51 protein-coding genes and 6 pseudogenes are annotated in these 56,953 nt (G+C 60.6%); 41 read left to right on the top strand and 16 right to left on the bottom strand.

Annotated elements, in window-relative coordinates:
* Positions 1-1,221 precede the first annotated feature (1,221 nt).
* On the top strand, positions 1,222-2,652 hold the full coding sequence (locus tag IV113_RS17945) for a tyrosine-type recombinase/integrase (protein WP_291087709.1): 1,431 nt from the start codon (positions 1,222-1,224) through the stop codon (positions 2,650-2,652).
* A gap of 93 nt (positions 2,653-2,745) precedes the next feature.
* Here the strand turns inward: IV113_RS17945 and IV113_RS17940 are convergent, their stop codons facing one another.
* From IV113_RS17940 to IV113_RS17930, 3 genes and pseudogenes are all read right to left on the bottom strand, one after another.
* Positions 2,746-3,228: a helix-turn-helix domain-containing protein gene (locus IV113_RS17940; RefSeq protein ID WP_291087706.1), complete on the bottom strand. Its 483-nt coding sequence runs from the start codon at positions 3,226-3,228 to the stop codon at positions 2,746-2,748.
* Between the two features lie 160 nt (positions 3,229-3,388).
* Positions 3,389-4,415: pseudogene (locus IV113_RS17935) on the bottom strand (nucleotidyl transferase AbiEii/AbiGii toxin family protein).
* A complete protein-coding gene (locus IV113_RS17930; protein ID WP_291087704.1) occupies positions 4,408-5,004 on the bottom strand; it encodes a DUF6088 family protein in 597 nt (198 codons plus the stop codon). The pseudogene IV113_RS17935 and the gene IV113_RS17930 overlap by 8 nt, the downstream one beginning before the upstream one ends.
* Before the next feature lie 394 nt (positions 5,005-5,398).
* On the opposite strand from IV113_RS17930, the pseudogene IV113_RS17925 reads away from it, so the two are divergent.
* From IV113_RS17925 to IV113_RS17905, 5 genes and pseudogenes are all read left to right on the top strand, one after another.
* Positions 5,399-6,890 (top strand): annotated as a pseudogene (locus IV113_RS17925) (DUF3375 domain-containing protein).
* Between the two features lie 114 nt (positions 6,891-7,004).
* Entirely contained in the window at positions 7,005-7,616 is a 612-nt protein-coding gene (locus IV113_RS17920) for a DUF4194 domain-containing protein (RefSeq protein ID WP_291087712.1), read from the top strand.
* Positions 7,609-11,031: an ATP-binding protein gene (locus IV113_RS17915; RefSeq protein ID WP_291087701.1), complete on the top strand. Its 3,423-nt coding sequence runs from the start codon at positions 7,609-7,611 to the stop codon at positions 11,029-11,031. The genes IV113_RS17920 and IV113_RS17915 overlap by 8 nt, the downstream gene beginning before the upstream one ends.
* A complete protein-coding gene (locus IV113_RS17910; protein ID WP_291087698.1) occupies positions 11,028-12,239 on the top strand; it encodes a DUF3322 domain-containing protein in 1,212 nt (403 codons plus the stop codon). The genes IV113_RS17915 and IV113_RS17910 overlap by 4 nt, the downstream gene beginning before the upstream one ends.
* Positions 12,240-12,459: 220 nt before the next feature.
* The gene (locus tag IV113_RS17905) at positions 12,460-12,909 is read left to right on the top strand and encodes a hypothetical protein (RefSeq protein WP_291087695.1); all 450 of its coding nucleotides are present in this window, start codon (positions 12,460-12,462) and stop codon (positions 12,907-12,909) included.
* Positions 12,910-13,435: 526 nt separating this feature from the next.
* Here IV113_RS17905 and IV113_RS17900 read toward each other — a convergent pair.
* Positions 13,436-14,629 carry an ATP-binding protein gene (locus tag IV113_RS17900; protein WP_291087692.1) on the bottom strand — a complete coding sequence of 398 codons (1,194 nt, stop codon included), beginning with the start codon at positions 14,627-14,629 and terminating at the stop codon, positions 13,436-13,438.
* Between the two features lie 265 nt (positions 14,630-14,894).
* Between IV113_RS17900 and IV113_RS17895 the strand changes: the two genes are divergently transcribed.
* Both IV113_RS17895 and IV113_RS17890 read left to right on the top strand, forming a co-directional pair.
* Positions 14,895-15,863: a hypothetical protein gene (locus tag IV113_RS17895; RefSeq protein WP_291087690.1), complete on the top strand. Its 969-nt coding sequence runs from the start codon at positions 14,895-14,897 to the stop codon at positions 15,861-15,863.
* A complete protein-coding gene (locus IV113_RS17890; RefSeq protein WP_291087687.1) occupies positions 15,853-16,041 on the top strand; it encodes a hypothetical protein in 189 nt (62 codons plus the stop codon). The genes IV113_RS17895 and IV113_RS17890 overlap by 11 nt, the downstream gene beginning before the upstream one ends.
* A 307-nt stretch (positions 16,042-16,348) precedes the next feature.
* Here IV113_RS17890 and IV113_RS17885 read toward each other — a convergent pair.
* Both IV113_RS17885 and IV113_RS17880 read right to left on the bottom strand, forming a co-directional pair.
* A pseudogene (locus IV113_RS17885) lies at positions 16,349-17,805 on the bottom strand (IS1182 family transposase).
* A gap of 342 nt (positions 17,806-18,147) precedes the next feature.
* Positions 18,148-22,671 (bottom strand): PAS domain S-box protein, encoded by a 4,524-nt coding sequence (locus IV113_RS17880; protein WP_291087684.1) that lies wholly within the window; start codon positions 22,669-22,671, stop codon positions 18,148-18,150.
* Between the two features lie 504 nt (positions 22,672-23,175).
* Here IV113_RS17880 and IV113_RS17875 point away from each other — a divergent pair.
* On the top strand, positions 23,176-23,664 hold the full coding sequence (locus tag IV113_RS17875) for a hypothetical protein (RefSeq protein ID WP_291087682.1): 489 nt from the start codon (positions 23,176-23,178) through the stop codon (positions 23,662-23,664).
* 75 nt (positions 23,665-23,739) lie between these two features.
* On the opposite strand, the gene IV113_RS17870 is transcribed toward IV113_RS17875, so the two are convergent.
* Positions 23,740-25,311 carry a methyl-accepting chemotaxis protein gene (locus IV113_RS17870; protein WP_291087679.1) on the bottom strand — a complete coding sequence of 524 codons (1,572 nt, stop codon included), beginning with the start codon at positions 25,309-25,311 and terminating at the stop codon, positions 23,740-23,742.
* Between the two features lie 150 nt (positions 25,312-25,461).
* Between IV113_RS17870 and IV113_RS17865 the strand changes: the two genes are divergently transcribed.
* Positions 25,462-26,358: a hypothetical protein gene (locus IV113_RS17865; protein WP_291087676.1), complete on the top strand. Its 897-nt coding sequence runs from the start codon at positions 25,462-25,464 to the stop codon at positions 26,356-26,358.
* Between the two features lie 122 nt (positions 26,359-26,480).
* Here IV113_RS17865 and IV113_RS17860 read toward each other — a convergent pair whose 3' ends face one another.
* Together IV113_RS17860 and IV113_RS17855 are read right to left on the bottom strand one after the other, a co-directional pair.
* The gene (locus IV113_RS17860; RefSeq protein WP_291087673.1) at positions 26,481-28,706 is read right to left on the bottom strand and encodes an ATP-binding protein; all 2,226 of its coding nucleotides are present in this window, start codon (positions 28,704-28,706) and stop codon (positions 26,481-26,483) included.
* An 88-nt stretch (positions 28,707-28,794) separates the two neighbouring features.
* Positions 28,795-28,995 carry a hypothetical protein gene (locus IV113_RS17855; RefSeq protein ID WP_291087672.1) on the bottom strand — a complete coding sequence of 67 codons (201 nt, stop codon included), beginning with the start codon at positions 28,993-28,995 and terminating at the stop codon, positions 28,795-28,797.
* 133 nt (positions 28,996-29,128) lie between these two features.
* Here IV113_RS17855 and IV113_RS17850 point away from each other — a divergent pair, with 133 nt between their 5' ends.
* The 4 genes from IV113_RS17850 to IV113_RS17835 all read left to right on the top strand — a co-directional run bounded on the left by IV113_RS17850 (position 29,129) and on the right by IV113_RS17835 (position 30,897).
* Positions 29,129-29,383 carry a hypothetical protein gene (locus tag IV113_RS17850; RefSeq protein WP_291087671.1) on the top strand — a complete coding sequence of 85 codons (255 nt, stop codon included), beginning with the start codon at positions 29,129-29,131 and terminating at the stop codon, positions 29,381-29,383.
* A 324-nt stretch (positions 29,384-29,707) separates the two neighbouring features.
* A complete protein-coding gene (locus IV113_RS17845; protein ID WP_291087668.1) occupies positions 29,708-30,148 on the top strand; it encodes a phosphatase PAP2 family protein in 441 nt (146 codons plus the stop codon).
* Between the two features lie 327 nt (positions 30,149-30,475).
* Positions 30,476-30,676, top strand: a complete 201-nt coding sequence (locus IV113_RS17840; RefSeq protein WP_291087667.1) for a hypothetical protein — start codon at positions 30,476-30,478, stop codon at positions 30,674-30,676.
* An 8-nt stretch (positions 30,677-30,684) separates the two neighbouring features.
* The gene (locus IV113_RS17835) at positions 30,685-30,897 is read left to right on the top strand and encodes a hypothetical protein (RefSeq protein ID WP_291087664.1); all 213 of its coding nucleotides are present in this window, start codon (positions 30,685-30,687) and stop codon (positions 30,895-30,897) included.
* A gap of 263 nt (positions 30,898-31,160) precedes the next feature.
* Here IV113_RS17835 and IV113_RS17830 read toward each other — a convergent pair.
* Positions 31,161-31,571 (bottom strand): annotated as a pseudogene (locus IV113_RS17830) (ATP-binding protein); the annotation flags it as partial.
* Positions 31,564-31,842 (bottom strand): annotated as a pseudogene (locus IV113_RS17825) (IS21 family transposase); the annotation flags it as partial. The pseudogenes IV113_RS17830 and IV113_RS17825, both read right to left, overlap by 8 nt.
* Positions 31,843-32,319: 477 nt before the next feature.
* On the opposite strand from IV113_RS17825, the gene IV113_RS17820 reads away from it, so the two are divergent.
* From IV113_RS17820 to IV113_RS17790, 7 genes are all read left to right on the top strand, one after another.
* Complete coding sequence (locus tag IV113_RS17820; protein ID WP_291087662.1) at positions 32,320-33,432, top strand: tyrosine-type recombinase/integrase; 1,113 nt, start codon at positions 32,320-32,322, stop codon at positions 33,430-33,432.
* A gap of 157 nt (positions 33,433-33,589) precedes the next feature.
* A complete protein-coding gene (locus IV113_RS17815; protein WP_291087659.1) occupies positions 33,590-34,042 on the top strand; it encodes a hypothetical protein in 453 nt (150 codons plus the stop codon).
* Between the two features lie 298 nt (positions 34,043-34,340).
* Positions 34,341-34,697, top strand: coding sequence for a hypothetical protein (locus IV113_RS17810; protein WP_291087714.1), 357 nt, complete (start codon positions 34,341-34,343; stop codon positions 34,695-34,697).
* Between the two features lie 24 nt (positions 34,698-34,721).
* On the top strand, positions 34,722-35,192 hold the full coding sequence (locus IV113_RS17805; protein WP_291087657.1) for a hypothetical protein: 471 nt from the start codon (positions 34,722-34,724) through the stop codon (positions 35,190-35,192).
* Positions 35,193-35,204: 12 nt separating this feature from the next.
* Positions 35,205-35,786 (top strand): RES family NAD+ phosphorylase, encoded by a 582-nt coding sequence (locus tag IV113_RS17800; RefSeq protein WP_291087654.1) that lies wholly within the window; start codon positions 35,205-35,207, stop codon positions 35,784-35,786.
* 187 nt (positions 35,787-35,973) lie between these two features.
* Complete coding sequence (locus tag IV113_RS17795; protein ID WP_291087652.1) at positions 35,974-37,068, top strand: hypothetical protein; 1,095 nt, start codon at positions 35,974-35,976, stop codon at positions 37,066-37,068.
* Positions 37,061-37,963, top strand: coding sequence for a hypothetical protein (locus IV113_RS17790; protein WP_069047377.1), 903 nt, complete (start codon positions 37,061-37,063; stop codon positions 37,961-37,963). The genes IV113_RS17795 and IV113_RS17790 overlap by 8 nt, the downstream gene beginning before the upstream one ends.
* 108 nt (positions 37,964-38,071) lie before the next feature.
* Here IV113_RS17790 and IV113_RS17785 read toward each other — a convergent pair whose 3' ends face one another.
* On the bottom strand, positions 38,072-38,458 hold the full coding sequence (locus tag IV113_RS17785; protein WP_291087649.1) for an HU family DNA-binding protein: 387 nt from the start codon (positions 38,456-38,458) through the stop codon (positions 38,072-38,074).
* Between the two features lie 296 nt (positions 38,459-38,754).
* Here IV113_RS17785 and IV113_RS17780 point away from each other — a divergent pair, with 296 nt between their 5' ends.
* Positions 38,755-40,281 (top strand): Fic family protein, encoded by a 1,527-nt coding sequence (locus tag IV113_RS17780; protein WP_291087647.1) that lies wholly within the window; start codon positions 38,755-38,757, stop codon positions 40,279-40,281.
* A 387-nt stretch (positions 40,282-40,668) separates the two neighbouring features.
* Here IV113_RS17780 and IV113_RS17775 read toward each other — a convergent pair whose 3' ends face one another.
* Positions 40,669-41,529 (bottom strand): hypothetical protein, encoded by an 861-nt coding sequence (locus IV113_RS17775; protein ID WP_363318639.1) that lies wholly within the window; start codon positions 41,527-41,529, stop codon positions 40,669-40,671.
* 718 nt (positions 41,530-42,247) lie between these two features.
* On the opposite strand from IV113_RS17775, the gene IV113_RS17770 reads away from it, so the two are divergent.
* The 18 genes and pseudogenes from IV113_RS17770 to IV113_RS17685 all read left to right on the top strand — a co-directional run bounded on the left by IV113_RS17770 (position 42,248) and on the right by IV113_RS17685 (position 54,187).
* Positions 42,248-42,733, top strand: a complete 486-nt coding sequence (locus IV113_RS17770) for a hypothetical protein (RefSeq protein WP_069047374.1) — start codon at positions 42,248-42,250, stop codon at positions 42,731-42,733.
* Between the two features lie 11 nt (positions 42,734-42,744).
* Entirely contained in the window at positions 42,745-43,032 is a 288-nt protein-coding gene (locus tag IV113_RS17765; protein ID WP_056278500.1) for a heavy metal-associated domain-containing protein, read from the top strand.
* A gap of 47 nt (positions 43,033-43,079) precedes the next feature.
* Positions 43,080-45,272 carry a copper-translocating P-type ATPase gene (locus tag IV113_RS17760; RefSeq protein WP_291087642.1) on the top strand — a complete coding sequence of 731 codons (2,193 nt, stop codon included), beginning with the start codon at positions 43,080-43,082 and terminating at the stop codon, positions 45,270-45,272.
* 340 nt (positions 45,273-45,612) lie between these two features.
* Entirely contained in the window at positions 45,613-46,161 is a 549-nt protein-coding gene (locus IV113_RS17755; protein WP_363318638.1) for a cation transporter, read from the top strand.
* Entirely contained in the window at positions 46,145-46,531 is a 387-nt protein-coding gene (locus IV113_RS17750) for a DUF3703 domain-containing protein (protein ID WP_291087639.1), read from the top strand. Before IV113_RS17755 ends, IV113_RS17750 begins: the two co-directional genes overlap by 17 nt.
* Before the next feature lie 9 nt (positions 46,532-46,540).
* Positions 46,541-46,915: a hypothetical protein gene (locus IV113_RS17745; RefSeq protein ID WP_291087637.1), complete on the top strand. Its 375-nt coding sequence runs from the start codon at positions 46,541-46,543 to the stop codon at positions 46,913-46,915.
* Between the two features lie 40 nt (positions 46,916-46,955).
* A complete protein-coding gene (lspA, locus tag IV113_RS17740) occupies positions 46,956-47,534 on the top strand; it encodes a signal peptidase II (RefSeq protein ID WP_291087634.1) in 579 nt (192 codons plus the stop codon).
* The gene (locus IV113_RS17735) at positions 47,531-47,947 is read left to right on the top strand and encodes a disulfide bond formation protein B (RefSeq protein ID WP_069047369.1); all 417 of its coding nucleotides are present in this window, start codon (positions 47,531-47,533) and stop codon (positions 47,945-47,947) included. The genes lspA and IV113_RS17735 overlap by 4 nt, the downstream gene beginning before the upstream one ends.
* Positions 47,944-48,600: a thioredoxin domain-containing protein gene (locus IV113_RS17730; RefSeq protein WP_291087631.1), complete on the top strand. Its 657-nt coding sequence runs from the start codon at positions 47,944-47,946 to the stop codon at positions 48,598-48,600. The genes IV113_RS17735 and IV113_RS17730 overlap by 4 nt, the downstream gene beginning before the upstream one ends.
* Positions 48,597-49,229: an SCO family protein gene (locus IV113_RS17725; RefSeq protein WP_291087628.1), complete on the top strand. Its 633-nt coding sequence runs from the start codon at positions 48,597-48,599 to the stop codon at positions 49,227-49,229. Before IV113_RS17730 ends, IV113_RS17725 begins: the two co-directional genes overlap by 4 nt.
* Before the next feature lie 16 nt (positions 49,230-49,245).
* A complete protein-coding gene (locus tag IV113_RS17720; RefSeq protein WP_069047366.1) occupies positions 49,246-49,569 on the top strand; it encodes a YnfA family protein in 324 nt (107 codons plus the stop codon).
* A gap of 98 nt (positions 49,570-49,667) precedes the next feature.
* Positions 49,668-50,234: pseudogene (locus IV113_RS17715) on the top strand (thioredoxin domain-containing protein).
* Between the two features lie 56 nt (positions 50,235-50,290).
* Positions 50,291-50,944: a metalloregulator ArsR/SmtB family transcription factor gene (locus IV113_RS17710; protein ID WP_291087623.1), complete on the top strand. Its 654-nt coding sequence runs from the start codon at positions 50,291-50,293 to the stop codon at positions 50,942-50,944.
* Positions 50,945-50,956: 12 nt separating this feature from the next.
* Entirely contained in the window at positions 50,957-51,307 is a 351-nt protein-coding gene (locus IV113_RS17705; RefSeq protein WP_291087620.1) for a DsrE family protein, read from the top strand.
* A 14-nt stretch (positions 51,308-51,321) separates the two neighbouring features.
* On the top strand, positions 51,322-52,071 hold the full coding sequence (locus tag IV113_RS17700) for an MBL fold metallo-hydrolase (RefSeq protein ID WP_291087617.1): 750 nt from the start codon (positions 51,322-51,324) through the stop codon (positions 52,069-52,071).
* A 7-nt stretch (positions 52,072-52,078) separates the two neighbouring features.
* Positions 52,079-53,356 (top strand): MFS transporter, encoded by a 1,278-nt coding sequence (locus IV113_RS17695; protein ID WP_291087614.1) that lies wholly within the window; start codon positions 52,079-52,081, stop codon positions 53,354-53,356.
* A 27-nt stretch (positions 53,357-53,383) separates the two neighbouring features.
* Positions 53,384-53,842 (top strand): rhodanese-like domain-containing protein, encoded by a 459-nt coding sequence (locus IV113_RS17690; protein WP_291087611.1) that lies wholly within the window; start codon positions 53,384-53,386, stop codon positions 53,840-53,842.
* A 12-nt stretch (positions 53,843-53,854) separates the two neighbouring features.
* Complete coding sequence (locus IV113_RS17685) at positions 53,855-54,187, top strand: hypothetical protein (protein WP_291087609.1); 333 nt, start codon at positions 53,855-53,857, stop codon at positions 54,185-54,187.
* 123 nt (positions 54,188-54,310) lie between these two features.
* On the opposite strand, the gene IV113_RS17680 is transcribed toward IV113_RS17685, so the two are convergent.
* Positions 54,311-54,880: a Crp/Fnr family transcriptional regulator gene (locus IV113_RS17680; RefSeq protein WP_291087606.1), complete on the bottom strand. Its 570-nt coding sequence runs from the start codon at positions 54,878-54,880 to the stop codon at positions 54,311-54,313.
* Between the two features lie 158 nt (positions 54,881-55,038).
* Here IV113_RS17680 and IV113_RS17675 point away from each other — a divergent pair, with 158 nt between their 5' ends.
* The gene (locus tag IV113_RS17675) at positions 55,039-55,596 is read left to right on the top strand and encodes an aspartate carbamoyltransferase (RefSeq protein ID WP_291087604.1); all 558 of its coding nucleotides are present in this window, start codon (positions 55,039-55,041) and stop codon (positions 55,594-55,596) included.
* Positions 55,597-55,603: 7 nt separating this feature from the next.
* Here the strand turns inward: IV113_RS17675 and IV113_RS17670 are convergent, their stop codons facing one another.
* Together IV113_RS17670 and IV113_RS17665 are read right to left on the bottom strand one after the other, a co-directional pair.
* On the bottom strand, positions 55,604-56,377 hold the full coding sequence (locus tag IV113_RS17670; protein WP_291087600.1) for a putative sulfate/molybdate transporter: 774 nt from the start codon (positions 56,375-56,377) through the stop codon (positions 55,604-55,606).
* Positions 56,378-56,450: 73 nt separating this feature from the next.
* A complete protein-coding gene (locus IV113_RS17665; protein ID WP_291087597.1) occupies positions 56,451-56,735 on the bottom strand; it encodes a CopK family periplasmic copper-binding protein in 285 nt (94 codons plus the stop codon).
* Positions 56,736-56,953 lie beyond the last annotated feature (218 nt).

Here is a 56,953-nt window from a genome sequence, read left to right as displayed (position 1 = left end):
AGCTCAGCCCATCGCTTGGCCTTTGCGTCAATCTGAATAAATCAGGTCCGACTATGTAGGGAGCTAGGAGCAGGGCTGCCATTTCTTGTTTCCTCAATCGACGGATCGTTTTGCGCGTTCAAGTGTCGTGTTGACGGCGAGATATCAACAGGGCACTTTCAAACAACCCACTTGGGGTGTCTGCAGGAGTGGTGGCAACCAGAGTGATATGAAGGCTTCTGATCTGAAAGGACTTTTTTGCCCGTTGGCATGAGTGACACGCTGCGGGAGAGTGTTTTGCCATCTGTGGACAAGGGCTCGGGCAGACTGCGTTGAGCGGTACCTATCCCCAACTGGTCCGCATCACAAGACAAGACTGCAAACAGCATCTACTATTCGCTCACCTGTACCTCTGGTACTTAGACATCCCAGTGATGTCCCACTCCCTACACAGGGAAAACCGCTAACCGACGCTTCACCATGAGTGTCCTAAGGCAACAAGCCGACTTCCCACGTTGGAAGTCGCAAACCAAGACGGTGCTCTGTATGGAGCGCCGCAAAACAGGTCGAATAACGACCAGCTGCTGAGCCCGCGACGCGGTTCAGAAGTGGCGACCCCGAATGGGGACTGCCCACAGCAAGCCAACCAGGCCTTCCTTCTTGGAAGCCGCCAGCCAACGCTCTGAGCTACGGAGCGGGTGTGGACGCGTAAGCGTATAGATCAACTCACGTTTTGACTTTGCACTGACGACTACCTGCGGGTGGTTCGTCACAAGTACCTCCCGCCTGGCGCGTTTGCCGGGAGCCCTCAGGGCCTAAAAAGGGGCAGGTTGGACAAGCTGCAAAGGACAACGCCGCCAAATCAGTCTGGCGGTGAAGTGAGTTCACCTGGGTAGTGAATAACTGCTCTGGTCTAGCCCACCCACAAGGCTCTGTCTGAACAAGACAGTACCCCCCCCGACGATGTCCATGCGTTGGGGTGCCCATCAAAAAAGCATGGGGGTCACACGGGGATTCCACCTGTGCCGACAGGACAGCTTGCTAACGAAAAACGGAAACCACCGAAGACTGACGTGCCTTGCCCAGGGGCCTTGTACCGGGCGACCAGTAGCAAAAAGACAAACGAAAAGCCAGAGCGATCTGGCGGTTTGGGCCTGCCTGAAGGTTTAGACATGCGGGTGCGTAGGGCGCCCGCAGGTGTTAGCCCTCATCACGACGCAAGTCACAACAGGAGAAAGAGAAATGGCGAAAAAATCTGGCAATGGTCGCGGCAAACGTCGCGAATCCCGAGCGAAGTCGCGTGCCGAAACACTTACCACGGGAGGGCCGGGAAGCGAAAATCCACGCGCGCTAGAAGCGATCAAGGCACATCCCAACGACCCGTTGCGGCAGATGGTGTGTTTCCTGCGGAACCTGGCCCTCAAGTCTTCAACCGGCCGCAAGCGCAACGTCGGGGAGAAGACGCTAACAGCGTTCGGAAGCACCATGAAGAATCTGATCCAGGATTTGAGAACGCTGAACATGCCCATTCAGCGCATTGACGAAATCGGACAGCGTCACGCTGTGGCGCTCACTGCATACTGGGCCAACGAACTGGGTCATACGGCAAAAACGATCACCAACAAGCTGAGCGTGATTCGTAAGTTCTGTGAGCTCATCGGCAAGATTGGTGCAATTCCGAAGCGGGAAGAGCTTTACGAAGCACTTGCCGCGAAAGGCGTGGACAAGGCCGCCGTCACTTGTGCGCAGGTGACCCATGGCAGCAAGAGCTGGAAGGCTGCCGGGGTGGATGCCCAAGCGATCATCGAAGTTGTCGCGATCGAAAACCCTCAGGAGGCCATCCTGTTTGAGCTCGAACTGAACTTCGGCTTGCGTGTCAAAGAAGCGCTGAGCTTTCGCCCGCGTGAGGCCGAGCGCCGTGATGGCATTGCAATCAAACTTGGCACGAAGGGTGGCGCGGGCCGCTTTGTGCCCTTCATGAAGGATCCTGTGAAGCAAGCCAAACAGCGCGATGTTCTTGAGCGCGCGCGCGCCTGGGCTGATGAGCACAACAACAAAGGTGAGATGGGCTACGAGCGCATGACGATGGAAGAGGCGCGGACCAAGTACTACCACGTGCTGCGCAAGTACGGCATCAACCAGAAGGCTATGGGGGTCTCGAGTCACGGCCTGCGTCACCAGTTCGCAGCAGACATGTTCGAAGACATCACCGGCCACCGCCCGCCAGCTGAGGGTGAGGAGACGCCAGCGTGGTTCAAACAGAACCGTGAACTGGTTGACCACGCGTACAAGAAGGTGTCAGAGGCTCTGGGCCACTGGCGCAAGGACATCTCCACGGCCTATCTCAGCTCGGTCTCCATGATGAGCAAGCAGCAAAAGCTGCGCATCGAAAAGCGGATCGAGATGTTTCAGAACACGCCCGGCGTCGCCACGGGTTTGCTGATGCTTGGTGTGGAGCGTGCGTGGCTGACTGGGCGTGCCGCATTGGGTATCGAGATGCCCCACAGCGAGCGCATCGTTCTCACCGTTAACCTTGACGAGGGCGTCAAGTTGGACGTGCTCAAAGATGTCCACGCGCTGCTTCAGAAGTTGCTTCCTGGCCGCGTTCTCGTAGCCCCGCTCTTGGGCGGCGGCGTTCAGCCTGAGAACGGTGTTGAGGTGTCTCTGCGCTGATGAAGAAGGTGGGTAGGTGCAATCCTGCCCACCGTATGGTGATGCACGATGCCTAGTGCTCAGAGCGCATTTATTCGACCTAAAGCGGGTTCTTTAGGCCACGTGCGGTTCAATGAGCGACAAGGCTTCACGCTTGCCCATTGCAATTCTTCCCAAAATTTCCGGGACACGCGCAGCCCTTGGCGAGGCGCCGCCGGACTCCCACTTCCATATTGACAAGGAAGAGACGCCCAGCAGCTGTCCCATTTGTTCCTGGGTGAAGCCGAGTCGGGCGCGTTGGGCTTTCAGACGTTCCGCAGTGAACATCACCTTGCGACCTGGTTTTCCCCGGGGTGTATCGGGAGTGGGCTTGACCGCCGGCAAAGGTTTGGTCAAGGAGCCAGAGGAGGAGGGTGCCGCGCGCAACTTCTCCAGTTTCTTCAGACTCGACTGAAGCGACTTGACCTCCTTCTTCAAGGCGGAGATGTCGGTTCGCTGGCTCATCGCGATCTTGCGCAGCGCGGTGATCTCCTCGCGCAGTTCCTTGCGGGCTATGCGGGCGATCTCTTTTTTGAGGGTTTCGGCAAAGGTGGTCATGCCCGCATCGTACGACAGAGCCTGCGCCGCATCCCATACTTGTATGAAAGTCGGCCCATTTGTCCGGCCGGCGAGTCGGTATTGATAATGGGTGTTTTCAATACCATGAGTCAGCACCCCGGGCGCATTCGAATTGCGTGTTGCTATCGACCGACCTGGGCTATGTGCGAGCGGCAGCGTTGGCCCGGGCCTGCACCTGGGCGCAGGCCTGCATCAGTTCATCGAAGGGCAGGGCGTCACCCACCATGACCTCGTCTTCCAGCATCTTCGCGTAGTCAGCAGCCAGCGCGTCTCGCGCGACCCCCTCGGGCACGATCCGCAACGCCCCCAAGACTGCGAAGGTGTAGTTGATGGTCTTGTTGTCGGCGGCTTTCTCGCTGAAGAACCAGGACTTGTGTTCCGCTACCTCCCGGGCCACGGCACGATCAGCAATGACAGCATCAAAGTGTTCACTGCGCATGATGGCAGCCAGGTCGTGCCAATGGCGCGCATATCGCTCACCTCGGATGCGTCCCTGGGCGCAGTAGACGTGTGTCGCTGTGGCCTTCTCCCAGAAGGTCCGCGCCACACCCATCACCTGCGGCAATGCCTGGGGGAAGGACACGCCATCGACATTACCGGCCATGTCGCAGGTAACGGGCAGCACCCCGTGCGGCTCTCCGGTGGCCCGGCCACCAAATTCCAGCGTGATGACGGGTGAGACATACCCAGTGCCCAGCTTGATCGCCGGGTAGTGCAGCAGGAGTGTGTCGTGCTCCGCACCTGCGATTTCCAGCTTTGCCCCAAGGCGCTCGCGCTCCAGCGCCGCTTGCAAATGTGGCTGTACGGCAGATCCGATCCAGTCGGGGAGCCGATCCCTGACTGCCTTGCTCCACTTGCTGGCTTGGCTGCGGCTGGCCGGGAGAAAGTACTCGTCGCCGGTGAGTATCCGCGATCAGTTTGCGGATGTCGTAGGTGAGGTCGATGTCCTCAGAGAACCGCTCGATGATTTTGTAGGCTTTGGACAGCGATGTGCCACCCTTGAAGGTGAGGTCGGCTGCAAACGGCGATTCAAACAAGACGCCGAGCGTCCAGACGACCCACAGGTCCTTCTCCAGCAGATGGGCAGGTCTGCCCGTCCTCGCCCGGGCCTGCTCCAGAACTTCGTTCTGGTCCTCCTTGTTCAAGTCGAAGTAGCGCTCAGCCACGCAGCGTCTCTTCGCCGATGGCCCTGGCCATCCAGGAGGGCAACGCCGCTCGGGCCGCAGTCAGTGCCTGCCACTCGGCGGGCGGCAGCGTGCGATGCAGGGTGCTCAGCGATTCGCTCACGTGGGAGGGCCCCATCCAGGCCAAAGCGCGCACGGCGGAGCCGGCTGGACCTGGGCCAAGCGCCAGCATCCAGCGAGGTGCGTGTTTCACCATGACCTCGGAGCGGCCGAGCTTGAGATGGTGGGTGCGTCCCGAGGTCAGGTACACCTCGCGAATCGGCACCTGTTGGGTCAGCCCCAGTGCATTGGCCGCATTGGCTCCGTGAGGCGACACGACCTCGCCATGTTGGGCGGCCAGGGCCTGGACCACTTTTTCAGGTGCTGGCGCACGCGTTCCGAATCGGCTGGACACAGGCATGACGTACTTTCCCCGCGCCACACGCAGCAGCTTGCCTTCTTTGGTGAGGCGAGAGAAAGCCTGGTCGACCGCAGCGCGGCTCCCCATGTGTAGAAATTCCTTGGGCGACAACACGCCTCCCTCGGGCAAGGACTTTGCGTGAAGCAGGATGAACTCAGGGAGCGTGACCATGGCGAAACAAGTTTATCAGAAATGCATTTCAGTTTCTGACATTAAAAATATCGTTTCGTTGTCCTGAAAGTTGCTTGCTTTTCGGTGGGCCGTGCAGCGACGGGGGATGCTTTGGATGGTAGCCAACCCACCCTTGGCGGCTTTGATCGGGCTGCGCAGCCGCCCCAGTGCCAGCTCAGTCACTGCGGCAGAGACATGCTCATCAAGCGCCTCCGACCAAAATTCCCTCGCCCACGATGGAGATGATGTTCACGGCTTCGTTGCCGCAATGGCTGCAAGCAAGTGTCTGATTGGGCAATGGGATACTTTGGCAATATCCGCAGCCCAAGGTTGGACCTCATCGAAATTGCGCCCATGACACCTGTTGAAGGATTGAGCCCGTGAGTGGACCGCTGTGAACCACGCCACCCTCGTCACGCTCCGGGACCGCCACCCCGCCTGGAGGTTGCTGGCCTCGCCGCATGCGCCGCTGGTTGCCAACTTCCTGCACCGGGTCTTCGTGGCGCCGAACGAGCGCGTCATCAGCGAGGCCGACCTGGCCGAGGCGCTGGAGGACGAACTTTTTGCCTTGCGCGAGCAGCTCGGATCCGAGACCTATCCCAAAGGTGCTTCGGAGTACCTCAACGACTGAGGCGGCTGCCGACAAGGGCTGGCTGAGAAAGTTCTACAAGCCCGGTACCGACGAGGCGCAATTCGACCTGACACCGGCCACCGAGAAAGCCATCGCATGGTTGGGGTCGCTCACGGAACGGGCATTCGTGGGAACCGAGTCACGCCTGCTGACGCTGTTTGCGCTGCTGGAGCAGATTAGCGCTGGCACCGAGACTGATCCGATCAAACGAGTCGACGACCTGCGTAAGAAGCGAGATGAGCTCGATGTGGAGATCGCCCGCGTTCTGGCCGGCGATGCGCCCGCGCTGGACGACACAGCGGTCAAGGACCGCTTCCAGCAGTTTCAACAGCTCGCCCGAGAACTGCTGTCCGACTTCCGCGAGGTGGAGCACAACTTTCGCCTGCTCGACCGCAAGGTGCGCGAGAAAATTGCCCTGTGGGAAGGCTCCAAAGGAGCGCTGCTCGACGAGATCATGGGCGAGCGCGATGCGATTGGCGACTCGGACCAAGGCCGCAGTTTCCGCGCCTTCTGGGACTTTCTCATGTCCAGCAGCCGTCAGGAGGAACTCTCAGCGCGGTTGGATCAGATACTGGCGCTGCCGGTCGTGGCTGCGTTGAAACCCGAACCGCGCACTCGCCGCGTGCACCACGACTGGCTAGAAGCCGGGGAACACACGCAGCGCACCGTGGCTCAGTTGTCGCAACAGCTGCGCCGTTTTCTGGACGACCGGGCCTTTCTGGAGAATCGGCGCATCCTAGACTTGCTGCACGGCATTGAGAGCAAGGCGCTGGCACTGCGGACTGCTCCCCCCACCGTTGGCTTGATGACGATCGATGCGATGGGGGCAGACGTTGAGCTTCCACTGGAGCGACCTATGTTCACGCTGAGTGTGAAGCCGCGTCTTGCTGATCTCGCGCTGGATGTGGACTCAGCAGAAGACGACATCAACACCGCTCGATTGTTCGACCAGATCGTTGTGGACAAGGCGCGCCTGCGTGCAACGGTCCAGCAAGCGCTTCGAGTACGGGCGCAGATCACGTTGCGTGAGTTGATCAACGACGAGCCACTACAACAAGGGCTAGCCGAATTGGTTGCCTATCTGGAGTTGGCCCACGACGGTGACGTCGTTGGCGGTGGCGCAGCATCAGTGGATGGCTTGCGTGCTGTTGTTGACGAAACTGTTGAGGAGCCCATCCGGTGGATGGCGAGCAATCCAATGGGTGAACCGGTGACGCGTGAGGCGCGTCTGCCCCGTGTGATCTTCACGCGATGACGTCCGTCGTCGTGTCTAGGAAGGGAGAAGAACATGACTGAATCGCTGCACGAGAGCCCGTCGGTGGGTGCTCCACTGGCCGCTTTGCCGACTGTGCCCGAGTTGACGCAACTGATGGTGCACCTGCTCAAGGGCGTGCTCTACCGTGAGGATGATGAGCGGCTGTGGGCGAGCCTCTTTGGTTTGCAGGCGCGGGTGCGAGAACAAGCAGCGGTGTTGCTGCTCGACCTGGTTCTTGATGAAGCCGAGGGTTACGCCTTTCTCAAGAGCCGCCCTGACCCAGACGAGTCGGAGGGCGTACCTCGGTTGCCCCGGCTCGTCGCGCGGCGCCCCCTGTCTTACCCGGTGAGCTTGATGCTGGCCTTGCTTCGAAAGCGCATGGCAGAGTTCGACGCCGGAGGAGGCGACACCCGCCTGGTGCTATCGCGCGACGAGATGTCCGAGCTGATGCGGGTGTTCTTGCCTGATGGGACGAACGAAGCCCGGCTCATCGATCAAGTGGACGCGACCATCACGAAGGTGGTCGATCTGGGCTTTCTGCGTCGGCTCAAACCCGCAGCCGGCAGCGGGCTGGACAGGGGGAACTACGAAGTGCGGCGCATTCTGAGAGCCTTTGTCGACGCGCAGTGGCTGGCCGACTTCGACGCGCAGTTGGAGGTTTACCGCACGGCGCTGGCCGGCGCTGTCCCTGGCAAGCCCCAGACCGAAAGGGCGGCCGATGCTTGAGTCGCCTTCGCTGTCACTGGATTTTGTGGACGACAACACCCGGGTAGGGTTTCGCTTGCATCAACTGGAGGTGCTCAACTGGGGCACCTTCGACAAGCGGGTCTGGCGATACAACCTCGAAGGTCGCAACGGCCTGCTCACTGGCGATATTGGTTCGGGCAAGTCCACATTGGTCGATGCCATCACCACGTTGCTGGTGCCTGCGCACCGCGTGGCTTACAACAAGGCTGCAGGAGCGGATGCTCGCGAGCGCAGCCTGCGCTCCTACGTGCTTGGTCACTACAAGAGCGAGCGCAACGAGGTCACCGGTAGCGCCCGACCCGTGGCGCTGCGCGATGCGTCAAGCTATTCGGTCATCCTGGGCGTCTTCCGCAACGAGGGTTATGACCAGGCGGTGACCCTGGCCCAAGTGTTCTGGTTGAAGGATCCTCAAGGCCAACCCGCTCGCTTGTTCGTGGCAACCGAGCGAGCGATGAACATCGCTGAGGACTTCGCCCACTTCGGCAGCGACATCTCCGCCTTGCGCAAAAAACTGCGCGCTTCGGGCTGTGAGTTGTTCGACAGTTTTCCGCCTTACTGCGCCTGGTTCCGTCGACGTTTTGGTATTGAGCACGAGCAGGCATTGGAGTTGTTTCACCAGACGGTTTCGATGAAATCGGTGGGCAACCTCACCGACTTCGTGCGCAGCCACATGCTGGAGCCGTTTGATGTGGGCAGCCGCATCGAGGCCTTGATCCGCCACTTTGACGATCTTGACCGCGCCCATCAAGCAGTGCTCAAGACCAAACGACAGGTTGAGCTGCTGACACCCCTGGTCGAGGACGGGCGTCGCCACAGTGCCCTGGTCTCGGAAATCCAAGGCTGGCGCGACGGGCGAGACGCACTGCACCCGTATTTCGCAGGACTCAAGGTAGAGCTGTTGGATCGGCGGCTGAAGCTGCTTGAAGAGGACGCCTCCCGGTTTGATGTCCAACTCGAACGTTTGGGGGCCCAGCGCGAAGCCGAGCGAACGGAGATCGCGAAGCTGGAGCGCAACTTGCGCGAGAACGGCGGCAACCGGCTGGAGGAACTGGCCGCCGATATTCGCCGCCTGGAGCACGAAAAAGCCCAGCGTCAGCAGAAGGCCGATCGCCACAGCACCTTGCTTGCGCGCATTGACGAGGCCTCGCCAATCGACGAGGCAACATTTCTCGATCAGCAACAAGCCATCGCTTCTCGCGCGGAAGGCTTGCGCGAACGCATCGCAGACTTGGACAACCGCGAGCGCGAGGAGGATTTTGCGTTTCGCAAGGGACGCGAAGAGCACACAGCCTTGTCCGAGGAGATCGACAGCCTTCAGCGGCGCAGGAGCAATATTGATGCTGCCCAGGTTCGCATCCGTGATGCGTTGTGCGCCGCACTCTCGATTGACGAAGGCGACCTGTCTTTCGCGGGTGAGCTGATCCAGGTGCGCGAGGATGAGCGCGAGTGGGAGGGTGCAGCGGAGCGGTTGTTGCGAGGCTTCGGCGTCGCGTTACTGGTGCCGGACGCGCACTACAAGGCTGTTGCGGAATGGGTGGACAGGCAGCACCTGGGCGCGCGCCTGGTGTATTTCCATGTGCGACCGAAGAAGCCTGGACAGGGTGCCAGCCTTCATCCGCAGTCGCTGGTGAGAAAGCTCGTCGTTAAACCCGATTCGCCGCACTACGAGTGGCTGGAGCAGGAACTTCGCAATCGTTTTGATGTGGCCTGTTGCGATTCGGGGGAGCAGTTTCGCCGCGAGACCCGTGCCATCACGCGTTCGGGGCAGATCAAGGATCCGTCAGGCCGCCACGAGAAGGACGATCGCAGCCGCATCGACGACCGCAGCCGCTACGTGCTGGGCTGGAGCAACGCTGACAAGTTGCGGGCCTTGCGTGACCAGCGCGAGCGCCTGGAAGACAAGCTGGCCACACTGGGCAAGCGCATGGGTGAGATCCGCGATGCACGCTCGGAGCTGAAGGACCGACTGGAGACGCTGGCCCGTTTGGAGGAGTTCTCGCGCTTCGCAGACATCGACTGGATGAGCTTGGCACGCGAGATCGCGTCTCTCGCTGAGGAGCGCGCGCGACTTGAAGCTGCATCGGACACACTGCAGGAGCTGGGACGGCAGTTGAAGGACATGCAGGACAAATTTGCCGAAACCGAGGCCAAGCACAGTGAAGCGTTGGGCAAGCGTGGCGAAGTGAGAGCCAAGCACACGGCGGCAGAAGATTTGCGGAGTTTGTCCAGTGCAGCCTGTGATGCCATGCCGCTCGATGGCCCCCAGGTTGATCGATTGAACGACTGGCGAGTTCAAGCACTCGGCGAGCATCAGCTCTCGGTGGAGTCCTGCGACAACCGTGAGCAGGACATGCGTAGATGGCTGCAGGAGCGCATCGACGCGGAGGACAAGCGCCTGGCCCGACTGACCGAGCGCATTGTGAACGCCATGCGCGGATTCAAGGAAGAGTTCAAGGCAGAAACGGTCGATATGGATGTGAGCCTGGCAGCGCTGCTTGAGTACGAACGCATGCTTGATGGATTGAAGAGCGATGACCTGCCGCGGTTTGAAGCCCGCTTCAAGGAACTCCTCAATGTCAACACCATCAATGAAATCGCCAACTTCAACGCCCAGCTTGCCCGCGAGCGGGAGACGATCAGGGAGCGCGTTGACCTGATCAATCGATCACTTCAGGTCATCGACTACAACCCCGGTCGCTTCATCGTACTGGTGGCGCAGCCCAGTCCTGATGCGGAGATCCGTGACTTCCAGCAGGATCTGCGTGCCTGTACCGAGGGTGCGCTCACGGGCTCATCTGATGAGCAGTATTCGGAGGCCAAGTTCTTGCAGGTCAAAGGGATCATTGACCGATTTCGTGGACGAGAGGGACTGTCGGATGCCGACCGGCGCTGGACCGCCAAGGTGACCGACGTGCGCAACGGATTCTTGTTTTCTGCAAGTGAGCGTTGGCGTGCTGACGGTGTGGAGCACGAACACTATTCCGACTCGGGTGGAAAGTCCGGTGGGCAGAAGGAGAAGCTCGCTTACACCGTGCTGGCCGCAAGCCTGGCCTACCAGTTCGGGCTGGAGTGGGGCGCCGTGCGTTCGCGGTCGTTTCGCTTCGTCGTCATTGACGAGGCGTTTGGGCGCGGCTCGGACGAGTCGGCGCAGTACGGGCTTCGCTTGTTCCAGCAACTCAATCTGCAACTGCTGATCGTGACACCGCTGCAAAAGATCCACATCATCGAACCTTTCGTGGCCAGCGTTGGCTTCGTCCACAACGAAGGAGGGCGGGATTCCAAGTTGCGCTGCCTGTCGATCGAAGAATATCGCGCGCAGAAGGCGGAAATTCAGGCAGAAAGCCAGATAGCAGGAAGCGCCGAGATCAGAGCTGCTGGAGGCGCGGTGAAATGAACTGGACGAACACGGCAGACCTTCGCGCCCAGGTTCAGCGCTTGTGGGATCGAGGGGACTTGCTGCGATCTTCGGTTTCGAGTTCTGTGATCTGGCCCGTACGTCTGTCGCTCAAGGTGCCCAGCGCAGGCGATCTCTCTGATCGCTTCGAGGCCGTGCGGGACTGGTTGAGTGCCTTCGCCGCCACTCCTCATGTGCGGATTGAGTGGCGAGATTGGAACCATCGGGTACAGGGAACCCAGCGTCTGCCGTCTGCCGTTTGGATCGACACACTTCAGTCGGCGTTGGCTTTGATCGGCAAAACCAGTCAGGCACAACGCTTCGAGGCGATGTGGCAACGGACCGCGATCGCGCAACCCCGGCTGCTGGATTGGATGTCCCGGCGTCCGCTGCAGGCTCTGGATCTGATCGATCGGTGGGATCGCCTCTTGGCGGTTGTTGATTGGCTGCAGGCCTATCCACGTCCCGGCGTCTACCTGCGGCAGGTAGACGCGCCCGGGGTGGACAGCAAATTCATCGAGGCCCACCGGGGGGTGTTGACCGAGCTGTTGGACTTGGCGCTGCCGCCCGAGGTTATCGACAACAGTGCGAGCGGGACATCGCAGTTCGCCCGCCGTTTTGGCTTCCTGGACAAGCCGGTGCGGATTCGGTTCCGATTGCTCGATCCATCCCTGCCCAGCTTGTCGGGTTGCCACGGGTTGCCGGACATCACGCTGGACGCTTCGAGCTTCGCTGCGCTCGCGCTGCCCGTTGATCACGTATTCATCACGGAGAACGAGACCAATTTCCTTGCCTTCCCGCCAGTGGCGAGAGCGATTGTCGTGTTTGGCGCGGGCTACGGCTGGGAACCGTTGGCGCGCGCTGCATGGCTGCATCGAAGCCACTTGTACTACTGGGGTGACATTGATACCCATGGCTTTGCCATCCTTCATCAGCTGCGTGGCTACTTTCCCCACGCATCGTCCTTCCTCATGGACCGCGAGACGCTGCTCGCACATCCTTTGCAATGGGGCGAGGAGACTGAGCCTGCACGCCACGAGTTGTCGCGCCTGACGATGGAGGAGGCAGCGGTTTATGACGAACTGCGCTTCGATCGCATCCAACCCAAGTTGAGATTGGAGCAGGAGAGGATCGGATTTGGGTGGTTCTCAGATCACCTCAGCCGTATGTCCTCGGACTTGCAGAGAACGACGACACAGTTCTCGTGAGGCCAGTGCTCATCACGATCGCGCGACCTTCTCTGTCGATTTGGAGTGGCAGAGTGCTGGTCCGGCCGCTCATGGTTAACTGCTGAAGCGAGTGGTTTGGCAAGCCATCACCGAAAGAAAAATCTGTTCTGGGTCTCTTGACGCCGGTGCTTTGTTTGAGATTCTGAAGAGAGGACGCCGAGTGTGCCTCTGTTCATAAACCAACCGAAGTAATTGACCCATGAAAATCATTTCCTCCTGCCGCTCGAGCCTGACCACGTGGGGCGTCGCAGCTGTGCTGAGCGCATGTGGCGCTGGATCAAGCGATTACCCCACTGTAGAAGACGTTAAGGCGTGGCACACCAAGACGGCCAGTAATGGCTATTTCAAGCTGCAGACCGTTGAGATCACGGACCTCGACTGCACAACCCCATCCAGGAAGGAGATGGAGCAACTGACCCGTGCGGCTGCCTTCATGGGTTCAAAGGCTGAAGAGGCGATCAAAGGGGCTGTCAAATGCAGCTATACAGTCAACGCCTCGTTCAGCGGCGTTGACAAGCCGTTTCTCAAGACCCAAGGTTATGAGGTGAATGGTCTCAAGCTCAAGAACCAAGGGTTCATGCGTGTGCCCAAGGGCGACGGCTTCGAGTGGCAGGGCAGTACACGTCGGCTTCCAAAGACGGCGGGGTGACCGGGCGCTTTGATGCAAGAGTCGTCCTCGCTTTCCATCCGCAGCCTCGAAGAGCGGCCGGCATCATGGCCGTGCTACAGGCCAGTGATAGTCGTCTTCGAGTTGATCACGCACTGCCGTGACGACCGCATCTGAAGCCGTCTCGCGCCAACTCACGCTCAGGTACGAAGTCGAAGAGAAGCTCGAGATCTGCCTCAGCCCCGCGAGTGAATCGAACCCGAAAGCTCACTCCTGGGTTTTCGCGGTACGGTTGCGCGCTTCATCGAGCTTGCGCTGCAACTGCTCAATCACGGTATCGGCATTGACATACTCGCCGGTGCGGTGGGCTTCATGCCCTGGCGTTCATGTCGCCGAAAACGACATGAATCCGTACACGTGTCGCAAGTTTCAGAAAAGGAGAACATGTTTCGTTGAAACAACTTCACCAGGTGCCGGGTGGTGCGCTCCGGTTTTGTTGACCTTTTGGACGACATGCCCCCTGAATTTTTGTGTCGTCAGTTTGAGGTCACTGCTGTGCGCTGGCGGGCTACTCGGTGTCTTGCAGCAGATTGCCTTGCCGGCTCAGCGGCGGCCAGGTCCCGGCCATCGCCCGGGTTTCGTACCAGCGGTGCATGGCCGCGTCTTCCACGGCGTATTCCCCTCGGGCCGATTTCCACACCAGCGCCGGCATGCGCTGGCGCAGGGACTCCAGCGCGTTTTGCGCCTGCTGCGGCGTCACCGCCTTGTCGCGCCCGGTCTTCTCGCGGTAGAAGCGCAGCGCTTCGGCGTCATACGGCCTGAACCGAGGGCCTTGCTCCAGCATGCGCCACAGCACCGCCTGCTCCAGCGGCTTCAGGCCCAGGTAATCTGATTCCATCTGGCCTTCATCGTCCTGCTGGCGCTGCGCAGCGGCCTGCAGCATGGCGGGCTCAAAGCGGCCCGTCAGCGCCGCCAGCGGGCTGAGCACCTGGCCCAGCGCTTCCATGAAGAACTGCGGCCTGCTGCCAAAGCCTTCAAATGCCGCCTGCAGCGTTGCCTGGTCCACCGGTGCCAACTCCGGGCGCTGCGCTTCGATCAGCTGCACGATGTGTGCAATGAAGTCTTGCCCCAGTGCCGGCATGGTCTTGATCTGCGAGCCATAGAACGGCGAGCCGTTGGTGTTCACCAGGCGCAGCAGCTTGTCTCGGTCCGAGCCCGACATCACCAGCATCAGGTTCACCACGCCTGGCCGGTTCAATTGGTCGCGGGCCGACTTCAGCGCTGTCATGGCCGCCTCGCCTGCCTCGCTGGTCAACGCGTGCTGGGCTTCGTCAATCACCAGCGCTACTTGTTTGTTTGCGGTTTCGTGCAAGGCGCGCAAGGCGTCCACCAACGTCAGTCCGTCCAGCTTGCCGATGCGGCTGGTGTCTACGTCTAGCCAGCCGGCCAGGCTCACTTTGTTCAGCCCGGCCTTCTTGGCGGTGCGTGCGACCATACCCAGATGGGGTTGCAGGGCGCGGCCAATGGCATCGGCAATCAACACCCCGGGGTCGCGCGTGGCATCGGCCCAGAGGTCCACGTACACCACCACCACGCCCGCTTTCTCGAGCGCCGGACACAGGTCTCCACGCAAGAAGGTGGTTTTTCCGGTGCGCCGGGGCGCGGCCAGAAACAGGCCGTTCTGGGCGTCGCCAAAGGCGGTCTTGCCCTGGAGTTGGTGCACCAGTTCGTCGGCCAGGGCGGTGCGGGGGTAAGCGATCATGTTTATCCCGTTTTATTCTGATTTGGATAATTTATCAAAATCAAAATAAAAGTCAATAAAAGAGTGACGCTACGTCGAACCAGCCAAGTACAGCCGGTCGGTGGGGTTTTTCCTCGATGGCGCACGTCATGCTGTCAGCAACTCTGACAGCGAGGGTGGTTGAAAATCCTGATCGAGCGTTCTCGAGAGTTGCTTGGCCAGCATCATGTGGTGTGGTTAGCCTAAAATCTGTCCTTAGGACAGATTTTAGGCTAACCACGTAAGCATGTTGATTTTACATACATTGACAGGTAACAAGAAAATTTCAAAAGCCGTCATCGCTCCTGCAGAGGGCATTGCAGACCGATTGGCGACGTGGGAGCGGCCGGTCGTCACCGACTATGAGCTGGGCGCTCTGCTGTGTGCAGCACTGCCAGCTGCGGATGCAGCCATCGAGCCTGGCGTGTACAAGGCCATTGTTGACCGTTTGAGTTCCTTTCACCTGATCTCGCCGGCCAAGGAGTTCAAGTCTGGGGCGGTGTTCCAGTTGTTTGGCCGCCCCAAGCCCTCCGCCATGGAGGTCGCGTGTGCGGTGGATCCATTTGCCTGTGTAACCCACCTCAGTGCGATGGAGTTTCACGGTCTCACGGATCGCTTCTCCAAGATCCTTTACCTGACGACCCCCCCAGACAAGGAGTGGAGAGAGCAGGCTCAAGAGAGGATGGCCAGGGATCTCGGCCAACACATGGCGGTGCACCGCGCAGCCAGGTTGCCGATGTTGCGGTACTTGGGCTTCGAGCGTGTTGAGGGTGTGCGTGTCGAGTTGATGCGGCGCTCCAGCCGCGGGGCATTCAAAGCCATCAAGTCTCCGTCCATCCGAGTCGCCATGGTCGGCAGGGTGTTTCTGGACATGGTGCGTGAGCCCGACAACTGCGGGGGCATGCAGCACGTGGTGGATGCCTACCGCGAGTACGGCTCACAGTACCTGTCCCTCATCCTGGATGAGATCGATCGTCACGGCAAGCCCATCGAGAAGGTGCGAGCTGGCTACCTGCTGGAGTCGGTTTGCAGGATCCAACATCCGCGCATCGACGGCTGGAAGGACTTTGCACAGCGGGGCGGCTCGCGCATGCTGGATCCTCAGGGCGAATACGCCCCGACGTTCTCTGAGACTTGGAAACTGTCGATCAATGTGCCTTCATTGTTGACTGATGGGCGAGCAGGAGCTGGCGAGCATCCACCACATGCTGATTGACTCGTGCCGCTCCAAGGGGATCGAGCCGGGGCCGCTGTCGATGGACGACGAGGCGGTCGTGCGCATGGCGCGCCAGGGGTATGAGGGGCTCAAGGACGATGTCGCGGGCGAACTCCCGGACTTTGAAGAGGCCATGGCCCGGGTGCAGGGGCTGTACCGTTCACTTCCGTGGCAGTAGGAAACTTGGCGAACGATCGCCGGCGGTGTGGTCGGTGGTATTGAAAACACCGATTACCGAAACCAAGCCGGCAAGGCCGGGGTTGGGATATTTGGTCGATGGAGGACTGTCGCTCGCGTTGCAATCTCATCGCCATAGGACGGTTGTGCAGCGAGGCCGTGTGATAACTCATTGGGAGCCCGAGTGAGTCACGCGCAGGTTGCAGATTTGTCTGTTTCCGCGAATTGACGCCGTCTGAGTGGCGCCAAGGCGATGCTGGAGCCATCTCGGGGCCGTAAATGGGCCTGGAGCGACCTCATGAGGGCGCCTATGCGCCCAACAATCGCATTGCTTTCTTGGTCCCCTCGAAGCCCAAGATACTGAGGACGCGTTTGAAGTTGTACGCCAACACGGCCAGGCTCATCTCGGTTGCCACGTTCTTGATGCCACGGGTCAGGAAGTGCGTCCAGCCCATCCAGTGCTTGAGCGTTCCGAACACATGTTCTACGGTGCTCTTGCGCACCGTCATGGCGTTGGGCATCTGGTCCAGCCGTTGCTGGGCCTTGTCCATGACTTCCTCATGCTCCCATCGCCTGATGCGTCGGTAGTCGCCCGTTGTGCATTGCGCCTTCATGGCACAGCCAGGGCAGGCACTGGACCAATAGATGCTGATCTGCAGTCCAGCCTCTTCGCGGCGGAAGCGGCGAATCGCCCGCTGGCCCGCAGGGCATTGGTACTCGTCGTCGCCAGCGATGTAGATGAAATCTGTCTTGTCGAACCGGCCTTCGGCCCGCGCATTGGATGTCATGGGCTTGGGCACAAGCGCTGCAATTCCGCTGTCGTCACAAGCCTTGAGCTGCATGCTGTTGTAGTAGCCGCGGTCAGCGATGGCCATCAATCTGCGCTTGCCCATCGCATCGCGCGCGGCCAAAGCGATCGCACTGAGTTGTGAACGGTCACTGTCATTGTTGGTGACCTCGTGGGCGACGATCAGATGGTTCTTCGTGTCCACCGCTGTCTGCACGTTGTAGCCCACCATGGCCGTGCCTTTGGCGCTGTGGGTGGTCATGGCTCGTGCGTCAGGGTCGGTCTGGGAGATCTGCCGATCAGGCACCGTCTCCAGTTGCGCCTTGACGACTTGAAGGTCTTGCAGTCGCTGGCGCATCTTTTGAATCTTGCCCTGCAGGCGCTCAGTCTTTGCCTGCATCTCAACTGGTTGGGTTCGATCTGCAGTCTCCAAGGCATCAAGGCATCAAGGTAGCGCTGGATGCTCTCCTCCAACTCACGTTCGCGGCGCTCGATCTTGCCTGGCGTGAAGTTGCGCTCGCGGTTGTTGACGGCCTTGAACTTGCTGCCGTCGATGGCCACGACGGCGTCGGTGAACAGCTTCAATTCGCGGCACAGCATCACGAAGCGACGGCAGACATTGCGAATGCCTTTGCCGTTGTCGCGGCGGAAGTCCGCGATGGTCTTGAAGTCAGGGGCAAGCCGGCCCGTCAGCCACATCAGTTCCACGTTGCGCTGGCATTCGCGCTCCAGCCTGCGGCTGGATTGGATGCGGTTGAGGTAACCGTACAGGTAGAGCTTCAACAGCACTGAGGGGTGATAAGAAGGCTGGCCTGTTGCGGCCGGCTTTGCGCCATCGAAACCCAAACCGACCAGGTCCAACTCATTGATGAAGACATCCACGATCCGAACGGTGTTGTCTTCTGCAATGAAGTCGTCCAGACACTCCGGCAACAACGTGACCTGCTGCCTGTCCTGACCTTCGATGTATCTCGACATATTGACCCCCGTGTCCAATATGTCTGTGAACTCTACCGAGTTCGACTTCGGGCAGGGAGAGGGTTTTCACACAGCCTCCAGCGGTTGCTGACCTTCGAGCCGCCCGCTTATCCGCATACTAGCCGCCACCTCCAGTCATTCACGCAAGCTGAGAAATGATGCGCGAATGACCGGTCTGGAAGGCTCTGCAGAAATTCGTGGCGGGTGCAAGCAACGGCGAACTCATCAGGAGGGTCGGACAAGATTCCGCCGTTCTGTCCGTTTCTGAAACAGGCCATACATCTGCGGTCCCGAGAGCCGGATGGCGCTGCTGACCCTCCGCCGTTCCGTTCTCAAAAGGACTTATTCCCTGTCCAGTGATTGCCGCACTCGGTCGGCAGCCAGATCAAATTCCAACGCCTGTACCTCCCGATCCAGAGCGGCCCACCGCTTGTTGTCTCCATCACCGTGCGCCAGCAGTTCCTCCATGGCTTCGATGGCAGACAGGTCGGCAGCCTCCAAAAAGGGCAACAGGCGCTTCAGCAGTTCGCGTTGCGCGGTTGTCAGCTCCGGCTGCACTTTGTCATCGGCAGCCTCTTCGCTTGCAGGGACCAGCGAAGCAGCAACCCCGATCTCCAGCAGCGCCTGCTCGGTCCTTGCTGCCGTTTGACGCAGCTGCTCCAGGTTGACCGTCGCACCGGACCTGGCGTGTTGCTCTTCTTCCCCTGCCACTTTTGCAAGCGCATCAGCGCCAATCGTGGCAGCTACCCCTTTGAGTGAGTGCAGCGCACGCTGGGCCGGCTTATGCTGCCCATCCAGCATGGTTGGCTCGCAGGCGTCCAGGTATTTCGGCAGATCGGCAAGGAACTGAGTGCTCAGTCGATTCAGCAGGCTGGTGCTTCCGCCCATGCGTTGCAGTGCATCCGTGCGATTGAGCAGGGCGATCTCTCGGGTCGCATATGGCATCGGCGCTTCCGACGCTTCGGCAGCTGCTGCACCACGCGTCCACTGCAACAGGGTGGCGACCAATTGATCCAGGTTGAATGGCTTGCCAATGTGGTCGTTCATGCCGGCGTTGAGACACGCCTCGCGGTCGCTGGCCATGGCGTTGGCCGTCATTGCGATGATGGGCAGGCTGCGCACACCCAGACGCCCGCGGATCTCGATCGCAGCGGTCAACCCATCCATCACAGGCATCTGCATGTCCATCAGCACCGCGTTGTAGGGCTTGCCGGACGCCATGGCGGCCTGCACCGCTTCCACGCCTCGCAGACCATTGTCGGCAATATCAACCGCCGCGCCTTGGCCGCTCAGCAACTCTTCGGCCACCTGCTGGTTGATGGCGTTGTCTTCCACCAGAAGTATGCGCAGCCCTTTCAGTGGTTGCACCACCCGGGCCGTTGAGCGGACGTTTGCACTGACCGCGTTGGGTTGAACGGCCAATTGCAGCGCTTCAAGCAGCATCGAGGCGGTAACCGGCTTCACCAGGTACCCATCGATCAGGCTTTGCACCTCGGTCGTTTGCTGCGCCAGCATTTCACGGCCGTGGGCAGTAACCATCATGACGACGGGCGAGGCGGTGGAGTCGTTGCTGCCGTCAACCAGAGAGCGGATGCGGGCGCTGGTCTGCCAGCCGTCCAGACCCGGCATCATCCAGTCGACAAAAACCGCTCGGTACGGTTCACCGCGGGCATTGCGCGAAGCGATGTGCGCCAGGGCGGCTTCGCCGCTCTCTGCGGTGTCGATCCGCCAGCCCAAAGACTCCCCCATCCTGGCCATCAGCTCCCTGGCCACCGGGTTGTCGTCCACCACCAGCACCGCAAGTCCTGGGATGCACCACGGAACCATGTCAGCCTGTGTGTCTCTCGTCCCCGCGCCCGTGTTGGACGCGGTCTCCACCACCGGCAGCATTACGTTGAACGAGAAAGTGCTGCCGCTGCCCTCGACGCTTTCAAGTCGAAGTTCACCACCCATGAGCTCAATTAGTCGACGTGAAATCGACAGGCCCAGTCCGGTGCCACCAAAGCGCCGGGTGGTGGAGGCCTCGGCCTGGGTAAAGCCTGCAAAAATCTTGTGCTGGTTTTCCGGTGCGATGCCAATGCCGCTGTCCTTCACAGAGAAGTGCACACGGGCATACTGTTGAGGCGTATTTCCCTCCAGGCTTTCCAGGTGGACCTGAAGCACGATCTCGCCGTGCGAGGTGAACTTGATCGCGTTGCCGCCCAAGTTTATCAGAATTTGCTGCAGGCGCAGGCTGTCTCCGAGCAGATGGCGCGGCACCCGTGGATCGATGTCGAACAGCACCTCCACCGGCTTGTTGCCCAAGCTGGTCGAGAAAATCACCGACAGGTCACGCATCAGCCGGTCAAGATCGAAAGGCTGGGGGTCCAGCGTCATCTTGCCCGCTTCCACCTTGGAGAGATCCAGGATGTCGTTGAGCAGCCCCAACAGCGACTTGGCCGCGCCCTCGGTTTTCACCACATAGTCCAACTGGCGCGGCTGCAGCGGCGTCTTGTGCATCAGTGTCAGCATGCCCAGAATCGCGTTCATGGGCGTGCGAATCTCGTGACTCATGTTGGCGAGGAACTGGCTCTTGAACAGACTGGCTTGTTCTGCCTGGTCTTTCGCAGCCAGCAGCGCGTCAGCCTGAGCCTTTTGCTGGGTGATGTCGATGTTGGTGCCATACATCCAGCCAGGTGAGCCATCTGGCTCGCGGCTGGCCAGTTGACCACGGGCCTGTACCCAGATCCATCGGCCACTACTGTGGCGCATGCGGAATTCGGCCTTGTAGAAGTCCAACTCGCCGTTGAAGTGCTGCCTCATCGCCTCATCTGATGCACCGGTGTCGTCCGCGTGCACGAGGCTCATCCAGGTGTCAATCGTCGTGGGTTCAAGCTCTTCTGTTGTGTAGCCCAGTATCTCTGCCCACCGCTCGTTGAAGATAATGTGACCGCTGGGCACATGCCATTCCCAGGTGCCTGCCTGGGTGCCTTTGAGAATGTTGTCCAGCCGCTTGCGCTGGGATTCAAGCTCGATTTGTGCCCGCTTCTGCTCGGTGACATCGGTTCGGATGGAGATGTATTTCTCCACCATGCCGTCGATACCTACAAACGGCACGATGGTGGAGTCCACCCAGTACAGCTGACCGCGCTTGCTCCGGTTGCACACCTCGCCCCGCCATATCTGGCCACTGCTGATGGTGGCCCAAGCGTTGGCCCAGAATTCACTGGATTGCGTGCCCGACTTGAGCAGCCGGTGGTTGGAGCCGATCAGCTCCTCGCGCTCGTAGCCGCTGATGCGCACAAACTCCTCGTTCAAGTCGAGGATGTTGCCCTGCAGGTCGGCCACCGAGTAGATGGTGCCCTGATTGATGGCTTTCATCAGGGACTCGTTCTCTTGCACCGCGCCTTTGAGCCGCTCCAACGTTTCGTGCCGGTCGGTCACATCGCTTTCAATGGCCATGAAGCCTGTGTGCAGCCCGCTTTCGTCGAACAGAGGGGTGATTTCAAGCTCCAGCCAGTACAGCCGCCCGTCTTTTCCACGGTTGAGGATCTCCGCCTTGCAAGGCTGGCGCAGTGCGAGTGCCTCGCGGATATGGGCGACCGTTTGTGGGTCGGTCTCAGGGCATTGCAACAACTTGCCGGGTGTCCGGCCCACGGATTCTTCCAGCGTGTAGCCAGTGATGCGGGTGAAGCCTTCGTTGATCCATTCGATCAGGCCTTCGGGCCCGGTCAGGATCACGGCGTTGGTGGTTTCGCGCGCCACACGGGCCAGAAAGTCCAGTTCTTGTTTATGCGATTCGGCCTCTGAAAGCGCTTGCATCAGTTGCCCTTGCAAAGCGTCCTGGCGCTCATAGGCTTGTTGTTGCAGCATCGCATCCTGCCGCACGCGTTCAAGCAGCTGATTCGTTCGATGCGCCAGTCTGCTCAGCTCGTCATTCCCGCTTGCCCGAACCGTTCCGCCCACGGTCGGTCCTCGCTCAATGACGGCCTTGAGATCCTCGTAGAGGTTCAGCATCCGACGCAGCACCAAGCGGTACAGCAAAACTGACAACAGCAGGCTTGCAATCAACCCAGCAACACCGGCAAGGACAAGGCCTGCTTGACTGAGCTGAATTTGACCGACCCGCAAGGGTCTGTCCAACCGAAGAATCAACTGCGCAACATGCACACCTTCGCTGTTTGACAGCGGTGTGAACAGATCGATGTTTTGGTCATCGATGATTTGCAGGCGCGTGTGCAGGGCCGACAACGGGGGCGGCTCCAGAGTCAAGCTGATAGGTCTCAAGAGAACATTGGCCAAGCTCAGCACTTCAGCCGAACTGAAATCACGGACCATCACCATGGCCCCGCTTGGCTCGTTGGACAATGCGGGATCGAGAATAGCTGCGATGGCCACCATGTACAGCCGTTTGTTCCAGGGCAACAACGTCTGCAACGTAGCGCCTGCATTGGAGTCGCCGAATACCGATCCAGTGAGAGGTCTTAGCTGATCTATCAGATTCGGATCCAGTTGATCTGACCACCCCATTTGACCGCTGGCGACACTTCCAACATACCGACCTGCTTTGTCAAACACCACAACGCCAGACAAGCCCATGTCGCTCATCTTCGTGACATCAAACAGGTTATTCAACTCATTCGATCTGCTGCCTGCAGCATAAGAGACCATGTCAGCCGAATAAGCAGCACTCCTGACTTGGGCGGCAAGACCTCGAAGTTGCTGGTTCACCAATCGACTCGCCCTTTCACCCTCGGCGAATGCCGCCTGGGTTTCGAGATTTGTGAATGATGCGGACATGATCCATCTCGCGCCCATCACGGCCAGCAGAGAGCACACGCCGACGGTGACGAAGACGAGCGCCCATGCCTTGTAACTGAGCTTCATGGCGCGTCGTCTTCAGGAACAGAGCCAACGAAGTGTGGCCAGTGATGTTGATTCATCGACAGTCGCCTAGGTGATATGCGCGCATGAAAGACACAGGCCAGAACGAAATTGCGGTGTGCATCGACAGTTTGAACTGATTCGGGTCGCCTTGAACCGAGAATCAGCGGCTACTAAGGCTGGCTTTATTCGACTTAAGCAGGTGTTGCGATGAGGCACTCTGCCTGCTCGAGAATCGAGCGCAAATGGCTAAGTATCACGATGGCTGTAAGGGTCGATCGGTGTCGGCGGCGGTACTTGTTGGCGCCCATCGAACCCGTCAAGATGCTTTTGAGCAAGGCTGTGGAGCCCAGACCTGTCGAGACGATCAGTCGCTCACCTTCATCGAAGGAGCAGACCGGCATCAGGTCACGTTGTTGCCAGAATGACTATTTCTCAGCCTCGCGCGCTCACCAAGCTGGGTAGTCAGTACGATAACGAAAAATCGCCATCGATCCTCGTACGGTCATGACACCACGCACGCTGCATCCACCCCAAGGCACCGAGCAACTCGTGGCCGCGCTGCTGGCCATGCAGGTGCGGTTCATGTTGGTGGGTGGCCTTGGCGTTCAGCACTACTGCCCGGAGCGAGTCGCCGCTGATCTGGAAGTCTTGATCGAGTCCAGCGAAACAAATGCCACGGGCGTTGCTTATGCTCTGGACAAGATAGGGTTCACCATGCTGCCCGAGACGGTGCGACTACTTTTTGCACCAGGGCCCCGGCCGCAACAGATCCAGCTGCACCCGACGATCCCCGCGGACATCCTGACCGAGGGTGAGGACTTCGATTTCATGGCGCACTGGGAGCAAAGCGAGCGGGCCAACCTTCTGGCCACACCGGTCCGGGTTGCATCGCCGCAACTCCTCATCACCATGAAGTCCAGGTCCACGCGGGAAAAGGACGCTCAGGACGTTCTCCTTCTGCAGAGCTACCTGGAAACAAAGGCCGCCCGATAGGCCGAAGTTGCTGACCTCGCTTCACGGGCCCTGTCGACAGGTGCGAGGTTGGAGTCAACGCCACTCCCAGGACGATCAGCCTACAGAGGTGCCAAAGCGATTCATGGTTTCAGACAGTCGGGCAGCCTGGTCCTGAAGGCTCTGCGCAGCGCCCGCGCTCTCTTGAACCAATGCTGCGTTCTGCTGCGTGATCTGGTCGAGCTGGTTCACTGCTGCGTTGATGTGCCCGATGCCGTCGCTTTGCTCCGATGCCGCCGAGGTGATCTCGCCAATCATGTCCGAGACACGCTGCACCGAGCCCACAATCTCGCTCATGGTCTGGCCAGCGTCTGCGACCAGTTTGCTGCCAGCTTCCACCTTGTCCACACTCGCGCCAATCAGACCTTTGATCTCTTTGGCAGCTTGCGCGCTGCGCTGCGCCAGGTTGCGCACTTCCCCAGCCACAACTGCGAAACCGCGACCTTGCTCACCGGCCCGCGCGGCTTCAACCGCTGCGTTCAAGGCCAGGATGTTGGTCTGGAACGCAATGCCGTCGATGACACCGATGATGTCGTTGATCTTTTTGCTGCTGTGGTTGATGTCGTCCATGGTGGCGACCACCTGGCCCACCACCCGACCACCGCGCGCGGCAATCGCCGCCGCGCTGGTTGCCAGCTCATTGGCCTGGCGTGCGGCATCGGCGCTCTGGCGCACCGTACTGGTGAGTTCCTCCATGCTGGCGGACGTTTGCTGCAGGTTACTCGCCGCCTGCACAGTGCGCGCGCTCAGGTCCTGGTTGCCCGTGGCGATCTCTTGCGACGCCGCATTGATGTTGTCAACGCCTTCGCGAATTTCCGTGACCAGCAAACCCAGGTTGTCCTGCATGCGCTGGATGCCAGCCAGAACGCGACCCATCTCGTCCGATCCACCCGGGCTAACGCGTGTGCCGAGATCGCCCCTGGCCACGCACTCAATGGCCGCAGCAGCCGAAGCGAGCGGCAAGATGATGCGCTGGCCGATGGCGTAGCCCAGCACCAGCATCACACCAAGTGAGGCGACCGACACCACAACCGTGAGCTGCAAAGCGCTTCGCTGAATGACCGACAACCGAGTGACCGTTGCCGTCACTCGCTCCGACACCTTGCTCCCGATGTTGCTCAGCGCTTCATCGACAGAGCGCACCTGCACCAAGGCAGGTTCTAGCGCCTGATTGGCCCGCCAAGGGTCGTTCACCTCACCTCGGGTGATACCCACATGGATGGATTCAACCACCTTTGCATAGCCTGCCAACGCGGCGAGCAGGTTATCCGCCTGCAATTGCTCTTCAGTGCTGAGAAGGGGACGAAGCTCTGCAATCCGCTGATTGCCAAGGTCCACCTGTTCACGCCACCATTTGTGATCAAGGTTGAGCGTTTCCTCATCTGCAAGGTTGAGGAACATGTCCTTTTCGAGGCGGCGCATGTTACCGACGTTCGCACGCAGCTCTCCGAGCACCTGCACGGTGGAGACCTCCTGTTGCGCGAGCTGCTCGCCTGAGCCGATGGCCTGCTGTAGGCCGCGCAGCGCTGTGATGGCGACCATGAGAATGCCCAGCGCGCATACGCCGACCAATAAAATGAGCTTGGCTCGCGTGGAGATGTGTGAGATCCAGTTCATGGTGTTCGGCATGTAAGGTTTGGTGACTGAGCAGTAGGTGACTTGCTGGGTATATCGGTTGATGCAGCGACGCCTTGAGTTGGATTTTGTGCAAAGAACGTTCACATGCCCCGCCATTCGTCTGATTGACGCTACCTTCTTGATAGCGTTTGTGAAGGTTTTATGAAAAAACTGGGTTTTGCTGCAAACGATAGAGTGACCAACGGCCGGGGAAAATGCGGCTTTCGTGAGGTGTGGCACGACGCAAACCCGCCAGGGCGAACCTTCTCCGCAGGCAAGTCACGATGGCGGGGCAAACCGCAGGATTTCAATTGGTTCGCACTTGAGCTCGGTGGGAAGCCGGAGACCATGAAGGCGCGCCCCGCGAACACTCACTCTGGAGCCTGTGGACAAGTTCACACAATCAACGAGTTTGTTGCCGGTGCGTGGGATCCACGCCTGCGGTTCACTGCGATGTCACTCTATAGAAAGAAGATTTGGCGCCAAGTGTTGGAACAGTCCTCTCTGAATACGAACATGCTCAACAAAACAGAAAAGGGCCGCGCCGAACTGCAGCGGGGACGTCGCTCGCTTGATCAGCGACAACGCGCCGTTTTGCTGGTGGCCGATGGACATCAAACGACAGATTCCCTCAACGCCCTCTTCGGTGGATTGGGCGAGCAGATCGTGCGTGAGCTACTTGCTCAGGGCTACATCTCCGACGAAGGACTCACGGTCGGAGAAGTCCGACTTGCCCCGCGCGCGCCACAATTGGCACCGCAGCCGTCCACACGCTCAGAACACCAGGGTGGGGGAGATGCGTTCACTGGCCCGCGCTCACTTGCAAGTGCACGCATGTTTTTGTTTGACATCAGCGAGCGTCTGTTCGCGCCCCGCGAAAAGGCTCTGGCACAGCAATTTCGAGACGCACTGCGCGAGGCACGCGACGCCTCATCAATGCTGGAGGTGAGCCGCGAGATGCTAATCGCGATCGAAGCCATGGCAGGTCCTGCCCGGGCCAGCGCAATTCGCGATCGGCTCGCCAAATTGCTTCCCGACTCGACGATTGGGAGCGTCTGAACGGGTTCACTCAGGTGCACCCATGAACGCTTTTGAAGAGCCCTCGCAGTGCGTCCAACACATCGCAAACGGACGATTTGAGACAACCCGTGTGTAGCTGCAATGGCGTTGGCCGGGGGCAGCTACCGTTGTACCGCTCTGGTCAGCGCTGCCTCAAGGTCATCCGCTGGTGTCGGCTTGAACAGGATGTCTGCAAACAACGTCGAAGCCTTCAACGCCTCTGTTTGAGCATCATTGAGAAAGCCGCTGACCAAGATGATGGGCGGCGGGCTTTCTGTTTTGGAGATTCTTTCTGCCAAGGCCAGCCCGCTCAATTCCGGCATGGTCAAGTCGGTGAGCACGATGGCCCAGTCCTGTGCAGCCTGTTGAAAGCACTGCCATCCTTCCTCCCCGTCACTGGCTTGAATGACCTCCCAGCCTCGCCTTTGCAGCAAGCCCGCCCAAGCGGTGCGCAGAAGTTGATCGTCATCCACGAGCAGGACTCTGCCGCGTTGAGCAGTGAGAGGTTGAGGGCTCTTTGGACTGCCCTCGGAGGGCTTGTTGGTTGCAGGAATCAACAGGTGGAAGCACGTACCCCTGCCCACCTCGCTGTACACCCCCACGCTGCCCCCGTGGCGATGCATGATGCCGTGAGCGACCGACAGCCCCAGACCAGTGCCTTTGCCCACCGCTTTGGTTGTGAAGAATGGCTCGAAAATGCGGTCCAAGTTTTCCTCGGCAATGCCAGGACCTTCATCGCACACTCGCACATGCAAGTACGGGCCAGCCTGCAGTCCTGCGCTGCCCGGAATCTCGGGGTCTTCAATGTTGAATGGAAGCTGGATCTTGTGTATGAGCAGCGTGATTTTTCCCTTCCCATCCATCGCATCAGAGGCGTTGATCAATAGATTCACCAGAACCTGTTGAAGCTGTGTCGGGTCGGCCAGCACGGTATCGCTCGCACCTTTCTTCACCCACTCAATTTCTGTGCCTTTCATGAGTCCAGATGCAACAAAGGCCAGTGATCTTTCAACCAGGGCAGATAGATTGGTCTCTTCAAGCCTTGGCTGTGACTGGCGGCTGAAGGTCATCAGCTGCCTGACCAAGCCACCGGCGTACTCGGCCGCTTTTTGTGCGTGTTCGAGTGATTCGCGACTCGGATGGTTTTCAGGCAGATCTTCCTTGGCCATTTGAATCCACCCGTTGGTACCAGCCAGAGAATTGTTGAAATCGTGGGCCACTCCAGCGGAGAAACGCCCGATGGCCTCCATTTTCTGACTCTGCATCAACTGCAACTGGAGGGACTCATGCCTGCGTGATGACTGTTGCTGCTCGAGGAAGTCGGCTCTGACGCGCTTGAGCAAGCTGTTGATGCTCGCAGCAAGCGACGTCAGTTCGTCGTCACCGTTCACGCGTATCAGGCTCTCACTGGACGTGTCTGAAACACCGATGGACTGAAGCTGCCGAATGATTTGCTTGACTCGGCGCAGCACAAATCTATTGAGCACCACGACCAGCGCGCCACCGAGCAGTAGCCCAAGAAGAACCATGTGCACGATCGATGCATAGACGATGGACGTGATGGACTGGTACATGTCACGCGTCACTGTGAAGGCCAACTGCGCCACCGGTTGACCATCGACTCCCATCACTGGAACAGAAATTCTTCCTCGTTGTTCGGACAACTCGGTGAACGAAATCTCTTTGGTTTGGAGCGTTCTGGCGACTTCGAGGGTTACTGGAGCCATGAGTGTTTGGCTGACCCGTGCTAGCTCCTCATGGCCAAGTTTTCGGGCCATGAGTAAAACACCGATCGCCGGGCTATTGAGCAGCATGTTTTCACGCACAGGATGCGCTGCCAACATGAAAACATCATCTTCTTCTCGCACCACCGTGACCAGGGGCGTTGGGCCGGTGCCGGCCTTGAAGATGGACAGCGCCGTCTCAATCCAACGCTGGTGCCCATCGGGCTGATTTGAGCTTGGTTGCTGCGTTGTCTGTGACAGGCTGTCAGCAAATACCCGAACCGGGATCCTTCCGGGCACCAGCGCGTCGAGGAGCCAAATCTCGCTGAGTCTGAGATTTTCGACATTTTCCGCGGCGAGGGAGTACACGGTGTAGGTGTCATCCTCATAGCGCATTGCTGTCACCACATTGGGCAGCAACGCATGGCTGAAAGCGAGATCCGAGAGTTGGCGAAGGTCCTGCTCCAGCCAACGACTCACCTTTTCACCATCTTGCAAAGCCGCTTGTATTTCAAATGTGCGGGCAACACGGTTGATTGCGTATGAAGCCACCATGGCGGTGAGTGCTGTGGCCACCCCCACGACCAGAACGACAATCGACAGGGTTTTTCTTTGGAGCTGCATCTGCCAAGTTTATCGACCGTTGGTTCGCGTGGGGCCAATCTCCACAAGGCCCGGGCATGGATATCTCAGGAGCTGCAGATGCCGCACTTCACAGCACTGTCATGCCCAACGCCAAATCCTCTGCGCTACCCATGTAAACCAGGTCGCCGTTGAACACCACGGCCGTGGCGGGCAGTTGAAGGGCTCCCACCGTCGTGACGGCGCTCGCGAGCTGAGCGGGGGTGTCGGTGCGGTCCATGAGCAGGCACTCTGTAGCCTCGATGTGGGGATCTGACAGGTGCGCAATCACGTTGGTGTTCTCCTGAAGGCTGCAAGCTTGACGAAAGTCAGCCAATCAATAGCCTTGGCAAGTACCATGGCTTTCGCAGATCCGCGCGCGGCACTGAGGCCACGGCATCACCCACCCATGCACAGGAGATCACATGCTTGCAGTCAAAAAAGCCAGGAAACTCATTCAGACCAGCCCGGAAAGTCCCGGGGCCAAGACACTCGCTGCATTGGTCATCGCACTGGAGTCCGACCAAGCGTTTCCCTTGAGTCAGCTGTACTCACTGAACTACTTGCAATTCGAACTGGCGCTTGAAATACTGGGCGAATGGCGTTTGGACCGCCACTACAGCAGCAAGGGTCGGCTGCTGGACACCTCGCTTCAAGCGTCGGAGCTTGCCGCCGGCTGACTCTGACTCCCGGCCCTGAATGAACACTCGAAAACGGCCAACGGTGTTCATTTGCAATGTGGTGTCCCGATACTTTTCACCCGTCAGGACCAGCGGTATGTACGAAGTGTGCACGTTCAAGATGACAGAGTGATTTCTGCGACAGCCCACGCGGTGTAACCGAGGCAAAGAAATACCTTTGACATGTTCAGCAGGCATCGTGGGTGCATGCTGAACCACTCTGAACCCAGTGCCGCATCTGCATTCCCATCGGGCCGATCTCGAGATATCGCGTGGTTTTGCTGGATGGGTGCTGGCAGAACCGATCACCCCTTGCGACTCAGCTTGGCGATCACCATCGCACACTGGAGTTGGCTGCCGCTGGTTGTTGTGCTCGGATCATCCATGGTCTTCAGGACCAATGCCATCGGCCCAGTGCTGTATGCGCTTGGGGTGGCAACCCTGACGCAAATACTCGTCAAACGGTTGGCGAGATTGCTTTCTTCGCAGCGCCCGTTCGCCATCGGGCTTTGTGCCAACCACCTCCATCATTCGGATCGGGGAGGAATGCCCAGCACCCACGCCTCTGTGATGGTGTGTCTGGCCGGGACGTTGTCGCCGTGGATGGTCGTTTGGCCAGAATTCGCCCTGGTGCCCTTCATCGCCGTGATCACTGCATGGGCGCGGGTGCAGGCGGGAGCCCATTTCCCTTCAGATGTGTTGGCGGGACTTATGCTCGGGGCATCGGCGGGAATTGCGGCGGCTCGTGCCTTCTCGTGGGGTTGATGTCCATGTCAATCTTGGGCGACTCCCACGCTTGTCTTGCCTGCTTCTCGCAGCACGGCAACCATCTGCTATTCGTTGAATCGGCCCTTTCCCCATTAGTTACTCGCGGGTTGGGGGCCATCTTCCTAGAAGTTCTTGGTCCGAAGAAACCGGGCGGGTCAGTGCGGCAACCTGGGGTTCTCTCGGCCTGACTAACCCGTGCCAAAGAGGCGATATACGAACTTCCGTATGGCACCAAAACAGGGTGTTTGAAGAACGTGTCATCAAGTCGTCGAACTTGATGCCGATGATCTGAGTCTACGGGTAAACCTTTATTCAGATCACGCCATGTTCCAAAAGACCATCACTACCTTGGTTCGCCTGGCTACCCCAGTGCGCAACCTGTGGGTTCGAAGTTCGCAGACAGAAGCCACAGCGCTTGATAGCTACTTGAGCCAGGCCCAAAGCATTTCACACCTGGAAGCGCTTCAGCGCAGCTGGGACCGTCGCCAGGACCGCAACCGTGGCTTTGGCCACCATGCGCAGTGAGTTGAGCCATGACCCTCACCGCCATCATCAAAGCAATCCTGAATCTGTTCGCCGAGCCCTCGTTTGAGACCGGAGCCCGCGTGAACCGCCTGTCAAAGGGCGCCCTCGACCGCACCGATGGTTGCGTAGTTGCGCAGACCGAGAAGGGCGTCCTCGTCGAGTGGCCGCGAAACGGCGCCCACTGGGAGATGCCCCATCAACTCTGCCAGCAGATCGCCTGACCGACTGGCCGCATGCCGAGGGAGTTGATGAAAGATTCAACTTCCCAACAAGGCACACTTCCCCGTGGTCATGCTGATCGGCGCCCTGTACTACTCCAAGCAGCAGACCCAACCAGATGTGGGAGGGTATAGCGGGTTCCTTCTAGCGCTTTTTGTCTTGTTGTTGGTGGGTCTGTCGTTCTGGTACGTGATCGAACGACGAACTCCAGCAGTCAAGCGAATTGTCTTTAACCTCGCGCAGACCACGTTGACGAGGCGGAACGCGAACTGAACCGCACCCGCTTGGCGTGTCGACTCAGCCCGGCAATACCCAGCGCAGTGGCTAGGTGCGTTTTGCCCGTGCCAGGCCCACCGATCAGTACCGCGTTCTGCGCATCGTCGGTGAAGGACAGGTCTGAGAGTTTCTGGATCAGCGCCTTGTCCACCTGCGACACCTCGAAGTTGAACCCGGCCAAGTCCCGGTGCATGGGGAAGCGGGCCGACTTCATCTGGTGCGCAATGGAGCGCATCGCCCGGTCCGCATCTTCGGCCTGCAACAAATGCTCCACCAGCCAGCGTGAGGTAGCCAGCGTCGAGTCCCCGCCTTGCTCGACCAGATCCGCCCAGGCCACGGCCATGCCGTTCAACCTCAATGCCTTGAGCTGCGCGTGAACATCCCGTGTCGTATCACGCATGACGCACCTCCTGGTCATCCAGGTGGGTGGGTCGCAGCCGGTCGTGCCGCGCGGTGTCGGCCTTGGGCGCCAAGGTCAATTGCAGCGCGGTCTCGGTCTGCATGGGGGTCACCGGATTGTTCAGCCGCGCCAGCACATTGCGAACGTGCTCCACGCTGATGCTGCCGCTGGGTGCCATGCCTTCGAGCACCAGCTCTACAGCCACCAGCACCGTCTCCAAACCCGCCTGCGGAACCACGGCGAGCACCTGCGCCATGACGCGGTCTCTCCCTATGCCGCCATAGCGTCCGCCACGAGCAATCTGCGGCGCTTGGTAATACCTGCAGTTCAGGCGATGAGGAAGCGGTAGGCGGCGCGCTGCCAGCCGGGTCGCAAAGTTCGATGACTGCAGTACTCTGTACAGTCGCCACTCGGGCCAGCACCAGGCATCGCGCCCAATAGCTGCTTCTTAGCAGACAGCACGAATACGCATGGTCGTATCCTACGGCTGCAGTCGCTGCACGGCTGCCCTACAGCGATGAAGTTGAGAACTGCAGCGAAGCTTTGGCTCGGGCCTTGACGTTTCGAAAACACATGTTATCGATACAGGGACCCCCAGATTTTTCTGCAGCGTGCAGGGAAGGGGAGACACCCACCGTCAATGCACTCTCACGAACACACCTCCGATTCCATTGCCTCTCACATCCACAGGCCCCCGTGCTGGCCCGAGCTTGCCGCAGGCGCCACACGCTTCGCACAACTGGGTCTCATGACCATCGAGACCCAGTGGCTGGCCAACTTCGCCAGCACCTGCACCCGGCGCGCTTACGCCGCCGACGTCCGGGACTTTGCGGCGTTCTCGGGGTTGCAAACCCCGTCCGAGTTGCTGCAGGTCGCGCGCTCCCATGTGCTGGCCTGGCGCCACCACCTGCAGGCCCAAGGCCTGTCGCCGAGCACGCAGCGGCGCAAGCTCGCGGCCCTGTCCTCGCTGCTGGAGCATCTGGTCGATGAGCAGCTCATCCCCACGAACCCGGCACGCGGCGTGCGCAGGCCACGCCTGGAGAGTCACGAGGGCAGGACCCCGGCGCTCTCACTGGAGCAAGCCCAGGCCCTGCTGGAGGCGCCCGATGCGAACACGCTCAAGGGCCTCAGAGACCGCGCTATCCTGGCCGTCATGCTGCTGGGCGGTCTGCGCCGCGCCGAGGTGGTGGCCCTCAGGGTGCGGGATTTTGATTGTCAGCGCGCGGGTGTGTCGCACCTGCGAGTGTTGGGTAAGGGTGGCAAGACGCGGTTCATTGCCGCTGCACCCCTCATGCGCGAGAGGGTGCAGCGCTACCTGGCGATGAGGGGCGCACAGCCTCAAAGCGATGAGCGCCTGTTCGTTCGGATGAAGGCTGTCCGCCGTCACTCCGGTGCCGGGTGCGATGTCAATCCTCAAGGTCGTCCTATCGAGGAAGACGGTGGACTATTGAATGACAGCGGCAGCACCGGGCGACGCACCAGCGCGCCCCTGGAAATTGGGCCGTACACCGCGTCGTTCGAGCGCAGGCCGAAGAGTCCTCAAAATCTACAGACCAACGCTTCTAATCAGTCGCGGCGTCAGGGGCAGCCCGACACACCACTCAAGTCTTCTGGACTCACTGCGGGCGCTGTGGCCCAGCGCATTGTGCAGCCCTACTTGGCGCAGATCGGAGTGGTGGGGGAGCGGTTTTCTGCGCATGCGCTGCGGGTCACAGCCGCCACGCTCGCTTTGCGTGAGCGCGCCGATCTCAACGAAGTGCGGCACTTCCTGGGGCACGCCTGCATCACGACAACCACCGCCTACGACCGGCGCTGGAGCGATGAGAACCAGCCAGTGAGCCTGGTCCTTCCGCTGGGCTGAGGTCCTCGGCGGCAGGGGGCCTGCGGCAGTGCAGTGTGAGTCGATGTCCATCTCATTTTGGTCATCGACATCTGAGCGAGAGGATCTGCAAAAAGAGGATCTTGTGGACTTGACGTGGAGAGATTTCGTGAGAGCTTGGATGAAAGGAGATCACGAAATGACAACCGTAGCGACCAAACCATCCCATTGCGTTGAACCAAAATTCACCACCGAATGCTCGCATAAACGCATATCCAAATGCACGCCCGAGGTCGGTCTCGTGCACCGTATCGACGTCGGTATCCACATGCTCGCCACCGAGCGTCTCATCATCGAATTGCGCAGCATGGACGCAGGCGAACTGACCACCCTCTATTCTTGGGTGGGTCGGGTTGTCGATCCGGCATGGGTGCGCACTCTCATTGCAAGTCCACAGGCGCTGGAGTGGCGCGATGTCCGGCGTAACCATCTTCGTGGTGGTGAGTCGTACGCCCGTCAGCACACACTGTACGTTCATATTTACGCACCTTTCGAACCTCGCGCGAACGACGCGAACACCCATGAGCGTGTTCAGCGTCGCTTCCTCGATTGGTACGCCTCAGGGGTTGCCAGTACTTCACGTCAATCTTGAGCGTGGTGTCCGCAAAAGATCGAGAGTGATCAATTCCCGCGATAGCCAACTGCGTTGTGTTAATGCTAGTTGGGCACCCGTGGCTCCTAAATTGCCAGTTTATCCTGGGCCCGTGCCGCCCGTGCCGGATAGCCGAATCTGTAATCGCGAGCGTCTAGGAGTGGTTGGCACACCGTCGTCGAGCTGCACACATAGGCCGATGAGATTAACGAACTTTACGAACTTGACGTACAAATCGAAGTGATCGAGAATGCCTTTACGCGCTGCAACGAGGCAGCTCGTGAACCGGAGAGCACACATGCTGACTTGGGACGAACCCACGAAATCTGGCCACCCTGCGAGGTCCAGCGTCTTTGCCTGTTACCAAATCATTCGCCGCAATGGGGCCGTCGTATCGTTTGAGCCCTCAAAAATCGCCCTAGCCATCATGAAGGTGTTCCTGGCGGTGCGTGCCACCAGCGAGATTGCGCAGCGCACCTGTAGTAGGTGGCTTGACGATGTGTGGAACGCGCTCATTCCACCCAAGGGCAGTGCACCTGTGATTGCGAGAGCAACTGCGTGCGATCGGCCGCTCTCTCAGGCCTCGCATCAACGCCAGGTCAAGCAGCCTGGGTTCTTCGGCAGCAGCAAGCCCGATATGCGCAATGCACCCTGAACGGGTGTTCAAGACACGACCGCCATGAACACATTGACTTCTCCTTTTTCTGTTGCCCTTGACTCTCTCAACCCACATCGCTCCAGTACGGTCGACCCCTACGCCAGTGAGGCGCAGACGACTGTGTTGTTGCGCCGTGGTGCCGAGTACCGGCGCCAACGAATCATTGCCTCGGACATGATCACGACTGAAGAAGCGGCGGAGCTAAGCGGGACGACCCGCGTGACGATCAACGCTTGGATCAAGAGTGGCCGCTGCATCGGCGTGACGCATTTGCGTCGTGGCTTCAAGATTCCGAAATGGCAGTTTGAGCCCTACGTCTTCCCGGTGATTCAGGCGCTGTCTGAAGCCTTGGGCACCGCCGATGGTTGGCAAATGCTGTCGTTTTTGGAAACGCCGCACGACGCACTTGACGGACTGGCGCCACGCATCGCCCTGGAGCAGGGCGTGCCTGGCCGTCGCATCGTTGATCTGGCAACAGCAGAAGGGCATTGAGCTTGCCTGCACATGAAATTCAAAGACCTGAACCCACCCGTTGTAGAACTCCCATCCCCCTGCGTACTGCACCGCGTCCAGCTGATCCGGCCCCGAGCCAGTAGTCTGCGAATGAATGGTTTGTCCATGCCCCCCGTCGGCTTGATGCAAGGTCGATTTTGTTTGTCAAACGAGCCTGTTGCCTACTCGGCAGATAGCCCCGAGACAGCGCTTTACGAATCGTTGCTCAGGCGTGAAACTGTGAGCAGAGCCCTTTCTGATCTGCGCCGCAGATGCCTGGTTGAGTTCGTGACAACAGGCTCATTGCGTTTGGCCGACCTGCGCGGCCTTGCCGAGCCCTACCCCGTGCTGCAGTCGCTACGAATAACGCAAACACAGGAGCTGGCCGTCGAGTGCAGAGCGATGGCGCTGGATGGCGTGGTCTACGCGTCAGCGCAACATCCCCAGCACTTCTGTGTTGCGCTGTTCCATTCCGGCATCGGACTACTGAGCAAGCGAGGCTCGCAACGACTCGTTAAACCAAGGACCAATCGGCTGCTGCAGGTGTTGGAGATCGCATTATGGAATTCGGGTGTGCCGTTAGACGCGAGTTGATCATTGTTGGGCGGTTGTAGGCGGCTCCCCGCATGAGGCATGGCAGCAGTCGCGTTTGAACGCTTCCTCCTCACGTTCTGGCTTACGGCGCTATTCATAAGCTGTACAGCGTATTGAGCATTTTCAGCGTATCATATCTCTGAACGCATAAATACGCTGTACAGCACATCATCACGGAGGTCGCTCCATGCTTCAGGAACGCCACGCCACCGAAAAGCTCCTCGATCACTTCCGCACAGCACTCAGTGAACGATTCCCGGTTCAGAGCATGGAGGTCGAGCACGAACCCAGGCTGCGCGACGGGCGCCGCGGTGACCTTGGTCTGGCGATCACCATCGACGGCGAGCAGAACCATGTCCTGGTTGAATTCAAGCGACACGCCTTTCCGCGGGATATCGAGGTGGCGCGAAGGCAACTCGCTGACTTCGCTGGCGCTGACCCGCGCATCAACCAGGTCATGGTCTGGGCGGAATCGCTCAGCGAAGGGGCCCGAAAATCGCTGGAGTCCGCCGGTATCGGCTACTTCGACGGCAGCGGCAGCCTCTCCATTCGGTTGGGCGCGCGCCAACTGCTCATCGACCGCCCCCCCCTGAAGCCCAGTTGGCGGGACGTAGGCTCTCTTTTTACGCCCGAGCGCGAAAAAGTGCTGCACGCCCTGCTGCTGCACTGGGACGCCTGGCGCACAGGCTCCGACCTCGCGCAGGCGTCAGGTGCCAGCCCAAATACGGTCTCTGTGCTCATGCGCGAGTTGGAGAAGCGCGGCATGGTCCAGAGCGAAGGAAACGGGCGCAGTGTGCGCCGCCAGCTAACGGATCCAGAGGTCCTTCTGGACACATGGGCAAAGGACTGGGGGAGCAGAAAGGTCAGCAAGCCCCGCTGGTTCGCCTTCACCCAGAACCCGGCCTCCCTTGGGGAGATGCTGGCCAAACGTATGGGAGAAGGACATCACAATGACTGGGCCTTCACTGGACAGTACGCTGCGAACAGCATTGCGCAACTTCTCACCGCCGTCAGCGGCTATGACTTGATCGTGCCGCTAGGGGCGACCTCGGCTGTTGCCGAGCAGCTGGGACTCAAGCGCGCCGACAGAGGCTTTAACGTCACTCTCCACGAGTGCGAAGATTTCGCTCTGCAGCATCGCCTCCACCTGGCTGATCGACCGGGATGGTTTGCCAGCCCGGTTGTCCAATACTTGGAACTGGCAAACGCAGGCGGGCGCAGCGGGGAACTGGCAGGCCAAGTGAAGAAGCAACTTCTCGCTGGAGGTGCACGCGATGTCTGACTCCAAGCCAGAAAGCGCGTCGGGCTATTCACTTGAAGTCACCGAGGCTTGTGAACAGGCGCTGGTCACCGTACTCGGGTGCATGGGCAGCCTGAAGGACACGGTACGCTTGGTCGGTGGACTGGTGCCCAGGTATCTCACCCCGGAGAGCCCGCCCGAGGTGCCAGCGCACGCGGGCACCTCTGACCTTGATCTGGTGATCGACCTCGCCGTGATCGCCGCCGGCGAGGACTACACCCCCATCTCGACCCGCCTCAAAGAACGTGGGTTTTCGAAGATGAAAAGGGAGCAGGGCGGTGTGTCCTCATGGCAGTGGGAGGCCAAGACAGAGCGGGGCGTGCCGGTGCGCGTGGAGTTTCTGTGCGATGCGACTGGCGACGAACCCGCGCGGCTTCGCTCGCTGGGTGCGGAATCGATTTCGGCGATGGCCATCCCTCACATGTCGATTGCGCAAACCCTCTATGAAACGAAAGAGGTGAAAGCGCAACTGCTGGACGGCAAGGGCGTTGCCGTGGAGCGCATTCACTACGCCAACCAGCTGGCATTTGTTGTGCTCAAGGCCATCGCGTTCGACCAGCGCGGCGCGAACAAGGACGTGGGGGATCTCATCCACGTTTTGCAGTACGGCAGCGACTTGGAGGAGGGCGCTCGCGCGTTCGCGGCGCAGTTCAAACAGGGTGCCCACCGTGCTGCGCTGGAGAGCGCGTTGGACTGCCTTCGACGCAGCTTCTGCGCCCGCGGTGACACGGAGGGCCATTTCATGAAGGGTTCGGTCGCCTACGGCCGATTTCACAAGCCCGACAACGTCGACGAACGCCTGCAGTTGCAACTTCAGGCCAGTGCTCTGGTGGATATGTATGTACAGCTGGTCCAGGCGGAAATTGAAAAGGGCTGAGTCCGCGACGGCCCGCAAACGAAGCTTGGGACACGGCGAGGCTGGCCGCAGACTGCTCGAAAAGAGAAAGAGGGCACGATAGCCCCCTTTGCACGAGATCAGCGCCGATTACAGAGCGGCGTCCTTGACCTTCTTGAAGAAGCGAGCCTTGACCTTGACCGATGCGGGCTTGGCGGCAAACATGCGCTCGACCTTGGTGAATGGGTCAATTCCCTTGCGGGCCTTCTTGGCAGGCACTTGGGTGGCAGCGACTTTGAAGACGCCTGGCCAAGTGAACTCGCCCGCGCCCTTCTTGGACAAAGACGCGAGGATGGCCGCCTCCAGTGAGCCGAGCACGGCCTTGACCGTTTTGGGCTCGGCACCGGAGGCTTGCACCAGGTGGGCGACCAGCGTGGTCTTGTTGAAAGTTTCCTTGATCGGCTTGAGCACGCTCACCTGTTTGGTGACGGTCTTCTTCGCGGCTGCCTTGGGGGCTGCCTTCTTTGCAGTGGCCATTCTTTTGTGACTCCACGGTTGGGTAAATAGGACGCTGCGCCATTCGCGCAGTACGTGGAGTTTATGGCGGCAGGAGAGGCGCCTTTTTCTCGCATGGCATGAGTTGCTCAATCCATGTGCTGGTCTCGACACCGCAGCCGGTCTGTTGAGCGCCACAAGTGCGGCCTCTCAGTGGAACGTTGGTCGGCGGCTGTAGACGTTTTGCCGAACGATTGATAACATGTAGATGTTTTTCCAGTTTCAAAGATGTTCTGGCGATTGCAACGTCCTGCTGGTCGCTCCAACACACAAAACCCATGCCGCATCCCACTCCTCGCCTGTACTTGGGTTACGAGTCGTTAATCCGACGTTTCGGTTTGCGCGTGCCGCCTCTGCAGCGGATTTTTGTGGCGACCGAGCAGACGCTGGAAAGGCATACCTTCACCCCAGACGGCAGTGAGCGCATCGAGTTGCCTTTGAGGCGCCTGAGCGATCCCGAGGCATATACGGGCCAACTCACCTTTGCGCTCAAGCGAGAGCACTTGAACCTGACGGTGCTGGGGGCGCTCTTTGAACATCAAGAGGCTCGTGACGGCGTACAGGAATGGCTGCATGCCATGCCCAGCTCGCGTTACTCTCGAATGGCTGGCCACCTCGTGGAATGGCTCTCTGAGCACAAGTTGGACTACGACATGCCCGCCGGCAACCCGCGAATTTTCTTGCTCGACCCGGTGCACCATGTTTGCGGGCCCAAGGTGCTGGACGCCAAGTTCGGCATCATCAACAACGTGCTTGGTGGTCGCGCGTACAGCCCGCTCGTTCGTCGAACGCCTCGGCTTACAGCCTTGCTGGAGGAGGGACTTGCTGAGAAGGTGAAAACCGCCATGAGCAGCATCGAACCCGAGATGCTGGCCCGCGCGGTGGACTACCTCTACCTGTCCGAGACTCGCTCGACCTACAACATCGAAAACGAAATCCCCGACAGCCATCGCGCGGGCCGGTTTCGCAAGCTGCTGGAATCCGCCGGCGAACCCGGCCCACTCACGGAAGAGCAACTGTGTGCCTGGCAGAACCAGATCGTCAGCGACCACGCAGCGGAGTACCAGTACCGCCCCAAGCAGAACTGGTTGTCCCGTCCAGGGCGTATGCGCAACATCGCAGACTTCATTCCACCGCCCGTCGCACTGGTCGACCCCATGATGGATGACGTTGCCGCACTGGCAACAGCCGCGTCCAACGGCGAGCTCGATCCTGTTGTCGCGGCCACTTGCGCCTCGTTCGGTCTGGTGTTTGTGCACCCCTTCTTTGACGGCAACGGGCGACTGCACCGGTTCTTGCTCCACCACGTGCTTCGCCAGGCCGGTTTCACCCCCGGGGGCGTCGTGCTGCCTTTGTCGGCCCGCATGCTGAGCCAGCTTGAGCGCTACTCGAAGCTGTTGAAGAGCTATTCACGCCCACGCACGGATCTGCTGGAATACATGCTGGACGGCGATAGCGCAACGATCCTGGTCAAGTCACCACAGCCGCAGTGGCTGTACGCTTACTTCGACGCAACCGACCTGTGCGAATTCATCCTGGAATGCTGCAAGCTGTGCGTTGAAGAGGATCTGCTGTCCGAGGTGATCTACCTGCGCGCTCACGACAACACGGTCAAGGACTTGGAAGCCTGGCTGGACATGCGCCAGTCCCAGCTGAATACCCTCATCGATGTCATCGTTCAGGGCAACGGCACGCTGTCCAAACGCAAGCGCAAACTGGCGGAAGGCCTGACCGATGAGCAACTTGCCAGGGTGGAGTCCGTCGTAGGCGAGCACTTTGCGGCATACATCGACGCCCGCGTCTGAGTAGATGTTTTTCCGTGGATACGGGCGTTGGTAGACGAATTTCCGCAGTCAAAGACGTTTTTTCAAGTGGTTGGTTTTGGAATGAACGTTTCTGCCACCGCTCGTGCTTCCGGGCTTGGCCCGTCCGAACCAAGGAATTTGCCGTATGACCTCTTGGTCGGCACGGTAAGGTCACGGCCCTGGTGTGCGTTTTCTGGTTATCTACCCAGCATGCTGAGCCTATGCACGACCCTGCACCTCGGCCGACATGCCGCGCCAGGGAACGTCGCTTACTTTGGTAGAGGAGAGCAACACTAGACTAGCTTCTTCGGCGGCGTTCATATGGCGCGCGCCAGCGGGTGCTCACTGCCGGCCTGGATAGCGGCGCTCCAGGACAGTAGACTATCTTCATGATCGGGCGCTGCCAGCGCCGTGACCAACGTCGACTTGCCTTCGGTGAACGTGCTCGCCTTGTCGATCGCGACGGTGTCGACACTGTGCGCGACCTCCAGAGTTTCGGCATCCTTGATCAGTATGCCTTGGCGAACGGCCACCCCGGTGCCGGCCATGCTGCCTGTGGACGTCGCAAGGTCCACGGCCCACGGCACGCGGACACGCGATCAACAGCACCACCGGAACAAGGACGGCACTCACGCGGTCAACGCTACGCTGTAGCGGCGCTTTCTCGGCCTGCGCCGACTCGACCATACGAACGATGCGCGAGAGCGTGGACTCCGCGCCCACCGCAGTGGTTTCCACCCGCAGCAGTACCCGGGCATTGACGGCGCCGCCGGTGACCTTGTCGCCCGCGTGCTTGGCCACCGGCAGACTCTCGCCTGTGATCAGCGATTCGTCCACCCGGCTGGAGCCGATGGTGACTACACCGTCGACCGGAATACGCTCTCCCGGGCGCACCACCACGATGCCCCCGATCTTTACCTGCGAAATCGCAATATCCACGTTGCCATAAGGCATACGTGCGCGTGCCACCTTGGGCTTGAGGGTGTTGAGCGCCGCGATGACGGCGGTGGTATGGCGCTTGGCGCGCGACTTGAGCCATTTGCCCAGCAGAACCAGTGTGACGATCACCGCTGCGGCTTCGAAGTACGGGTGCGGCGTGCCGTGCTCCGCGTGCTTGAACAGCAGATAGACGCTCAGGCCGTATCCGGCGCTGGTACCCTGGGCCACCAACAGGTCCATGTTGCCGGCACCTGCTCGCACGGCATTCCAGCCCGCGCGGTAGAGGCGCGCGTCCAGCCAGTACTGCACCGGTGTGGCCAGTGCCAGCCTTCCAGTCTGTTCGGTGGCGAACCGACCATCGTGCTGCGCCGCCGCACACTTTATTGGTCGGGGACCGTCTTCCGGCCAGCTTTCTTGATTTGCATCAAGACGGCTTGAGCCCACATGTTTAGCCTTGAATTGTTTCCACAGTTCGTCTGACCAAGATGCACATTCACCGCCGCTCGCTGCGCCATGCCACCAGGATCATCCTGGCGGTGTGGCTGTTTGCATTGGGCGCCGGGGTGGCCAATGCCTGCCTCTTGAGCGAGCCTGACCACGGCGGTCACGATTCTTCAACGGTGTCACCACACCATGAATCGGTTGCACAAGGCCATCACCGCGCACAAAGCGACCCTGTTGATGCGGGATGCTTGAGGTTCTGTGATGAAGCACCGCTGGCCATCACCAAGGTCGATCAGCCCCTCGCCGACGGCAGTTCGGGTTGGGTGGGCGTGCTTTCGCGGACTGGGGCGCCAACCATGGCCACACCCACCGCAGTTCAGCTGCGGGTACACGCCACCAGACCCCCGCACATGGCTTCGCCCATCGCTGCGCGACCCCATCGTTTGACCTTGTAGACCGCTTCGCAGCCCATTGCGAAGAGCGCTCTTGCTGTCTGGGTCACCCAGATGGCGTCCCATCTCCTGTCTGGCATCCCCTTTGTTGCCGCCTGCGGCGGCTCCCCCATTCCTTCAAGAACACCATCATGAAAACCATCCACACCCTCCTCACGCTTTCGACCGCCGTCTTGCTGACCGCTTGCGCGAACCCCAACGCCCCGGCAGCGGGTCCCATGTCGGCGGCCAATGCAGATCAACACGCTGCGCATCTAGCAGCTGTGGCACCGTCTGGGGCGCCGTCAGCCATGCACGACCACATGAAAGACATGCAGGCCATGCGCGACAAGATGATGAATGCCAAGACGCCAGCAGAGCGCCAGGCCTTGATGGCCGAGCACATGAAAACCATGCACGAAGGCATGGCCATGATGAAAGGCATGAAGGACATGAAGGGGATGGGCAGCATGCACGGCAAGGCGGGCATGCCGGGAATGGCGGGCATGAAGGACATGCCCATGGACATGTCCAAGCACCATCAGATGATGGAGATGCGCATGGACCTGATGCAGACCATGATGGAAATGATGATGCAGCGCATGCCGGATGGAACCATGCCGCCCGCCGGCAAGTGAAGGAGATCACGATGAACATCATCGATCTCGATGTGCAGGGCATGACCTGCGGTGCCTGCGTCCAGCGCGTCACGACGGCCCTGGCTCCAATCGACGGTGTGCAAGACGTCGCAGTGGATCTGCGAGCTGGCCGTGTGAGGGTCACAGCTGAGGCGAACGTGGCGCCATCGCAGCTGATTTCTGCATTGGCGGCAAGGCGCTACGAAAGCGAGGTGGTCACAAATGGCGCCCCGTCGGGTCAGGCAACCGACAGTCCGCCACCGCCAGCTGCGCCCAAGGGCGGTTGCTGCTGCAGTTGACCCCACCACGGGCTTGGCAAAGCCAGCCTGAAGATTGGAGCCATGCCATGGAGTCACATCGTCATCACGAACACCGTCACGCTGGAGGCCCGGGTGCGCGGGCCTCTCTACCTGTGACATCTCCGCTGGAGGGCACGGTCTACACTTGTCCGATGCACCCGGAGATCCGCCAGGACCACCCGGGCAACTGTCCAAAATGCGGTATGTCGCTGGAGCCGGTCATGCTGGCGCTGGACGAGGCCGAGAACCCCGAACTGCTGGATTTCCAGCGCCGCTTCTGGTGGACCCTGCCGCTCACGGTGGTGGTGGCCGTGTTGGCGATGTTCGGCCACAGCTTCGGCTGGTTCGAGATGGCGACCCAGAGCTGGATCGAACTCGTGCTCACCGTGCCCATCGTGCTGTGGGCCGGCTGGCCGTTTTTTGTGCGGGGCGCACAGTCGGTGCTGAACCGCAGCCCCAACATGTGGACCCTCATCAGCCTGGGCACGGGTTCGGCGTTTGTCTACAGCGTGGTGGCCACGGTGGCGCCCCAAGTGTTTCCCGATTCGTTCGTTTCGATGGGGCGCGTGTCGGTGTACTTCGAGGCGGCGGCGGTGATCATCTCGCTCACCTTGCTGGGCCAGCTGCTGGAACTCAAGGCGCGTGCGCAAACCTCGGCGGCCATTCGCTCGCTGCTGGGGCTGGCGCCCAAGACCGCGCGGCGCATCCAGCCCGACGGGCAGGAGGAAGACGTGCCGCTGGCCCATGTGCATGTAGGCGATCTGCTGCGCGTGCGCCCCGGGGAGAAGGTGCCCACCGACGGCACGGTGGTCGAAGGCAGTAGCGCGGTGGACGAATCGATGCTCACCGGCGAACCGCTGCCGGTGACCAAGCGGGTGGGCGACCAGCTGATCGGTGCCACGCTCAACACCAGCGGTGCGCTGGTGATGAAGTCCGGGCATGTGGGTTCGGCCACCGTGCTTTCGCAGATCGTGCAGATGGTCGCCATGGCGCAGCGCTCGCGTGCGCCCATGCAGCGCATGGCCGACCAGGTGGCGGGGTACTTTGTGATGGGCGTTGTTGCGGCGGCGCTGCTCACCTTTTTGGGCTGGGGCTTCTTCGGGCCCGAGCCGAGCTGGGTGCATGGGCTCATCAACGCGGTGGCGGTGCTCATCATCGCCTGCCCCTGTGCGCTGGGGCTGGCCACGCCCATGTCCATCATGGTGGCCACCGGGAGAGGTGCTACCCATGGCGTGTTGTTCCGCGACGCTGCGGCCATCGAGAACCTTCGCAAGGTCGACACGCTGATCGTCGATAAGACTGGCACCCTGACCGAAGGGCGACCAAGGTTCGAGCGCGCCATCGGCTTCGGGAGTTTTGCCGAGGACGAGGTCTTGCGCTTGGCCGCCAGCCTGGACCAAGGGAGCGAACATCCGCTGGCCGCCGCCATCGTGGCTTCGGCGAAGGAACAGGGGCTTGCGCTGGACAAGCCCGAGCAGTTCGACTCCGAGTCCGGCATCGGGGTGCGCGGCCGGGTGGACGGGCAGGTGCTGGCGCTGGGCAACACGGCGCTGATGCAGCAAATCGGTGTGGACACTTCACCGCTGGCAACGGAGGCCGAAGCGCTGCGAGCGCGGGGCGCCAGCGTCATGTACCTCGCGGCCGACAAGACCCTGGCCGGTTTGCTGGCTGTGTCCGATCCGATCAAAATCACCACAGCCGCTGCACTCGCATCGCTGCGCCACGCTCACATTCGCGTCGTCATGGCCACGGGCGACGGCCTGACCACTGCGCGCTCGGTGGCCCAGCGCCTGGGCATTGACGAGGTGCATGGGGAAGTGAAGCCGGCGGACAAACTCAAACTGGTGGAAAAGCTGCAGCTGGAGGGCCGCGTGGTCGCGATGGCGGGCGACGGCATCAACGACGCGCCGGCCCTGGCCCGCGCCGATGTGGGCATTGCCATGGGCACCGGAACCGACGTGGCCATGAACAGCGCGCAACTCACCTTGGTCAAAGGCGACCTGCGCGGCATCGCCACGGCCCGCGCGCTCTCGGTGGCCACGGTGGCCAATATGAAGCAGAACCTGGCGTTCGCCTTCGTCTACAACGCGCTGGGCATTCCGCTGGCCGCCGGCTTGCTGTATCCCTTCACCGGCTGGCTGCTCTCGCCCATGATCGCTGCCTTGGCCATGAGCCTGAGCTCGGCCTCGGTGATCGGCAATGCCCTGCGCCTACGGGCCGCTGCGATCCAGGGAGCGTGACGAGTAACAAACTACGGGGTTCTCGCTGCCTCCAGGGGCAACAGGATCCTCATCCCCTGATTGAGAAAAGATGATGCGCAGTTCGTCCATAGCTCGCCATCTTCCATTTGCGCATGGCAACCTCCCTCTTAATCGGGGCAGGACTTCTGACCTGCTTCGCCCGTAACCTCCTGGACAGCAGTGGTTGACACTGTAGCGGCTCCAGGGTTTCCAATGCAGGCATCGAAAGGAAAACCATGTCTGTCCATTGCTGTGACCACGACACCCCCAAAGCCGAGACCCTCTTCAACCTGCCGCGCTACCGCAGATCCTGTGGATCGCCCTGATCGTCAACGCCGCCATGTTTCTGATCGAGATCGGCGCCGAGGTGCAGGCCGGTTCGCTCTCGCTGCTGGCCGACACGGTGGACTTTGCGGGCGACGCGCTCAACTACGCGGTGTCACTCGCCGTGCTGGCTTCGGCGCTGGCCTTGCGCGCGCGTGCGGCGATGCTCAAGGCCGTGAGCATGATGGGCTTTGGCCTTTATGTGCTGGGCGCGGCGTTGTGGGCGGTGTGGCACGGCGGTGTGCCGCAGGCCGTGACCATGGGCGCGGTGGCGCTGCTGGCGCTGTCGGCCAACGTGGCCGTGGCCTGGATGCTCTACGCGTTTCGCGAGGACGACGCCAACATGCGCAGCGTGTGGCTGTGCTCGCGCAACGACGCCATCGGCAACGTGGCGGTGTTCATGGCCGCGCTCGGTGTGTTCGGCACCGGCTCGGCTTGGCCCGACCTGGTGGTGGCCAGCCTGATGGCCTCGCTGGCCCTGCACGGCGGCTGGACGGTGATGCGGCAGGCACGGGGAGAGCTCGGTGATGACAGCGCAAAGGACCACCATGGCCACGTTCACTGACCTACCATCCGCTCGCCGGTTCGACGAGACGACCCATGCCCGATTGATGCACGAAGCGAAAGAGGCAAGTTCCATTGAACAAGCCTGGTTGTACCCGGAGGCAGCGCATGTGGTGCGGCAGCTCCACATCAAGCCCGACTTGCAGACGCACGCGCACATGCTGGGACTGGCCTGGCGCACGCGCGAAAGGTCTGAGGCTGCAGGCCAGGTGCTGCGTTTGGCCTTGGTTCCCTTGGGCCATTTGAGCGGACGCTTGCCGCTGGGCAACCCGGGTCGATCCACCGTGAGCGCCTTCGAGCCGCTTCCGGTGCGCCCGGACTTGGCCGACTTGATCGCCCAGGCTCGCACTGGTGAAACGCCCGCCGCATAAAATCCATCCATGCGTGTTTTCCTGATCCTGCTGATGCTTACGCTGCTGCCGCTTCAGTTTTCTGCAGCTGCGGCGACCGAGTGCTGCGGCCACGGTGCGGTGGCCCAAGGACTCCAAGCCCAGCACCATCAGCCCATGCATCTGTTGCCGGTTCAGGAAACAGACGATCTGACCGCCAAAGGACAGGGGTTTGATCTTGACTGCAGAACCTGCCACGCCAACTGCGCTGCCGCTGTGACGGCGACTGCAGCGACCATGGCCGACCCTGCGGGCATTGAGCGGGTCGAACACCTCGTCGAACTGATCTTGCCGCCCTGGCACGAGCGACCCTACCGTCCTCAATGGTCTGCCCCGAAACGTTCGGGGCTGAATCTGTCCGCCTGAAGCGCTGACAGGCACCTCTTCCCCGATCCCCTGGCTTCAAGTGGCCGCCGTCGCACACGGTGGCCATTCCGGATCGTTTTGGAAGGACCCTCTCATGAAAGTTCGCTGGACCCAGCGAAACCCGCGATGGACGTGGCTGGTTGCCGTCGCGGTTCTTTTGTTTGTTGATCAACTCAGCAAATCGTACTTCTCATCCACCCTTGCACTCGGTGAAGCCATCAAGGTGACCGAGTGGTTCAACTTCGTGCATGTGCTCAACACGGGTGCGGCCTTCTCGTTGCTGGCCGATGCGGGTGGTTGGCAGCGCTGGTTTTTTATCGGCGTGACAGCGCTGGTGGTGGGTGTTGTCTCTGTGGTGTGCCTTGCCCGGCAGGCCGAACCGCTGGATCGGTGGGTGGGTGCTTTTGTTGTGGGCGGGGGAGGTGGCAACCTGGTGGACCGCATCCAGATCGGCGCCGTGGTGGATTTCCTCGACTTGCACTGGCGCAGCATCCACTGGCCGGCCTTTAACCTAGCAGACGTTTTCATCGTGTGCTCCATGCTGGTCTGGTGCTTCGCATCACTGAAATGGTCACCGCGCCAATCGCCCCGAAAGGCGCCTGAGGAGCAGCCTTCATGAAGCACGGTTGGTTCTGGATCATGTCCGCATGGGGCATCGCCATGGTCGCCACGCTTGGCGCGCTCTTCATCGGTGAAGTCATGGGCATGACGCCCTGTCTGCTGTGCTGGTACCAGAGGATCTTCATGTTCCCGCTGGCGCTCATCCTGGGTATGGCCGCATTTGCCGAAGACCGTCGTGGAGCGGTCTATGCACTGCCGTTGGCAGCAGGTGGCGCAGTCATGGCCGGCTACCACTCAGCACTCATCGCCGGCCGGGTGCCGAAGTGGTGGGTGCCCTGTGGCACCGGCCCCTCATGCAGCGAACAAAGTCTGGAGATTCTGGGCGGCATTCAGATCCCCTGGTTGTCGCTCGCAGCCTTCATCGCCATCGTCATCCTGCTTTTTGTTTACCTGAGAAAGACCCGTTCATGAGCGCCAAAAAATTCACCGTCATTGGCCTGGTGGCCATCGTTGCCCTGTTCTTCTACCTGGGCATGAACGCGTACCAAGAGCGCGTGCAGACTGCCCAGGAAGTGCAGGTCAAGGCCGAGCAGACCCGCCTGGTGCGGATGCACTCGCCGGTGTTTGGTGCCCAAAGTGCCCCGGTCACCATCGTCGAGTTCTTTGACCCAGCCTGTGAGACCTGTCGTGCGTTCTATCCCATCGTGAAGAACCTGATGGCGCAATACCCCAACGACGTCCGACTGGTGATCCGGTATGCACCTTTCCACCAGGGCTCAGACCAGGTGGTCAAGCTGCTGGAGTCCGCCAAGAGCCAGGGCAAGTACCAACCGGTTCTTGAGGCTGTGCTGGCCGCGCAGCCCGCCTGGGCGGATCATGGTCGGCCCAACATCGAGACCGCGTTCAAGGTGGCTGAGCAAGCCGGGCTGGACCTCGTGAAAGCGCGCCAGGACATCGAGAAACCCGGCATGCAGTCCTTGTTGCAGCAGGACATCGAAGACCTCACCGCGCTGCAGGTCACCAAAACGCCCACCTTCTTTGTCAACGGCCGCAGCCTGCCGAGTTTCGGGCCTGACCAGTTGGCTGCCCTTGTGGCTGAAGAAGTGGCCAAGGCGAAGAAATGAAAGAGATGGCTCCCGCACGTCCATTCAACCGACGCAAGGTGCTGGCGTTGAGCGCATCGTGGCTCGCGGCAGGTGGTCTCCTTGCTGGCTGTTCGCCCCAGGCGCCCACTTTCAAAAGTACCGACATCACAGGGGCTGCCTTTGCACAGAACCTGAAACTGACCTACCACACCGGGCTGGTGCGCACCATGGCGGATTTCCGTGGCAAAGCGGTGGTGGTGTTCTTCGGCTTCACGCAGTGCCCCGATGTGTGCCCGACCTCGATGACCACCCTGGCCGAGGTCAAGCGCCTCATGGGCGATCAGGGCAAGCAACTGCAGGTGCTGTTCATCACCGTGGACCCAGAGCGAGACACACTTCCGCTGCTCAAGGAGTACATGACCAACTTCGATCCTACGTTTCTGGCGTTGCGTCCTGACCTGTCTGAGCTCAAGGCCGTGGCGGACAGCTTCAAGATCTATTACCGCAAGGCCGAAGGCAGCACACCGACTTCGTACACGATGGACCACTCGGCGGGCAAGTATGTGTTTGACACCGAAGGTCGGGTGCGCCTGTTCTCCAGCTATGGCACGGAGCCCGGTGTGATTGCCGAAGACATCCTCACGCTGTTGAGATCCATGGCAGGTTGAACAACCCTTTACCACCATGAAAACACTGCTGCTCTATCTCGTCACTGCCATCGCCGAGATCGTCGGTTGTTACCTCCCACTGCTGTGGCTGCGCGGCCAAGGCTCAGGCTGGTGGCTGTTGCCCGCCGCCGCCGTGAGCCTGGCCACCTTCGCTTGGTTGCTCACCCTGCACGCCGCGCCGTCGGGGCGTGTGTATGCGGCCTACGGCGGGGTCTATGTGGCCGTGGCGCTGGGGTGGCTGTGGTCGGTGGACGGCGTGCGCCCGAGCAGCTGGGATGTGGCAGGTGTGGCCGTGACATTGGCGGGCATGGCGATCATCGCGTTCCAGCCTCGAACATGAACCGCCGCTTCATTGTTTATCTCTAGGCGTTGGCCGCCTTCGCGGCGTTTGCTGCCGCTGTCTTTCCCTATCAGCGACACACCCTTCAAGTTGCAGCAATGTCGGCCTCAGATCAAACCGGTGCGATGCTCCGGCCGCACTCGCCCGTCATGGGTGCTGTGGATGTACCGGTCACCATTGTGGAGTTCTTCGATCTGGCGTGCGAAGCCTGCAAGGCTTTTCATCCCAAGGTGAAGCAGATCCTGGCGGCGTTTCCACGAGAGACACGTTTGGTGATTCGGTACACGCCATTTCACCGGGAGTCTTCTGTGGACGCGGTGAAGATTCTTGAGGCGGCGCGTGCGCAGGGCAAGTTCGAACCCGTGCTCGAGGCTTTGCTGGATGGCCAGCGCGCGTGGACAGGGCAGGGCGCAAGAGCCATCGATCGGGCTTGGGCAGTTGCGCAGTCTGTCGGTCTCGACGTTGCATGAGCACGCCAGCACTTTGCCCCGGGGTCGGTGGATATGTGGATGGCGCAGGACGTCTCGGACCTGAAGGCGATCGGTATTCGGGCTACCCCAACCTTCTTCGTGAATGGAAAGCCGCTGTCTTCGACCGATCCAGAGGCACTTCACGACGTGGTCAAGAGGGAGGTGGAGCATGTCCGGAAGCTTCCGTCGCGCTGACATGAAGCTACAAGCCGTGATTTGTGAAACATTCAAACAATCGTTAGAATGTATCCATGAGGGAAATCAAGAACCATCTTTATGAGCAAGTCGCCCGCATTGGCAAGGCGGTCGCCAGTCCCAAGCGGTTGGAACTCATTGAGCTGCTTTGCCAGGGTGAGAAGTCCGTCGAGACGTTGGCCATGCAGGCCGATATCGGTGTCAAGCTCGCCAGTGCGCATCTCAAGGAATTGCGCCTGGCGCGCCTGGTGGACACCCGCAAGGAAGGTAAGTACGTGGTCTACCGGTTGGCCAGCACCAGCGTGGCCGACCTCTGGGTCCACTTGCGCTCGGAGGCCGAGGAGCGCCTGGTGGAACTGCAGATGGCGCTTGCCTCCATCGTCGAGCACGGGGAAGACTTGCAGGGCGTCAGCCGCGCGGACATCTTGCGTCGCGCCGCGGCGGGTGAAGTGCTGGTCCTCGATGTGCGGCCTGAAGACGAGTACGCCGTGGCTCACCTGCCTCACGCTCGCTCGCTCCCCGTCGATGAACTGAAGAAGCGCATCGCGGAGCTACCCAAGGACGTCCCGGTGGTGGCCTATTGCCGCGGACCGTTCTGCTTGATGGCCAAGGATGCCGTCGAGTTGCTGCGCAAGAAGGGGTACCAGGCTTTTCACCTCACCGACGGGGTGGCTGAGTGGCGCGCGCGTGGACTTCCGGTGACCGGCTGAGCAGAGGATTCCATGAAGACATTGCTGATCCTGAACGATGCGCCCTACGGCAGTGAGCGCACCTACAACGGAGCCCGACTGGCGGGTGCCTTGGCCGTGCAGGATGACCACGAGGTGAAGGTCTTCCTCATCGGTGATGCAGCCGCAGCAGCACACAACAAGCAGAAGGTGCCTTCTGGCTTTTACAACCTCGAAGTGATGCTGGGCGCCGTGGTGAAGCACGGCGGCGTCATCGGCGTCTGCGGCACTTGCATGGATGCACGCGGCATCGCTGCGGAAGACCTCATTGCGGGCGCACATCGAAGCACGCTTGACGAACTCACCCAATGGACAGCCTGGTCCGACAAGGCCTTGGTGTTCTAACTCAGGAGACGATCATGTTCTTTCGCCAGCGTCCGGCCGCCAATGCCACACTTTCCTATCTCTTCGGTTGTGCCGGCTTGCAGAAGGCCGTCGCAGTTGACGTCGTCGCCGGCGACGAGGATTGGTTCATCGAGGAGGCGCAAAGAGCAGGCGCACCCATCGTCCACGTCATCGACACCCATGTGCACGCCGACCACTACTCGGGTGGGCGCGAGCTCGCGCGCCGCGTCGGGGCGGCGTACCACCTCCACGAGAGCAACATCGGACGCGTGGGCTTTGACTTCTCCCCACTGCGCGATGGGCAGCGCCTGGATGCTGGCAACGTCGTGGTCGACGTCATCCACACGCCAGGGCACACCCCGGACAGCGTCTGCCTGGCGGTGCGGGACCTGCGCCGAGGTGACGAGCCCTGGTTCGTCATCACCGGCGATACCTTGTTCGTCGGTGCCGTCGGCCGCCCCGACCTGGCAGGACAGGAACGCGAGATGGCCGAGCAGCTGTACGACTCGTTGCAGTCGCGCCTTCTGTCGCTGCCGCCCGAGCTGGAAATCTATCCAGGCCACCAGGCCGGAAGCGCCTGCGGCGCCGGGCTGTCCGGCAAACCGACGTCCACCATCGGTTTTGAGAAGCGCTTCAACCCGATGTTGTCGATGTCGCGGGATGACTTTGTCACCGCGCTGACCGCTGAAATACCGCCCCAACCAGCGGACATGGCGCGCATCGTCGAGGTCAACCTGCGCGGCGTGGCGCCCGCCATTGCCTGAATCGGCCATGCAGTTCGGCATCCGCGCCAATCTGGGTCAGTTTCTGCAACAGCTGTTGCAGGTGCTGCTCGTGGGGATGACCATCGGAATGATGCGCAACGTCGTGCCAGCGCTGGCGGAGTCCGAATTCGGCGTGCCACGCGGCTCGTTCATGCTGCTCGCGGCCTTCGTCGTTGCTTTTGGGTTCGTCAAGGGAACGATGAACTTCGTGGCAGGACGCCTGGCCGAGGAAATGGGGCGAAAGCGGGTATTGCTGCTTGGCTGGCTGGTCGCCTTGCCCATCCCGTTGCTCATCTATTTCGCAACCAGCTGGGCTTGGGTGGTCTTCGCCACCGTGCTGCTGGGCATCAACCAGGGTCTCACCTGGTCAATGACGCAGACGGCCAAACTCGACATCACCCGTGCCGACCAGCGCGGTCTGGTCATCGGGTTGAACGAATTCTCGGGCTACGTGGGCGTAGCCATCGCTGGTGTCATCACGGGTTACCTCGCGTCCATGCTCGGCCCGCGGGAGGGACTGCTGTGGTTCGGCGTGGTCGTGATCGGGCTCGCCTCCGCGCTGTCCTGGCTCTCCATCGCCGAGACCCTGCCCTGGGCACGCGACGAGGTGAAACGCCACGCTGGTTCTGGCGCCCCAGTGCTCAGGCCTCGATACCCCAGGACGTTCAGCGACAAACCTTCGACGGCGGAGATGTTTGCCTTGATGACCTGGCGCGACCGTCGCCTGGCGGCGATCTGCCAGGCCGGGCTGGTTGAAAAGTTTGTCGACGCCTTGGTGTGGGCGTTCTGGCCGGTCTACCTGCACCAGCAGGGCGTGAGCTTGCCAGGCATCGGCTGGATCGTCGGCGTCTACGGCTTCACCTGGGGTGCGGCGCAGTTCTTCACCGGTCGGCTTTCCGACCGTGTGGGGCGGCACCTTCTGAATTCGTGGGGCATGTGGATCTGTGGCGCAGGCGTGGCCTTGATGCCGTTGGGCTCCGGCTCTTTATGGTGGAGTGCATCTGCCGCCATCGCCGGCTTGGGCATGGCCATGCTCTACCCGAATCTGAGCGCTGCCGTCGCCGACATCTCCCACCCCAACTGGCGCGCATCCGCCATCGGCATCTACCGCTTCTGGCGCGACTTGGGCTATGGCATCGGTGCCCTTGGGCTGGGCGCCGCCGCCGCGCTGGGCGGCCGCATCGAGAGCGCATTCTGGTTCGTTGCCGTGGCCATGCTGGTATCCGGCGGCATCCTGTTCCGCTGGGGGGAAGAGACCCACCCCCGGCTCAATCCCGCGACCTGATTTCCCACAACCACTCTGGAGACAACCATGAACACGCGCCGACTCACCTTGACCCTGGCACTTGCGGCTGCTACCTGCCTGCCGTTGGCGGTACACGCCGAGGCCGACAAAGCCACCATCAACGCATTGGAGGGGTACTTCGATTTTGCGGACTCCAACAGCGGCACCATCCTGGCCGAGCAGCTGGCTGCCGAGGACTACAAGAAATTGCTCGTGCTCGACGTGCGCGATGCGGGGCAGTTCGCCAAGGACCACATTCCGGGTGCCATGAACATCGAATGGCGCCAGGTGTTCGCGCAGCGCTCCAAACTGCCCAAGGACAAGACCATCCTTGTCTACTGCAACACGAGCTCGTTCGCGGGCCAGGTTGCCATGGCGCTGCGGATGGACGGCTATGAGAACGTGCGCCTGCTGCACGGTGGCTATGACGAATGGAAGGCCGCTGGCGGCATGAACGCCCAGGCACGTGCCGCAAAAAAGAGCTGAGGTTTTTGTATCATGAATATCCGTACATTCGCATTGATGATCGCTCTGGTGAACACCAGTGCGCTCTCCTGGGCTCAGACCGCCCCCGGGCCTTTGGAGATCGACGGCCGGAAAGTGCTGACCCTGGTCAGCAACGATCCACCTGGCCTGCGCTGCAACAACAACATCCAGGTTGCTGCCGAACTTGCCAACACCTACAAGGTGCCCATCCTCATCTACCCGGTGTCTTTCATGCCAGTTGGCACCAAGGCACCGATCGTCTGGTTCGGCGGCGAGAACATTGCCCAGAGTGGCGGCAAGCTCAATGGCATGTATTTCATACACCGAGCTGGCCGACCGGTTTGAGGTCGAGGGAGTAACGAAGCAGGACAAGTCGGGCTTGCTGATGGCCCCTGCCGTCAACGGCACTTTCGAGGCGCTGAAGCAAAGCATCAAGGGCAAATAACCGTTACCCAGGTGAGGCCGGCATCACTCCGGTGGTGAATGCCGTGTGCTGCGTGGCAGCGCGATACAGCCTGGTTCGCGGAAGATCACGCCCGCCTTCTCAAGTCCCGCCAGTGCCCTGTAGAGCGCCTCGTGGCTCACTGCCAGTTCGGTGGCCAGAGACTTGAGACCGGACGCGGTGCGAAGACGGCCATCCACGCCTTCTGTCTCGATCATGTGCAGCAGCCGCTCATTCACACCCTTGAGCGACATGCGCTCGCACTGCGCACGCAGGCGGCGAACCTCAGCGTTGAGCATACCGATCCAACGCAAGGCGAAGTCAGAGTCAGCCGCCAACTCGACCCGGAGCGGCTCTATGGGCAGCTCAATCGCTTGGCCCGGTGCGGTCACCACTGCGTCGCAGTGGTAGCTCACCGATTGCAGGCTGGCCTCGGCCAGAAACCCCTGGCGAACCCGCTGAAGCACCAGGGCATGTCCCTGCTCGCCAGTGCGCTCCAGCACGATCTCGCCAACCACCACAAAGTACATATGCTTGGGACGCTGACGCTGCAGGAAAAGACGATCTCCCTTGTGCAGTTCAACTTGGGACGACACGGTCGTGAGGCTGGCTGGTAGCAACTTTCGAAGCGTGTCGGGTAACGTCAATGGAGGGGGCATATGAATGTGGGTCCGTGTGATTTAAATCATATGTGGTCTGTCGCCTCATTCCGACAATCGCCCTCATCGACACACGTTCAATCCGGAAACCTCACATGCTCAAAACCACCACCGCGTCGCTCGTGCTTCTGACCTGCGTCGGCGGCGTCAACGCCCGGGCCATGGATCACTCCCGAATGGACCACGGCGCCCGCATGGCCACCATGGCGCTCGGACAGCGACAGGCGGAGGTGGCGCAACGTGGCAAGGACGTCATGCCTTTCAGCCTGGCCGCGACCACGCACATCTTCACCAAGACGGCGCAAGGCGGTGTTCAACAGGTGGTGGTCAAGGACGTCCGCGACGCTGAGCAGGTGAGGCTCACGCGTCTGCACCTGCAGGAGATTCGCGACCAGTTTCTCAAGGGCGACTTCTCAGGGCCGACACGCATTCACGGGCAGGACATGCCCGGTCTGGCCGAACTGAAGGCCGCCCGCCCAGGTCAGATCGTCATCACATACAAAGACATCGACAAGGGCGCCGAGCTGAGCTACGCCACGGGCAACGGCTCCCTCGCGTCGGCGCTGCATCAGTGGTTTGATGCCCAGTTGACCGACCACGGCAAGGACGCCATGGCGGGCCATGCTGGGCATGGCGACACGAAGAAACCCTGAAGCGGACTCAGATCCGCAGCAGCTTCGACCTCAACCACGCCTCCAGCACCACGCCCACCACCACACCCACCCCCGCGTTCCACACCGACTCGGCGGCGGTGGTGAGCAGCACGGCGCGGGCTTCCTTGTCGCGCGAGCTGCCGGCGGTGCCGATGGTGAGTGAGAAGCCCGCCACGAAGAGCATGGCGCCCAGGGTGCCGGTGGGCAGCAGGCTCAGCAGGGCGGTGAGCTGACCGCTGACGAACAGGCCGGCGAGCAGCAGCACGCTGCCCAGAAGGATGGGCGCGCGGCCGGTGCGGGCGCCACAGGCCACTTGCGCGGCCATGCCGCCCGCACCAAAGCACATGGGTGGCGCGCCCAGGCCACCGGCCAGCAGGTTCATGAGGCCGGTGCCGCGTGCGGCGCGGTTTTCGTCCAGGGGCACGCCGGGGAAGAGGCGGAGGGTTTCGGCCACGATGCCGAGGATGGCGTTGCCGAAGGTCAGCGGTATCTGCGCCGCGGCCAGACCGATGCCGGCGAGCCAGACGCCACCTTGGTTGAAGGAGGGCCACTGTGGCTCGGGCTGGTGCATCGCCCAGGGTGTGTCTACCAGCGCATGCAGCAGCTCGGGTTGGCGCCAGCTGCCCACGGCCCAACCCACGGCCATGAGCACGGGCATGAGCACGGGCATGAGCACGGGCATGAGCACGGGCATGGTGAGCCAGTCACCACGGCCCAGCAACACAAGCGCCAGCGCCACCGAGAACGCGCCCAGTACCAGATCGCCTTCGATACGCCGCAAACCGGCCGTGATGGCCCCGCAGGCCCATCACGGCCGCGTCTGGACATCAACTTCTTTCAGCCTCCGTCAGGCGTCAGTTGCCGTGTCCCTTGTTCAACAGGGAACTCAAACGCGCGACTTCGTTGCCCATCGTCGCGATGCTTTTTCCATCAGCAGATTGAACAACTTCACCTTTGCTGAGGTGAACCACACTTCCGAACCTGCCTTCTTTCGCCATCAACCCGTCCTTGAAGACGTAGAGCGTCTCACCGTTCTGCAGTGCGATGACCTGCTTGGCCTCGGACCTGGCTGCGTCCATCGCGAATGCCGGGGCCAATGCTGCCAATGAGAGGACGAGGATGCTGAGCTTGCGAATCATGGGGTGTCTCCTTCAAGAACAAATCACATTGTTCGACTGAATCAATGCGGTACGAGGTACAAGTTCAATGTAGTGAGATGCCCATGACCGGCAGCTTGCGAATGCATTACATCTTGGTCAGCGCAAAGTCAGCAGGCCCTCTCGCAACCCGATTGGTCTCCTACTTGAATCGGTGGACATGGCACCGTTCCGTAACTGCAGAACACGCAGCAGTCACC

This window comes from Hydrogenophaga sp. (assembly GCF_018780385.1).
Taxonomy (GTDB): Bacteria; Pseudomonadota; Gammaproteobacteria; order Burkholderiales; family Burkholderiaceae_C; genus Hydrogenophaga.
This window is presented reverse-complemented; position numbering and strand designations above follow the sequence as displayed.

Bases quoted from the DNA above. Each gene is read 5' to 3' on its own strand.
- IV113_RS17895 (WP_291087690.1), top strand. From the start codon at position 14,895: ATGTTGATTTTACATACATTGACAGGTAACAAGAAAATTTCAAAAGCC.
- IV113_RS17700 (WP_291087617.1), top strand. From the start codon at position 51,322: ATGTTCTTTCGCCAGCGTCCGGCCGCCAATGCCACACTTTCCTATCTC.
- IV113_RS17755 (WP_363318638.1), top strand. From the start codon at position 45,613: ATGTTTCTGATCGAGATCGGCGCCGAGGTGCAGGCCGGTTCGCTCTCG.
- IV113_RS17890 (WP_291087687.1), top strand. From the start codon at position 15,853: ATGCTGATTGACTCGTGCCGCTCCAAGGGGATCGAGCCGGGGCCGCTG.
- IV113_RS17865 (WP_291087676.1), top strand. From the start codon at position 25,462: ATGAAAAAACTGGGTTTTGCTGCAAACGATAGAGTGACCAACGGCCGG.
- IV113_RS17930 (WP_291087704.1), bottom strand. From the start codon at position 5,004: ATGGTCACGCTCCCTGAGTTCATCCTGCTTCACGCAAAGTCCTTGCCC.
- IV113_RS17735 (WP_069047369.1), top strand. From the start codon at position 47,531: ATGAAGCACGGTTGGTTCTGGATCATGTCCGCATGGGGCATCGCCATG.
- IV113_RS17850 (WP_291087671.1), top strand. From the start codon at position 29,129: ATGCTTGCAGTCAAAAAAGCCAGGAAACTCATTCAGACCAGCCCGGAA.
- IV113_RS17710 (WP_291087623.1), top strand. From the start codon at position 50,291: ATGAGGGAAATCAAGAACCATCTTTATGAGCAAGTCGCCCGCATTGGC.
- IV113_RS17860 (WP_291087673.1), bottom strand. From the start codon at position 28,706: ATGCAGCTCCAAAGAAAAACCCTGTCGATTGTCGTTCTGGTCGTGGGG.
- IV113_RS17900 (WP_291087692.1), bottom strand. From the start codon at position 14,629: ATGATCGCTTACCCCCGCACCGCCCTGGCCGACGAACTGGTGCACCAA.
- IV113_RS17770 (WP_069047374.1), top strand. From the start codon at position 42,248: ATGAAAACCATCCACACCCTCCTCACGCTTTCGACCGCCGTCTTGCTG.
- IV113_RS17695 (WP_291087614.1), top strand. From the start codon at position 52,079: ATGCAGTTCGGCATCCGCGCCAATCTGGGTCAGTTTCTGCAACAGCTG.
- IV113_RS17780 (WP_291087647.1), top strand. From the start codon at position 38,755: ATGCCGCATCCCACTCCTCGCCTGTACTTGGGTTACGAGTCGTTAATC.
- IV113_RS17730 (WP_291087631.1), top strand. From the start codon at position 47,944: ATGAGCGCCAAAAAATTCACCGTCATTGGCCTGGTGGCCATCGTTGCC.
- IV113_RS17915 (WP_291087701.1), top strand. From the start codon at position 7,609: ATGCTTGAGTCGCCTTCGCTGTCACTGGATTTTGTGGACGACAACACC.
- IV113_RS17805 (WP_291087657.1), top strand. From the start codon at position 34,722: ATGAACACATTGACTTCTCCTTTTTCTGTTGCCCTTGACTCTCTCAAC.
- IV113_RS17815 (WP_291087659.1), top strand. From the start codon at position 33,590: ATGACAACCGTAGCGACCAAACCATCCCATTGCGTTGAACCAAAATTC.
- IV113_RS17840 (WP_291087667.1), top strand. From the start codon at position 30,476: ATGTTCCAAAAGACCATCACTACCTTGGTTCGCCTGGCTACCCCAGTG.
- IV113_RS17870 (WP_291087679.1), bottom strand. From the start codon at position 25,311: ATGCCGAACACCATGAACTGGATCTCACACATCTCCACGCGAGCCAAG.
- IV113_RS17790 (WP_069047377.1), top strand. From the start codon at position 37,061: ATGTCTGACTCCAAGCCAGAAAGCGCGTCGGGCTATTCACTTGAAGTC.
- IV113_RS17760 (WP_291087642.1), top strand. From the start codon at position 43,080: ATGGAGTCACATCGTCATCACGAACACCGTCACGCTGGAGGCCCGGGT.
- IV113_RS17800 (WP_291087654.1), top strand. From the start codon at position 35,205: ATGAAATTCAAAGACCTGAACCCACCCGTTGTAGAACTCCCATCCCCC.
- IV113_RS17820 (WP_291087662.1), top strand. From the start codon at position 32,320: ATGACCATCGAGACCCAGTGGCTGGCCAACTTCGCCAGCACCTGCACC.
- IV113_RS17875 (WP_291087682.1), top strand. From the start codon at position 23,176: ATGACACCACGCACGCTGCATCCACCCCAAGGCACCGAGCAACTCGTG.
- IV113_RS17785 (WP_291087649.1), bottom strand. From the start codon at position 38,458: ATGGCCACTGCAAAGAAGGCAGCCCCCAAGGCAGCCGCGAAGAAGACC.
- IV113_RS17835 (WP_291087664.1), top strand. From the start codon at position 30,685: ATGACCCTCACCGCCATCATCAAAGCAATCCTGAATCTGTTCGCCGAG.
- IV113_RS17690 (WP_291087611.1), top strand. From the start codon at position 53,384: ATGAACACGCGCCGACTCACCTTGACCCTGGCACTTGCGGCTGCTACC.
- IV113_RS17665 (WP_291087597.1), bottom strand. From the start codon at position 56,735: ATGATTCGCAAGCTCAGCATCCTCGTCCTCTCATTGGCAGCATTGGCC.
- IV113_RS17765 (WP_056278500.1), top strand. From the start codon at position 42,745: ATGAACATCATCGATCTCGATGTGCAGGGCATGACCTGCGGTGCCTGC.
- IV113_RS17920 (WP_291087712.1), top strand. From the start codon at position 7,005: ATGGTGCACCTGCTCAAGGGCGTGCTCTACCGTGAGGATGATGAGCGG.
- IV113_RS17810 (WP_291087714.1), top strand. From the start codon at position 34,341: ATGCTGACTTGGGACGAACCCACGAAATCTGGCCACCCTGCGAGGTCC.
- IV113_RS17750 (WP_291087639.1), top strand. From the start codon at position 46,145: ATGGCCACGTTCACTGACCTACCATCCGCTCGCCGGTTCGACGAGACG.
- IV113_RS17675 (WP_291087604.1), top strand. From the start codon at position 55,039: ATGCTCAAAACCACCACCGCGTCGCTCGTGCTTCTGACCTGCGTCGGC.
- IV113_RS17720 (WP_069047366.1), top strand. From the start codon at position 49,246: ATGAAAACACTGCTGCTCTATCTCGTCACTGCCATCGCCGAGATCGTC.
- IV113_RS17880 (WP_291087684.1), bottom strand. From the start codon at position 22,671: ATGAAGCTCAGTTACAAGGCATGGGCGCTCGTCTTCGTCACCGTCGGC.
- IV113_RS17745 (WP_291087637.1), top strand. From the start codon at position 46,541: ATGCGTGTTTTCCTGATCCTGCTGATGCTTACGCTGCTGCCGCTTCAG.
- IV113_RS17685 (WP_291087609.1), top strand. From the start codon at position 53,855: ATGAATATCCGTACATTCGCATTGATGATCGCTCTGGTGAACACCAGT.
- IV113_RS17910 (WP_291087698.1), top strand. From the start codon at position 11,028: ATGAACTGGACGAACACGGCAGACCTTCGCGCCCAGGTTCAGCGCTTG.
- IV113_RS17705 (WP_291087620.1), top strand. From the start codon at position 50,957: ATGAAGACATTGCTGATCCTGAACGATGCGCCCTACGGCAGTGAGCGC.
- IV113_RS17795 (WP_291087652.1), top strand. From the start codon at position 35,974: ATGCTTCAGGAACGCCACGCCACCGAAAAGCTCCTCGATCACTTCCGC.
- IV113_RS17905 (WP_291087695.1), top strand. From the start codon at position 12,460: ATGAAAATCATTTCCTCCTGCCGCTCGAGCCTGACCACGTGGGGCGTC.
- IV113_RS17940 (WP_291087706.1), bottom strand. From the start codon at position 3,228: ATGACCACCTTTGCCGAAACCCTCAAAAAAGAGATCGCCCGCATAGCC.
- IV113_RS17725 (WP_291087628.1), top strand. From the start codon at position 48,597: ATGAAAGAGATGGCTCCCGCACGTCCATTCAACCGACGCAAGGTGCTG.
- IV113_RS17945 (WP_291087709.1), top strand. From the start codon at position 1,222: ATGGCGAAAAAATCTGGCAATGGTCGCGGCAAACGTCGCGAATCCCGA.